Consider the following 45,236-nt stretch of genomic DNA (forward strand, 5'->3'; position numbering starts at 1 on the left):
GCCAGGGTGCTGCAGCCTGGCGGGCAGCTGGTGCTGACCGATGTCCACCCCGAGCGGGTGGCGCGGTGCATGATCCCGACCGTCCGCCGCCCGGACGGCAGCCCCGGCAGGCCGGCCTCCTACGTCCACCGCACGGGCGACTATCTCCGTGCCGCGCTCTCCGCCGGACTTCAGGTGTGCGCCTGCGACGAACCGGAGATGCCCCCGGCCGAACCGCGGGCACCCCGGGAGGAGCCGGACTGGCCGGGCCCGTGGGACGTGTGGCCATGGTCGCTGGCCGGGCTCGTGCGCGAGGCGGCGGACGCGGCCGGCGCGGGGGTTCCGGCCATGCTCCAGTGGCACTTCCGGAAGCCGGGGCCGCCCGGGGCCGACTGACGGCGGCGCGTGCGGCTTTCCGGGGCCGACGGGGCCGGCTGGCCAACAGGGCAACAGGGCAACAGGGCCAACAGGGCAACAGGGCCAACAGGGCCAACAGGGCAACAGGGTCCACCGGCCCAACCGGGTTCAATGCGGGCTGCGCACACGTCCGTTGGAGGTTCATGACTTCGTATACACAACGTGTATACCTGTCGTGTATAGTCGTCGTTGTGTTCGCCACCAGCCCTCCAAGGAGTACGTCCATGACGGTGCCCGTATCCGCTTCAGCTCCCGCGCCGGACCCGTCGGCGTCGGCTGAGGCCCTGCTCTTCGCCCAGGGGCTCCGTAAGACCTACGGCCCGACCGCGGCGCTGGACGGGGCCGACTTCACCATCCGTTCCGGCGAGGTCGTCGCCGTGATGGGGCCCTCGGGGTCGGGCAAGTCCACGCTGCTGCACTGCCTCGCGGGCATCGTCCCGGTCGATGAGGGCACCGTGCGCTATCAGGGCCGGGAGCTGTCCTCGCTCTCCGACGCCGAGCGCAGCGAGCTGCGCAGGGGCGACTTCGGGTTCGTGTTCCAGTTCGGCCAGTTGGTGCCCGAGCTGACCTGCCTGGAGAACGCGGCGCTGCCCGTACGCCTCGCGGGCGCGGGCCGCAAGGAGGCCGAGGAGCGGGCGAGGGAGTGGCTGGTGCGGCTGGAGGTCGACGAGGTGCGCCACCACAGGCCGGGGCAGGTCTCCGGCGGCCAGGGCCAGCGCGTGGCGATAGCCAGGGCGCTCGCCGCGGGCCCCCGGCTCGTCTTCGCCGACGAGCCGACCGGCGCGCTGGACTCCCTCAACGGCAGGCGGGTCATGGAACTGCTGGGCTCGGCCGCCCGGGAAACCGGAGCGGCTGTCGTCCTGGTCACGCACGAGTCGCGGGTCGCCGCGTACGCCGACCGCGAAGTGGTCGTGCGTGACGGCAAGGCATACGAGCAGGCGACCACAGCAGGGGGCGTCGCATGAGCGGGCGCACACAAGGCAGAGGCATGCGCGGATGGGCCCGCGATCTCGTGATGGGAGGCAGGTTCGCCGTCGCGGGAGGCCGCCAGGGCTGGGTCCGTACGATCCTCACGGCCGTCGGCGTCGCTTTCGCCGTCACGGTGATGCTGCTGGCCGCCTCGTTGCCGAACCTCCTGCACGAGCGGGACGCGCGCGCGGATGCCCGTACGCAGGGTCCAGGAACGGCCTCGGTCGACGGGCCCAAGCGCAGCGACACCTCGCTCCTCATGGACTCGGCGAGCACCACCTTCCATGGGCAGGCCATCGTCGGCAAGTCGCTCCAGGCCGAGGGGAGTTCCCCGAAGCTCCCGCCAGGTGTCGACAAGCTGCCCGGGCCCGGCGAGATGGTGGTCTCGCCCGCGCTGAAGAAGCTGCTGGAGAGCCCCGAGGCCAAGGAGCTGGACCGGCGTCTGGACGGCCGTGTCGTCGGCACGATCGGCCAGGACGGGTTGCTCAAGCCGACAGAACTCGTCTTCTACATGGGTTCCGACACACTCGGTGGCGCGGGCAGTACGGCCCAGCGCCTCGACGGTTTCGGCGGCGCCATGGAGGACGAGCCACTGCCGCCCGTCGCGCTGCTGTTGGTCGTCGTCGCCTGCGTCGTGCTCCTGCTGCCCGTGGGCGCCTTCGTCGCCACAGCGGCCAGATTCGGCGGCGAACAGCGCGACCAACGGCTCGCCGCGCTGCGGCTGGTGGGTGCGGACACCGCCATGGCGCACCGGATGGCGGCGGGGGAATCGCTGGTCGGAGCCCTGTTCGGACTGGTACTCGGCTCGGGCCTCTTCCTCGCGGGGCGCGCGCTGATCGGGCGGGTCGCGGTCGGTGAGATCAGCGTCTTCCCGAGCGACGTGTCACCCAGTCCGGGCATCGTCACGCTGATCGCGCTCGGCGTGCCCGTGATGGTCGTCGCCTCCGCGCTGCTGGCCATGCGCGGGATCGCCGTGGAACCGCTCGGCGTGGTGCGGCAGGCCGCCCCCCGCGGGCGCCGGCTGTGGTGGCGGCTGCTGGCACCCGTGGCCGGACTCGCGCTGCTGTACCCGCTCGCCGGTTCGGCGGCCGGCAAGGAAGGCGGCGTCGACAAGACACAGACGGCGGCGGGCATCATTCTCCTGCTGAGCGGCGTCGCGCTGCTGCTGCCCTGGGCCGTGGAGCGGCTCGTCGGCGCGATGCGCGGCGGTCCACTCTCCTGGCAGCTCGCGACCCGCCGCCTCCAGCTCAGCGGCAGCTCGTCGACCCGCGCCATCAGCGGCATCACCATCGCGGTCGCCGGGGCCATCGCGCTCCAGATGTTCTTCGCCGGCGCGAGCTCCGCATCCGGTGCGAGCACCGGCGACCAGCCGTCACGGAACCGGCTGAACGTGGCCGCCTTCACCGCCACCGGCGATCAACGGGGCGCCGAGGATCTGGAGCGCCGGCTTGCGCGCACCAAGGGAGTGCGCGACTCCATCGGATATCTGGAGTCCTACGAGGAACTGGCAGGCAAGGGCGAGACGTACGCCAGCGTCATCGTCGCCGACTGCGCCACGCTCAAGAAGCTCGCCAGGATCGGCCCGTGCGCCGACGGGCAGGTCTTCCGCGGGAAGTCGAAGCACAAGGAAGCGGACTCCGTGCTCCCCAAGCCCGGCGAAAAACTCCGCTTCGCCTCCGACGAGCAGTCCTCAGGGCCCGGGTCCGGCGCCGGGAGCGAAGCCAAGGGCAAGGACAGCCACGGGGACGGATGGACCGTACCTGCGGACGCCCGTACGGTCGAGAGCCGCACGCACTGGTGGGAAGGCCCGGGGAACGCGCTGCTCCTCACGCCGTCGGCGCTGGCCCTCGACCGGCTGGACAACCCGACGTTCACCGGCTGGGTGCGTACCGACCCCGGCGAGCCCGAGGCGGGGGAGTACGTCAACACGACCGTCTTCCACTTCGATCCGGCGTACTCGGTGCTGACCGAGGGGGAAGAGCAGGCGGAGGACACGATGGCGGCCCTGGGCCGTGCCATCGTGGCGGGAGCCGCCGTGATCATGGGCCTGATAGGCGCCAGCATGGTCGTCTCCACGGTCGAGCAACTGCGGTCCAGCAGACGTCAGTTGGCCGTTCTGGTGGCCTTCGGTACCCCGCGCTCGGCGCTCGGCGCCTCGGTGCTGTGGCAGACCGCGGTGCCGGTGGCGCTGGGGCTGACGATGGCCGCGGGATTCGGCACCCTGCTCGGCTGGGTGCTGCTGAGGCTGGTACGCGAGCCGGTCACGGACTGGCTGGCTTTCCTGCCCATGGTGGGCATCGGCGCGGGCGTCGTAGCCCTCGCCACCCTCGGCACCCTCCCGGTCCTCTGGCGCTTGATGCGCCCCGAGGGCCTGCGCACCGAATAGCCCCACCCCCGCCGCACCCACACCGCGCCCGCCCCTTCGCCGGGGCGGGCCCCGCGGTGTGCGTGCGGGGAGCCGGTGCTTCGCCGGCCGGCGCACGGGCGCCCCGGAGCACAGGGCGGCGCACGGGGGCCCCGGAGCACGGGGCGGGGGGCACAGGGCGGGAGTACGGGCTCCGGCGTACTGGCCGGGCAGTGCTGGCCGGCCTGGCGTGCCGGCGGGGCGTACCTGACGGGCGAGTTCAGGGGCCGCGGCGGCGGCGTGGGGTGAGGCGGTCGACCATTTCGGCGAGTTCCACGCACGCCTGCTCGATCTTGCGCTGCGTGTTCCGCTTCTCCGCCGTGATGGCGGCCAGCAGCAGCGCGGTCAGCGCGGCCGAACCGTTGAGCGCCTGGAGACTGATCATTCCCTCGATGAGCGTGTGCTCGGAGAAGGGCCCCACCTGGTCGGTCGCCGCCACGGTTGCCGCAACCGACACGATGCCGGTGCAGAACGCGCCGCCCGCCAGCCGGAACCGCAGCGCGGCCCAGGTCAGCAGGGGAAAGACGAGGAACAGCAGGTTGATGGGGCTGCGCGTGGACGCGATCGCCACGACGGCGGTCGCGACCAGCAGCGTGAGGACCTCCAGCACCTGCGGCACGTTCCGTGGCGGGCGCACCGTGCGCACCGCCAGCAGCAGCGGTGTCACCACCAGCACCCCCACGGCATCACCGGCCCACCACGCCGACCACACGGGCCAGAAGGCCGCCGCGTCGATGTTCCCGTTGGCCAGCAGCATTCCCGTACCGAACGTCGGGCTCGTCAGCATCCCCGCGAACGCGCCGAGGAAGACGAGCAAGGCGCCGTCCCGCAGCCGGTCCAGTTCCACGCGGAACCCCGTATGGCGCAGCAGGAGGAAGGAGACGTACGGCGCGAGCGTGTTGCCCGCGATGAAGCCCAGGCTGGTCGGGTTGAGGCTGCTCATCCTGGCCGCCACGAGGAGTGCGCCCAGCATGACGCCAGGCAGCACCCGGCCGCCCCAGAGCAGCAGGGCGCTCACGGCAATCCCCGTGGGCGGCCAGAACGGGGTGACGACGGCGCCCTCCACAATCACCTGCCGCACCAGCCCCAGACCCCCGGCCGCGTAGTAGCTCAGGGCGATGACCAGCACGCGCAGACAGTCCGCGATGATCCGCCGGCTCCGGCTCGTGCCCGCAGTCGTCTCCTGGTGCTCCACACCGGTCATCAGACAACGAGCCGCGCGCGCACGCGACCGCGTGACACGCGCCTCCACCCCACCGTTCCCACCAACCCCACCCCAACCGGCCTCCCCGCCTCCCCCGAAGCCCGCCCGACAAGCACGACGGACGACCCCTCCGACGACGAGAGGTCTCCCCTCCGGCGGGCGGCAGCGTCTCGGTGGGTGTGGGTGTCTCCGCCGCCCTACGACACCTCCGGCGCACCGCGGCTCAGCACGAGTACGGCGGCGTCGTCGCTGTGTCCGGTCATCTCGGCGACCTCCATCACTTTGTCGGCCACCTCTTCCGTGTCCAGGGACAGGGACTCCTGCAGGATGCGTGCCACGGTGCCGAGGCCCTCGTCTATGGAGAAGGTCGGTCCCTCGACGACCCCGTCGGTGAGCAGGGCGACCATGCCGTGCGGGGGGAAGGTGTGCTGCGTGACGGGGTAGCGCTCGCCCGACTGGACCGCCAGGGGTGGCCCGCCCGGGTCCTCGATCACGCCGGACCCGCCGTCCTCGTGAGCCCAGACCGCACTGGTGTGCCCCGCCCTGGCGCTCCACACTTGCCATGTCCGCGGGTCCACCCGCAGAAAGCTGCACGTGGCGAAGAGCGGACTGTCCAGGGCGATCAGCAGATCGTTGGCCGTACTCAGGACATCGCCCGGATCGGCGGAAGCGGTCGCCGCGACGGCGCGCAGCACGATCCGGATCTGGCCCATGAAGGCGGCGGCATCCACGTCGTGCCCCTGCACATCGCCGATGGAGAGGGCGAGGCAGTCGTTGTCCAGGAGGAAGGCGTCGTACCAGTCGCCTCCGATGTCGAGCCCATGCCTGGCGGGCGCGTACCGCGCGGCGACGCGCAGCTCCGGAACGTCCGGAAGCGTACGGGGCAGCATGCCCCGCTGCAGTGCCTCGGCCAGCTCGACCCGGGCGCGCTGGCGCTCGATCTCCTCCCGCGCCCGCGCCGTCAGCTCGCCGAGCTGCGACAGAAGATCGTCGGCGTTCGCCGGGCGCGGGTTCCGTTGTCGACGCCGGTACCGGGGCATGCCCTCAGATTAGGTACACCCTCTCCACACCGCCCGTCGGCTCCCCCCGAGGGCCCGGGGCATCGGATGGCGCACGGAAGGTTACGGAAAGTGGGCGCAGCCGACTCCGGGCCGGAGGCACCTCGAAGCACCGTCCACGCCATCCCCGGGGCCTTCCCGTGGCCGGTTCCCGCGGTTCAGCCGGTCCGCAGGCGGACGGTGCTCTTCTCGGCCAGTGGCGAGTGGTACTCGGTGAACAGCTTGCCGACGAGTTCGCCCCTGCTGGAGACACCGACCTTCTCGAAGACCGCCTTGATGTGGTCGCGGACGGTGTGCGGCGACAGATGCAGTTGCGCGGCGATCTCGCCCGTAGGCAGCCCGCGGGCGATGTACTGGGTCACTTCGGTTTCGCGAGCGGTCAGCTCGTAGGCATCGACGATGAGCGGCACGATCTCCGAGGACTTCGCCGGCTCCATCACCACGGCGGAGGAGCCCAGTTGGCCGTCGGCATCGCGCAGGCACGACGCGTGGCACACGAGCCAGCGACCTGACCGGTTCCTGACCCTGGCGCGGGCCTGCCCTCGGTCACGTTCCTGCGCTACCGCACGTGCCTTCAGCGCGATCGCCTGTATCCAGGCCGGGACACGGATCCCCTGAGGCGAGGCGATCGCCGGCCCTTCCGGCAGGCCGTCGAGGTAGCCGAGGGCTTCGTCGTTGGCCGACAGCAGACGGCCTTCCGCGCTGAACAGCAGCAGTCCAGGGCCGTGCGGGGAGTCGGGCAGGGCGTGCGGTGCGGGTTCGGCGAACGAGCGCAGCTGCTTGGCGAGCGGAGAGAGCAAAGAAGCGATCAGCTTGGTCTCAGCCGCGTCGAAGGCCGCACGGCCCTTCGTTCTGAAGAGGCTGATGTGGCCCTGCGGGTGGCCGCCGACGCGCAGTACAGCGCGCAACTCGTCCTGGAAGCCGCGAGGCCGCATGAAGGACCGATACAGCGTGCTGCGTGCGGGGAGGTCTCCGGTGGTCTCGCGGAGTCCGGCCACAGGTACCGGAGCCCGAGCCAGATCACGGAACAGGTTCACGTTCTCGGTGAACAGTTCGGTCTCCCAGTAGACGGCGCAACCGCTCTCGTCGAGGTTCTCCGCTCGGATCGGTGCGGTCATCATGCCGGTCACCGGGTCCGTGACGCGCCAGACGGCCGCGTCGTACGGCAGGAGGCGCCGCAGTTGGGAGGACGCCTCGGCGAACATGCCGAGTGCGTCGGTGGCCTTGGCGGACCGGGAGAGCAGCTCTGCTCGGCCTATGGCGATGCGGGATGGAGCCGAACTGGTCATTGGAGAACTCCGGACGGGCAGTCGGCAATGAAACAGGAAGTCTCACGGCGCGAGCCGTAAGAATCTCCCCCGTTCACGGGGGAGAGCGTCAACTGAGGACTCTCCCAGTCACGGCCCTCGCTTCCTACCCCTCATCCGAGGGGGGCGGTCCCAGAGGGGCCCTTCAACCGGGGGATGGGGCGCGGAATCCGGGGCGAGAACACTGCTGTTCATCGTCGTGGCGCCGGCAGAAGGCGCGATGCGGGAACCGGAGAAGGCGGGACCGTTGACAGAACAGCAAGGACACCCCTGGGGTACGAAGGCGGCCATGGACCGCCTCACCGCGCGGCCGAAGAGGGAGGCGTACATCCCCGACCGGCCCGGGTACGACCGGGAACTCCCGGGGTTCCGCCGGATCGCGGAGGGCCGGCCCGCCGTGGTCGTCGCGGCGCCGGAGCCCGGTGACGGGAGCGCCGCGGTGTCCTTCGCCTGCGGGTTCGGACCGCCGGTCGCGGTCCGGGCCACAGGGCACGGCATCGTGGCCCCGGCGGAGGGCGGCGTGGTGATCACCACGCGGTGGACGGGCGCGGTCCCCACTGGCGCGCACCCGCGTACCGCGTATGCCGAGGCCGGTACCCGGCGGCGCCAGGTGGCCTCGGCTGCGGCCCGCTGCGCACTCGCCCCGGAGTCCTCGTGACCACCCAACAGGCCGCGGCCGGCGCGGAATTCGGAACCACCCCGGCCCACAGTGCCCGTTCGGCCGGACTGCGCTACGGCGCCCTCTTCGGTCCCGTGGTCTTCGGCGTCACCGCCGCGGGCGTCGCGCTGCCCGACGTCGCAGCCGCCCTCCACGCTTCGCCCGCCGCGACCGCATGGGTCCTCACCGCCCATGCGCTCGCACTCGGCGTCGGCACCGCCTTCTTCGGACGCCTGGCCGATACCCGTGGCCTGCGTACCGCGCTGCTGCTCGGCTCGCTGGCCCTGGCTCTCGGCGCCGCCATCTGTCTCCTTGCGCCCGATCTCCGCGTGCTGGTCGTCGGCAGGTTCGTCCAGGCCGCCGGTTCCGGCGGTATGGCGGCCTGCGCCATGGCGCTCACGGCCTCGGCGGCGCCGGAGACGCGCCCCAGAGTGTTCGCCGGCTTCGGTGCGACCATGGCGGTCTTCTCCGCCAGTGCCACGCTCGCGGGCGGCGTCCTCACGGAGTGGGTGACCTGGCGGATCGCGCTGGTCCTGCCCGTACTCTCCCTGCTCGTCGTTCCGCTCTGCCTGGCGGGAGCCCGGCCGCGCAAGAACTCCGGCAGGCCCATGGACCTGCCGGGGGCCGGGCTGCTGACGGTGACCGCGATGTCGTTCCTGATCCTGATCCAGTCCTCCGCCCTCGCTCTGACCGGTTCGGTCAACACGGTGACTGCCGCGGTCTTCCTGCTGTCGGCGGCCGGTCTCGTCCGGCGGGTCCGCACGGCCGAGACATCCTTCGTTCCCCGGGCGCTGGTCACGGACGGTGTCTTCCTCCGTGCCGCGATCACCGGTATCGGGGTGTACGGAGGACTGTTCGCCGCCATGTACGCCGTGCCGCAGCTTCTGGTCGGCGAGCACGGCTGGAGCGTCCTGGCGGTCGGTGTCTGGCTGCTGCCCGGTGCGGTCGTCGGCGCCGTACTCTCGCGCCTGGCCGGCAAGCTCACCGCAGGCGACCGCGGCCACCGCCTGCTGGCGGCGGTGGCCCTCGCGTTCGCTGCGGCTCTCGCCGGTGCCCTGGCAGGGTCGGGTGTCCTGCTCCTGATCCTGGGCGCCTCGCTCGGCTTCGCTGCCTTCTCCGTGACCCAGGTCTTCACCACCGCTCTGATGTCGGCACACATCGAACCCGCCCGGCGCGGAGGCGCGATGGGCCTGCTCAACCTCGCCTTCTTCGTCGGCGGAGGCGTCGGCAGCGCGAGCGCCGGCGCCCTGGCCAAGACGATGTCCCTCGGCTCCGCCCTCGGCGTCATCGCCCTCTTCCCGCTGGCCGCCGCACTCAGCTCGTTCACCCTCGGGCGCCGGTCCCGGTAGCGGCACCGGCATGCGCCGCCCTCCCGGCCGGCGCCGACGGCCGGAACGCGGGCCACGGCCCCGCTCACAGAACCCGGGGCCACGGCCCCGCTCACAGAAAAGGCGGCGCGACCACCCGGTGGTCGTGCCGCCTCTCTCGCCGGGCGGTCAGCCCGCGCGGTGGCTGGGAGGCGGTTTTCGCCGGGAGAGGGCGTGGCGGGGGTGTACGGGGGCGATGTGGAGGACCAGGAGGCGCAGGCAGGCCAGTGCGGCGAGGGGCGGGAGTACGGCGACGGCGATACCGGTGAAGTTCGGCGTCGTCTGCGTGAGGCACAGCGCCGCCGTGACGGCGGAGAAGAACAGCAGGACCGACCACGCGGCCCGCGCCCGCCTGCCGCGGACGGAGGGGGAGCGGAGCATGAAGAGCGAGGCCGCCACCCAGGGGCCGTGCAGCAGTACGGGCCACCACGTGGCCAGTTCGTCCACGACGCTCGCGGCCGAGGTGCGGGCGAACCCGTAGGTGACGATGCCGCCCACGGTGCTGACCCCGGCGAACGTCGCCACGAGCAGTGTGGTGACGATGAACGACATGACGGGCACGAGCAGTTCGGGCGCCGTCCTGCGGCCCCGCCTGTGTGCCGGCTTCGCCATGCCTGAGCGGCCGAGCGGCGCTTCCGTCTCGATGGTGCGCCCGCTCTCCGACTCCCAGCGCGCCTCCTGCAGCAACTGCGTCAGGTCGGCATCGAAGTCCCACCCGGGTCCGTAGCCCGACAGGTGCGGAGGGTCCAGGCTGTCCTGCCGCTGCCCGGGGAGCAGCGGGGGAAGGAACAGGCCCTCCTGCTCGGTGGGCAGCCCCGAACCGTAGTGCGCCAGGTACGGGTCCGAGTAATCCGGGTACTCATTCACCGGCGTCCTCGCAAGCGCTCAGCGAGATCCACTTCCGCTGGAAGTCGGTTTCAATGCGGCCCATTTGCTCCAGGAATTCCTCCAACGGGCCGCAGGGGTAAGGAGAATGAGCCGAGTTTGTTCTCTTCACATAAACGGAGTAGGCGTGTTGGTCCTCTGTGCCGCCAACTTCAGGGCGGGTGCGTGTGTTTGTCGTAACGTCGCCATACTCTGTTGCGTCAATCGGCTGAGGCATACCCGGGAAACGATAGGCACCGGCGCTTGTGGCGCTCCCTGAGGGTGAACGACTACGGCATCGAGGTGAATCCGCTCTCTTTACCTGAAAAGCGGCGGCGTTCCGGAAGGGAATTTCCGGAGGGCGGCAGGGAAGGTCCGGAGGGCGGCAGGGGAAGAGCGGGCCACTGTGGCCCAGGGGACCACTCACCGTGCTGAGGGGAAAATGATGGGCCCGCTGAGGGCGGTGTGAGGGATCACCCCCTTCAGCGGAGGCGCCCTGTGTGCCTAGCGTGGGCCCGTACGAGCATGCCGGTCGGCATGAGGTGCGGCATGCCGGTCGAAGGGCCGCCCGAGCGGAAGGCAAGCACATGGACAGCACCCCACACGGCACTTCACACGGCACTTCACACGGCACCGCACACGGTGACGCGGCCGGAGCGCAGCAGCGGATCGCCGGTGCCCCGATCACCTGGGGCGTGTGCGAAGTGCCGGGCTGGGGGCACCAGTTGAGGCCCGAGCGGGTGCTGCGCGAGATGCGGGAGGTCGGGCTGGCGGCGACCGAGTTCGGGCCCGAAGGTTTTCTGCCCTCCGAGCCCGGTGCGCGTGCGGAGACGCTGCGCCGCCACGGACTGCACGCGGTCGGTGGCTTCACGCCCCTGCTGCTCCATGTGCCGGGGGCGGATCCGCTGCCCCGGGCCGAAGCGCTTCTGGCCGGTTACGACGCGACGGGCGCCGATGTCCTGGTGCTCTCGGCGGTGACGGGCCAGGAAGGGTACGACTCACGCCCCGAGCTGGACGAGGCAGGCTGGAAGACGCTGCTGGCCAATCTGGACAGGGTCGCGGGGCTCGCGGCGGAGCGGGGCGTGCGCGCGGTGCTGCACCCGCACGTCGGCACGATGGTCGAGAACGGTGAGGAGGTCCGCCGGGTGATGGAAGGCTCCGCGATCTCGCTGTGCCTGGACACGGGTCACCTCCTCGTCGGCGGCACCGACCCGGCCGAACTGACGCGCCAGGCGCCCGAACGTATCGCGCACACCCATATGAAGGACGTCGACGCCTCCCTCGCAGCGAAGGTCCGCACCGGACGCGTGTCCTACACCGAGGCCGTACGCGACGGCATGTACCGGCCGCTCGGTGCGGGTGACGTGGACGTGGAGTCCATCGTCGGCCACCTCACCGCCACCGGGTTCGAGGGCTGGCACGTCCTCGAACAGGACACCGTCCTCACCGGGGAGCCCGGCGCCCACGGTCCGCTGGACGACGCGTGGACCAGCGCGGAACACCTCCGTACGCTCCTGACCCGTACCGCCTAGGCCGTGGCGCACCCGTATCCGATCCGGGAGATCGCCCGGCAGGCGGGGCTCAGCGAGGCCACCGTCGACCGGGTGCTCAACGCGCGCGGCGGCGTACGCGAGAGCACCGTGCGGGAGGTGCGGCGGGCCGTCGAGGACCTGGACAGACAGCGCACGCAGGTGCGCATCGGTGGCCGCACGTTCATGATCGACATCGTGATGCAGTGCCCCGACCGGTTCTCCTCGGCCGTACGGGACGCGCTGGAGGCCGAACTCCCCTCGCTGCGCCCCGCCGCGCTGCGCTCACGCTTCCACTTCCGTGAGACGGGCCCCGTCGGGGAGCTGGTGGCGACGCTCGACCGGATCGCGGCACGCGGCTCCCAAGGCGTGCTGCTCAAGGCGCCCGACGTGCCCGAGACCGTCGCGGCCGTCGGCCGCCTGGCGGCGGCGGGCATACCTGTGGTGACGCTGGCGACCGACCTGCCGGGCAGCGCGCGCCTCGCCTACGTCGGTATCGACAACAGGGCGGCGGGTGCCACGGCCGCCTACCTCGTCGGGCAGTGGCTCGGCGACCGCACGGGCGACGTGCTCACCACGCTCAGCCGCGGGTTCTTCCGTAATGAGGAGGAGCGGGAGATGGGCTTCCGCAGCGCCATGCGCACCGCACAGCCCGGCCGGCGCCTCGTCGAGGTCACCGACAGCGACGGCCTCGACGCCACGCAGCGCGACCTCGTACGCGAGGCGCTGCGCGCACACCCGGGCATCCGCGCGGTCTACTCGGTCGGCGGGGGCAACGCCGCCACGGCCGAGGTGTTCGCGGAGGCCGGCAGGGACTGCGCCGTTTTCGTGGCACACGACCTCGACCACGACAACACCCGCCTCCTGCGCGAGGGCCGCGTGTCGGCCGTGCTCCACCACGATCTGCGCCAGGACATGCGCGACGCCTGTCTGACCGTGATGCGCGCACACGGCGCCCTCCCTGACGAGGGGCCGCCGCAGCCCTCACCGGTCCAGGTCGTCACCCCGTACAACGTGCCGAGCACATCGGCAGCCCGCCGCTGACCGTGCCGCCGGGCGCACGGGGCCGGGGCTCATGGCGGCGAAGGGCGCGCTCACACCGGGGGCAGCGCGGCGGCGAAGCGGCCGGCGATGGCGGCGGGGGCGGTGATCGCGCCCCCGACGATGACGGACCAGGCCCCCGACTCCAGCGCCGTACGGGCCTGTTCGGGCGTGTGCAGGCGGCCCTCAGCGCAGACGGGCGCGTCCAGGCGAGCGGCCAGGTCGGCCACCAACTCCAGGTCGGGGCCCGGCCGTTGAGGGCTGTAGGGGGTGTAGCCGGAGAGCGTCGTGGAGACCAGGTCGGCGCCCAGCGCCACCGCGGCCACGCCCTCTTCGGCCGTGGAGACATCCGCCATCAGCAGCTTGCCGAGCCCGTGCACCGTCTCCACGGTCTCGCGCAGCGGGCGCCCGTCGGGGCGGGGACGTGAGGTGGCGTCCACCGCGACGATCTCGGCCCCCGCCTCGGCGACGGCGCGCGCGTGCGCGGCGGTCGGCGTGATGTAGACGCCCTCGGCGCCGTCCTTCCACAGCCCGATGACGGGCAGCGAGACGGCCTCGCGCACCGCCAGGATGTCCTCGATGCCCTGTACCCGCAGCGCGGCGACGGGGGCGCCCGCGCTCACCGAGGCGGCGATCGCCGCGATGTGCGAGGGGGAGCGCAGGGGGTCTCCCGGAGGGGCCTGGCAGGAGACGACCAACTGCCCCCTCAGCTCAGCGAGCAGCGCGCGCACGCGTGCCCCGGGCATCGTGGTCCGGCTGGGCGCTTCGGATACCGGCTCGGTCATGCTCTGTCCTCAGTCCTTCGTTCGGGTCGGTCTTCTGCGGTCCGCTGTTGGTCGGTCGGTCCGCTGTCGGTCCGCTGGGCCGTCGATACGTCGATACGTCGGTCCGTCGGTACGTCGTCCGCCGGGCTGTTGGTCCGCCGGTCCGTTGCTTCCCTGTGCGGCGGGAGCGGCGTGCGCTCAGTCCCGTCTCTCCAGGAGCAGCGCCGCGGCCCCGATCACGGCGGCGCGCGGTCCCAGCGCCGCGAGTACGGGCCGTACGGCGGCGGGCCCTGGCAGCAGTTCCGCGGCGAACGCCTCCGTCAGGGGCTCCCAGAAGGGCGAGCCGACCGACGCGACGCCGCCGCCGACGACGACCCGTTCGGGGTCGAAGGTGTTGACCAGCCCGGCCAGCGCACGCCCGAGCGCCGCCGCGCCCTCGGCGAGCGCCACCCCTGCCGCCCCTGCCGGTCCCGCCGCTTCCGCCGCCTCCGCGAGCGAGGCGACCGTTCTGAGGTCGTGCACGTCCGTCTCGCCGCTCAGTTCGCGGAACCGTGCGGTGATCGCGGGGCCGGAGGAGACGGCCTCCAGGTGGCCCGTACGGCCGCAGTTGCACGGGCGGCCCGCTGCCTCGGGTACGGCGATGTGGCCGAACTCGCCGGCCGTCCAGTGCGCTCCGCGCAGCAGCCTGCCCCCGGTGACCAGCCCGCCGCCGATGCCCGTTCCCACGCTGACGTAGAGCGCGGAGTCGCAGCCGGCTCCGGCGCCGTAGGTCTGCTCGGCCAGTGCGAAGACGTTCGCGTCGTTGTCGGCGGCGACCCGCAGGCCCAGGCGTGCCGTCAGCTCCTCGGCCAGGCGGGTGCCGGCCCAGCCGGGCAGCAGGTCGTTGGCCGACAGGACGACGCCGCGCGCCCGGTCGATGACACCGCCCGTGCCGATGCCGAGTCCGTCGGCCGCCTCCCGGCCCGGGAGCGCGGTGACGGCCGCGGCGATGGCGTCGAGCACGGCGGCCGGGCCCTGCGCGGCGGGCGTGGGACGGACGACGCTGGTCAGCAGCGCGCCGTCGTACGAGACCAGCCCTGCGGCGATCTTCGTGCCGCCGACGTCGACGCCGAGCAGGGTGCCGGCTGCGGATGCGGTGCTCACTGCTGCCCCCTGCGGACGGTGAAGCGGATGTCGTAGCGGTCGGCGCGGTAGATCGTCGTCGTTGCCTCGACCGGGGTGTCCCTGTGGTCCATCCCCACACGCTGGACGCGCAGCCCCGAACTGCCCAGCGGCACGCCCAGCAGTGCCGAAGCGGTTTCGTCCAGGTCGACGGCCCGCACGATCTGGTCGGCCGAGCGGATGTCCAGCCCGTAGCGCTCGTTCAGCAGCATGTAGAGCGAACCGGTCAGGTCCTCGTCGGTGAGACCTGGGACGCGTTCGGCGGGGAAGTGCACGTTCTCCAGGCACATGGGGGAGCCGTCGGCGAGCCGCAGCCGGGAGACACGTACGACGTCGGAGTCGGGCTCCACGCCCAGGCGTTCGGCGAGCTGCCGCCCCGCGCGCACGGTCCCGGCCGCCAGCAGCCGGGATCCTGGCTCCAGCTCGCGGGCGCGCATGTCCTCGGAGAACGAGGTCAGCGTGAGCGACTTGGAGACCACGGGCGGTGCGACGAAAGTGCCCGCGCCCTGTACCCGGTAGAGGCTGCCCGCCGCTTCGAGTGCGTCCAGCGCCTGCCGGACGGTGTTGCGGGAGACGCCGTGCCGCGCGGAGATCTCCCGTTCGGTGGGGAGCGGGGTGTGCGGCGGTGAGCCGGTGATCCCGGCCAGCAGAGCCTGCCGGAGTTCCTCGTGTTTGGCCTGTCGGGCCACTCGGCACCACTCCCAGGTCGACATTGATAGGTACCAACCAATCGACAAAATCTTACGTCAAACCTTGTGTGATGACTATCGCGGTGCAAGATTGGTACCAGCCAATGTTGGCTGAGTGAAGTTGAGTGAAAGGGAAGATGCCATGGCGTCGCTCAGTGGAACCGTGCCGCGGGACGGCGGTGGGGGCGCCCGTGGCGGAGGTGCCGACCTCCGCCCTGTGATCGGTGTCGCGCTCGTCGCGGCTCTCGGCGGGCTGCTGTTCGGCTACGACACGGGCGTGATCTCCGGAGCCCTGCTCACCATCGAGGACGACTTCTCGCTCACCTCGCTCAGCTCGGGCGTCGTGGTCAGCTCGATCCTGGTCGGTGCGATGATCGGCGCAGCGGGCGCGGGGAACCTCGCCGACCGCTACGGCCGCCGCCCGATCCTGGTGACGGCCGCCGCCGTCTTCACCATCGGCGCGCTGATGGCGGCCCTCGCGCCCTCCGCGATCCTGCTCACCGCTGCCCGGCTCGTCCTCGGCCTCGGTATCGGAACGGCCTCCAACCTCGTTCCCGTCTTCATCGCCGAGGTCGCACCGCCCCGCTACCGGGGTCGCCTCGTGGGCCTCAACCAGCTCATGATCACGCTCGGCATCGTGCTCGCGTACGTCGCCAACTACGCGCTGCACGACGTCACCCACAGCTGGCGCTGGATGTTCGGCCTCGCCGCCGTCCCCGCGCTGCTCTTCGGCGGCGGCATGCTGCTCATGCCCGAGTCGCCCCGCTGGCTCGCGCTGCGGGGCCACACCGAGCGCGCCAGGGCGGTACTGGAGCGGGTGCGGGGTGTCGGGCACACGGCCCTCGTGAACGCCGAGCTGGCGGAGATCACCGCGGGCTCCGAGGGCAAGCCGGCCGCGCCCCGCAAGGGCAGGTGGCGCGCGCTCGCCGACCCCTCCGTGCGTCCCGCGATCGTCGCGGGCGTCGGCCTCCAGATCCTCGGCCAGGCTTCCGGCGTCAACACCGTCATCTACTACGCGCCGAAGATCTTCGAGAGCAGCGGCCTCGGCTCGTCCTCCTCGATCCTGGCCACCGTCGGCGTCGGCATCGTCAACCTGGTCATGACGCCCGTCGGCATGCTGGCCGTCGACCGCTTCGGACGTAAGAAGCTGCTGGCCACGGGCGCCGCCATCATGACGCTCGCCCTCGCGGGACTGGCCGCCACCCTCGCGGCCGGCGGTCAGGAGTCCTCGTTCGCCTGGCTCGCCGTCCTGTGCGTGGTCCTCTTCGTCGCCGCCGTCGCCACGACGCTCAACGTCGTCGTCTTCATCATCCCGTCCGAACTGTTCCCCGCGCGCATCCGCGGCACGGCCATGAGCGCCACCATGTTCTCCAACTGGACGATGAACTTCCTGGTCTCGCTGACCTTCCTCTCGCTCCTGGACACGCTCGGCGGGACAGGCACGTTCACCCTCTACGCAGCCGTCTGCGCCCTGCTTTTCCTCTTCACCCTCCGGCGCATCCCCGAGACCAAGGGCAAGAGCCTGGAGCAGATCGAACGCGAACTGGCGCCGCGCGCGAGCACGTTGTGACCCGGTCGCCGGCCGCGGCGACCGGAACCTCTGTACGATCCGCCGGGTCAGCCGGACGGAGAAACAGGGGGCGCCGTGCGCAGGGTCGTGGTCGAGGACAGGTTCAGGGAAGCGGCATACGGGAGACGGTCGACGGGCCTTCTTCTCCTGGCCGCCGCCGGACTGCTCATGGCGTACGCCGCCTGGCAGCTGTTCACTCCGTACACGACCGAGGGCGGCGCTCCGTGCAGTGCGCCGGTCGTGGACCTCGGGAGCAGGGACGCCGACGACGACGACCACGCCTACGGGCCGCCCGGTGACGGGGTGCCCGGCCCCTGTGTGACGTCGGGCCGGCAGTGGCCGGCCCCGGTGGCGGGGCTGCTCCTCGCGCTGCCCTTCACCGCCGTCGGCACCGCGAAGTTCATCTCCGGGTCCGTGGCCCTGTCGCTGCGTGAACACGAGGACGCGGTGCGGCAGTCCGAGCAGTGAGCGTTGTCCACAGGCTCCGTGTGCGGACGACCGTCGCTCGTAGACTGTAGACAATAGGCTGTTTTCGACGAGCGGGCGGGGAGAGCGGATGTCGCGTACTGGACTGCCACGGGGGGCCGTGGAACGGCTGGAGCGGCCTGGACCCCTGCGTGAGCGGGTGTACGAAGCGCTGCTGGGGCTGATCACGACGCGGTCGCTGCGGCCGGGCCAGCACCTGGTGGAGAGCGAACTGGCCGAGGAGTTGGGGGTCTCGCGGCAGCCGGTGCGGGAGGCGTTGCAGCGGCTGGCGACCGATGGGTGGGTCGACCTGCGCCCCGCCCAAGGGGCCTTCGTGCACGAGCCGTCCGAGGACGAGGCCGACCAACTCCTTTCCGTACGGGCGCTGTTGGAGGCGGAGGCGGCGCGTCTCGCCGCCGCGCACAGCGGGCCTGACGGCATCAAGGAGCTGGAGGAGGTGTGCGTGCGCGGCGAGGCGGCGGTCGCGGCGGACGACGTCGACGCCGTGGTGGACGCCAACGCCGCCTTCCACGCGAAGGTGATGGAGCTGGCGGGCAATGCGGTACTGGCGGAGCTGTCGGCCCAGGTCGACCGCCGCGTGCGCTGGTACTACCGCCCTGTCGCACGCCAGCGCGGCGCCCAGTCCTGGATCGAGCACCGTTGGCTGATCGAGGCCATCGAACTCGGAGACCAGGACACGGCGGCAGCGGTGATGCGCGACCACACGGAGCAGACGCGCCGCTCCTACCACGAGCGCGGCGACACCTGAGCGCGTGCCGGTGATCCCCATCCGGGTGAGCCCCATGCCGGCCGGCCCCGTACCGGTGAGTGCGTACCGGCGAGCGCATCACGGTGAGTCCGTACCGCCGAGTGCGTACCGGTGAGCGCGTGCCGGCGCCGGTTCTCCGGCGTCGGCTCAGGTCACCGGGGGGAGAGCTTGTGGACGGTGGTGTCGTCCGGGTCCAGCGGTCGTCCGTCGGCGGACAGCACCTCCAGTGCGCGGAGCTGCTGTCCCTGTCGGCGGTCGACCAGCTGTGAGTGCGGTTCGCCCGGTGCGAAGAAGTTCTGTTCGCCCCACTGCCGCAGGGCGACGATGACGGGGAAGAGCGCCCTGCCCTTCGAGGTCAGCACGTACTCGCGGTAGGCGCTGCCGTCCGAGGCGGGGACGGATTCGAGGACACCGCCTGCGACCAGGGCGCGCAGGCGCGCGGTGAGGATGTTCTTGGCCACGCCGAGGCTGCGCTGGAACTCCCCGAAGCGCCGGCTCCCGTCGAAGGCGTCCCGCACGATCAGCAGGGACCACCAGTCGCCGATCGCGTCAACGGACCGGGCGACGGGGCATTCGCTGTCGTCGAAGCGCGTCCTGCTCACCATGGCGTCCCTCGCTCTCTCGTCTCCGCACTGGTTGCAACATGCTACCAAGGAAGCTACGTTCACTGCTGGTTGCAAGATGAAACCAATAGTGAAGGGGAGTGCTGATGCCCGGCAACGGTGAGGCTGTGACGGGGCGGACCCAGGCCCGGAGCGGGGGAGCGCCAAGTGGGAGCACCCGGGGCGGGGGAGCGCCGGGCGGGAGCGGCGGAAGCGGGGAAGGACCCGCGTTCGTGCTGTCCCGCGGCCTGGTCGTCCTGTTCGCCGTCGCCTGCGGTGCCGCGGTGGCCAATGTCTACTTCTCCCAGCCGCTCCTCGTGACCATCGGCCACGACCTCGCCATGAGCCCGGCACTTGTCGGCAGCGTGGTCACCCTCACGCATGTCGGATACGGGCTGGGCCTCTTCTTCCTCGTACCGCTGGGTGACGTGGTCGACCGCAGGCGGCTCGTCGTGGCTCAACTGCTGTTCCTGGTAGCGGCGTTGGCCTTGGTCGCCGTAGCCCGCACGGCGGCGATCCTGCTCGCGGGCATGGCCGCCACAGGGCTTCTCGCGGTCGTCACGCAGACGCTGGTGGCCTTCGCGGCATCACTGGCCCCAAGTGCCGTGCGCGGGCGGGTCGTCGGGCTGGTCACCAGCGGCGTGGTCATCGGGATTCTGCTCGCCCGCACGGTGTCAGGACTCATGGCCGACCTCGCGGGCTGGCGTTCCGTCTACCTCGCCTCGGCCTCGCTCACCGCTCTGCTCGCGCTGGTCCTGTACCGGGTGCTGCCGCGCCACGGTGACGCTCCGCCGGCGACCCTGCGTTACGGACAGCTTCTGCGCTCCACCGTCACCCTGTTCGCGCGGGAACGACTGCTGCGGCTCCGTGCCCTGTTCGGGCTGCTGATCTTCGCCGCCTTCAGCACTCTGTGGAGCAGCGTCGCCCTGCCGCTCAGCGGGGCCCCGTACTTCCTGTCCCATGGTGCGATCGGGGCGCTGGGGCTGATCGGTGTCGCCGGAGCGCTGGCCGCGACCATGGCGGGCCGCCTGAACGACCGCGGGCTCTCCCGGCGTACCACCGGCATCGCCCTGGCACTGCTCGCCGCCTCGTGGTTGCCCCTGTCCTGCACGCGCAGCTCGCTGTGGGCCCTGGTCGTCGGCGTGATCCTGCTCGACCTGGCTGTGCAGGCGGTCCATGTCACCAACCAGACCCTCGTCTACGCGCTCCACCCGGAAGCGGGCAGCCGGCTGATCGGCGGATACATGGTCTTCTACTCGATCGGCAGCGCCGCCGGAGCCATCGCCGCGACCTCCCTCTATACGGTCGCCGGCTGGGGCGCCGTATGCGTACTGGGCGCCGGGTTCAGCTGCCTCGGCTTCGCACTGTGGGCGTTCACCCGGCACAGCACACCCGCCGCTGCCGGTCCCGCCGCCCTCTCCGGTCCCGCTTCCCAGGAGACCTCGCGCAAGGGGGCCTCTCGCGGCGAAGCCTGAGCGTTCCTCGCCGGCCGCCCCGCGCCACCGACCCGCTGTGCTTCGCCCGGCGGCAGTGCCTGAACCGGCGTCCAGGCACTGCCGCCGTCGCTCAGGCCATCTCGCGTCCTGCCGCATGGTGGTTGGGCACGATGTCCTTGGTGCGCGGGACTCCTGGTCTGTGCAGGAAGAACGCGAGGGCGGCGGCGAGCAGGGAGATGCCGCCCGCGAGGAGGTAGGCGCCGTCGTAGCCCCAGGCGTCGACGGCCATCGCGCCGAGGCCGCCGCCGAACAGGCCGCTGACGAGCTTGCCGCTGTAGGCGATGCCGTAGTTGGTCGCGTTGTGGTTCTCCCCGAAGTAGTCGGGCGTGAGCGCGGCGAACATCGGGTAGAACGCGCCACCGCCGAACCCCGAGATGAAGGCGAAGGCCAGGAACAGCGCCTGGTTGCGGATGTTGCCCGCCCACAGGACCCCGAACTGCGCGAGGCCCAGCACGACGATCACGAAGATCAGCGTGGACTTGCGTCCCCACCGGTCCGAGAGCCAGCCGATGAACCCCCGGCCCACGCCGTTGATGATCGACATGACGCCCATGGAGGAGGCGGCGACCATCGGGCCGAAGCCGACCTCCTTGGCGAAGGGCACCTGGAAGGAGATACCGAAGATGGATACGCCCGCCGTCATGACGATGAGCAGCCACATCAGCGGCAGCATGCCCGTGCGCATCGCCTCCATCGGCGCGTACTGGCGGGCAGCCGGGGGGTTCTTGTCCAGCGCAGCCGCCGTTTTGGAGGCGCCGGCGCGCAGCAGCGGGTCGTGGTCGGCCGGCCACCAGTTCTTCGGCGGGTCGCGGAAGAACCAGGCGCAGACGGCGACAACGATCAGTACGTAGACCCCGATGGCGTCCAGGACACCCTGGTAATTGCTGGTGTCGAAGGCGTAGTTGAACAGGAAGACGAACGGCACGGCGCCGTAGGCGAAGCCGCCGTTGACGAAGCCCGTCTTGCCACCGCGCCGTTCGGGGAACCACTTGCCGACGCTGTTGATGCAGGTCGCGTAGATGAAGCCGCAGCCAACGCCGCCCAGCACACCGAAGCCCAGGATCGCGAGCAGCACGTTGGAGGTGTGGGAGAGGGAGAGGAAGCCGCACAGCGCGAGTCCGGAGCCGATGTACATGGCACGCCGCGCGGTGAGGATGCCGTGCTCGCGCAGCCAGCCGGCGGGGAAGGCCACCCCGGCCTGGAAGAACACCCAGACGCTGAGGATCCAGAAGGTGTTCGACTGCGTCCAGCCGTGTGCCTCGGAGAGTGTGTCCTCGGCCGAGCCGTAGGCGTACTCGAAGACGCTGATGGCCATCATGGCCACCCACGGCAGATAGATCATGATCTTGCGGGAGTGTCCGAGCAGGTCGCGGTCGGTCTCGCCGACCCGGTAGACCCTGCCGTTGCGGTCGGTTAACTCGCGGTAGGTGACGGCAGGTGTCGGATCGTGGGTACGTCCCATGGTGCCCCTTCGCGGGAGAGGTTCCGCCCGTGGTCCGCGGGCGGTACGAGCGGTGCGAGGGTGCGTCAGGGCAGCAGTCCCGCGGCCCTGGCCCAGCGGTACTTGGCGCCGAGCACGGCGACCGGCTTCTCCGTGGTGTACGGATAGGCCGCCACACCGTGCGCGAACAGGTGTGCGCTGGCCTGCTCGACCTCGGTGTCGCCCGCCAGCGAGGCGACGACCGGCTTGTGCACGCCCCGTGCGCGTGCCTCGGCGACCACGCGCGCCGTCAGTTCGGCGAAGACCATCGGCGGCGTGACGAGCGTGTGCCAGTAGCCGAGCACGAGGGCGTGGATACGGGGGTCATCCAGGCCCAGCCGGATCGTCGCCTCGTAGGTGGAGGGCGGCTCGCCCCCGGTGATGTCGATGGGGTTGCCCGCCGCGCCGAAGGGCGGGATGAACGCGCGGAACGCCGCGTCCAGATCGTCGGGGATCTCCATCAGGGACAGCCCGTTGTCGACGAGCGCGTCCGACAGCAGCACGCCCGAACCGCCGGCGCCCGTGATCACCACGACGTTGTCCCCCTGGGGCGTGGGCAGGACGGGCAGTGCGCGCGCGTACTCCAGCATCTCGTTCAGCCCCGGCGCCCGGATGACGCCCGCCTGGCGCAGCACGTCGTCGTAGACCGCGTCGTTGCCCGCGAGCGCACCCGTGTGCGAACCGGCAGCGCGCGAACCAGCCGCCGTACGCCCCGCCTTCAGCACGATCACCGGCTTCTCGGGGACCGTCGCGCGCGCGGCGCGCACGAAGGCACGGCCGTCCTTGAGGTCCTCCAGATGCATGGCCACGCACCGGGTGTGCGGGTCCTGTGCGAAGTACGTCAGCAGGTCGTCCTCGTCGACGTCCGATTTGTTGCCGAGCCCGACGATCGCGGAGACGCCCGTGTTCGTCGTGCGCGCGAAGCCGAGCACCGCCATGCCGATCCCGCCCGACTGCGAGGTGAGCGCGACCCCGCCCCGTACGTCGTAGGGGGTGCAGAAGGTGGCGCACAGGTTCTGCCAGGGCGAGTAGTAGCCGTAGATGTTGGGGCCCAGCAGGCGCACCCCGTGCTCCCTGGCCACCTCGACGACCCGGTCCTGGAGCGCGTGTTCGCCGGTCTCGGCGAAACCGGAGGGGATGAGGACCGCGTTGGGTATGCCCTTGCGGCCCACCTCCTCCAGCGCCGCGGGCACGAGCCGCGCCGGGATCGCGAACACGGCGACGTCCACCTCGCCCGGCACATCGAGCACCGACGCGTACGCCGTACGGTCCAGCACCCGCCGCGCCTTGGGATTGACCGGGTGAATCCCGCCGGTGAAGCCGCCGTCCACCAGGTTGCGCATCACGGAGTGGCCGATCTTTCCCTCCTCGTTGGAGGCGCCGATGACGGCGACGGAACGGGGCTCCATCAGCCGGCGCATCGAGGTGAGGATCTCCTCGTCGGTGAAGTGCGGTCGCTCCCGCCGGCGTTCGTCACCGAGCAGCAGCCGCAGATCGGCGGCGAGCACCCCGTCGGCCGAGGCGAACACCGGATTGAGGTCGACCTCCGTCAACTCGGGGAAGTCGGCGGCCAGTTGGGACACCCGTACGACGAGACCGGCTAGCGCCTCCCGGTCGACGGGTGCGGCGCCCCGTACGCCCCGCAGCACCTTGGCGGCGCGCACCGAGTCCAGCATCGAACGCGCCTCGCCGGGCGAGACGGGTGCGAGCCGGAAGGTCACGTCCTCCAGCACCTCCACCAGGACGCCGCCGAGCCCGAACGCGACGACCTTGCCGAACGTCGGGTCGGTCACGGCGCCCACCAGCACCTCCTGGCCCTCGGTCGCCATGCGCTGCACCTGGACGCCCTCGATCAGCGCGCCGGCCTGGTGGGCGCGGGCGTTGGCGAGGACCGTGGCATAGGCGTCCCGTGCAGCCGCCTCCGTGGTCACGCCGGCCACGACGCCGCCGGCCTCCGTCTTGTGCGTGATGTCCGGCGAGACGATCTTCAGCACCACGGGGAAGCCGATACGGGCCGCCAGCGCGGCGGCCTCCTCCGCACTGGTGGCGAGGCCCTGCGCCGGGGTGGGGATGCTGTACGCCTCGGCGACGGTCTCCGCCTCCGTCGCGGTCAGCCCGGTACGCCCGGCGGCGCGCGCCGCGTCCAGCACCTTCTGGACGCTCGCCCTGTCGAATTCGGACGCGGTGTGGGGGGAGTGGCTGTCGGGGGAGGGAGTACCGGAGGAGGAGCTGCCGGGAGAGGGAGTGCCGGCTGAGGGAGTGTCGGTCGAGGCCATCTCAGATTACTCCCTCGCTCTTCAGCAGCTCCACATCGCGCTCCGCCAGGCCGAGTTCGCCCGAGAAGACCTCGGTGTTGTGGGCGCCGAGCAGGGGGGACGAGCTGATCTCGACGGGGGAGTCGGAGAGCTTCAGCGGGGAGCCGACGGTGGTGAAGGTGCCGCGTGTGGGGTGCTCGACCTCCACGATCATCCCGTCGGCCGCCAGCGAGGCGTCCTCGATGATCTCCTTGGTCGACAGGATCGGGCCGCACGGGATGTGGTGCGCGTTGAGTGCCTCCAGCACCTCCCACTTGGGCAGGGTCGAGGTCCACTCCTCGATCATCTGGAACATCTTGCCGAGCTGCGGAAGCCGCGCCTCCGGTGTCGCCCACGCCGGATCGCCGGCCAGTTCAGGGCGGCCCATGAGGGTGCACAGGGGCTCCCATGACACCGGCTGCACGATCACGTACACGTAGTCGTTCGGGCCGCCGGGCGCGCACCGCACCGCCCAGCCGGGCTGGCCGCCGCCCGAGGCGTTGCCCGAGCGCGGCACCTCGTCCCCGAAATCGTCGACCGGGTACTCGCGCAACGGGCCGTGCGCCAGGCGCTGATGGTCGCGCAGCTTGACGCGGCACAGGTTGAGCACCGCGTGCTGCATCGCCACCCGCACCCGCTGGCCCCGGCCCGTACGCTCGCGCTGGTACAACGCCGCCAGTATCCCGGCGACTGTATGCACTCCCGAACCCGAGTCACCGATCTGGGCGCCCGTCGCCAGCGGCGGTCCGTCCTCGGAACCCGTCGTCGACATGGAGCCGCCCATCGCCTGCGCGACCACCTCGTACGCCTTGTAACCCGTGTAGGGGCCGTCACCGAACCCCTTGATCGAGGCGTACACCAGCCGCGGGTTGAGCCGGTGCACGTGCTCCCATGAGAAGCCCATACGGTCGAGCGCTCCCGGACCGAAGTTCTCCACCAGCACGTCGCTGCGCCGGATCAGCTCCGTCAGCAGCTCCTTGCCCCGCTCCGTCTTGGTGTTCAGGGTGATGCTGCGCTTGTTGCAGTTGAGCATGGTGAAGTAGAGCGAGTCCACGTCGGGCAGATCGCGCAGCTGCCTGCGGGTGATGTCCCCGCCGGGCGCCTCCAGCTTGACGACGTCGGCGCCGAGCCAGGCGAGCAGCTGGGTCGCCGAGGGCCCCGACTGCACATGGGTCATGTCCAGGACGCGCACACCGTCAAGTGCCTTGTCAGTCACGCGGGTTCACCTCACTTGTACATGGTCTGGTTCATGGTTCCGGGTGCGTACACGTCCGGGTCGAGCCAGACGTTGATCAGCGAGGGCTTGCCCGACTCCCTGGCGCGCTCCAGCGCCGGCCGCAGCTGCGCCGGATCGCGCACCTCCTCGCCATGGCCGCCGAGCATCCGCGCGAACGCGTCGTAGGGCACGTCGCCGAGCGTGTTGCCGAGCCGTTCACGTGCCGCGCCGTACTTGGCGCGCTGGCCGTAACGGATCTGGTTCATCGAGGAGTTGTTGCCGACGATGCCCACGAACGGCAGGTCGTAGCGGACCAGCGTCTCGAAGTCCCAGCCCGTCAGCGAGAACGCGCCGTCCCCGAACAGCGCGACGACCTCCTTGTCCGGCCTGGCCTGCTTGGCGGCCAGCACGAACGGCACCCCCACGCCGAGCGTCCCCAGCGGCCCCGGGTCCATCCAGTGACCGGGGGAGTGGGGCTGCACGACCTGCCCCGAGAACGTCACGATGTCGCCGCCGTCGCCGATGAAGAGCGAGTCGGGCGTAAGGAACTCGTTGATCTCGTGCACCAGCCGATAGGGGTGGATCGGGTCAGCGGCGGAGCGCAGCAGCGGCTCGCGCTTGTCGGCCGCCTTCTGTTCGACCTCCCGCAGCTCCTCCAGCCACACCTTGCGCCCCGTCGTGCGCGCCGCCCCGTTGAGCTGCCCGGAAGCGGCCTGGGTGACGGCGGCGAGCACCAGGTCGGCCGAGCCGACGATGCCCAGGTCCACGTCCCGGTTCTTGCCGACTGTGCGGTAGTCCAGGTCGATCTGCACCACGGTCGCCTCGGGCGACAGCCGCTTCCCGTACCCCATACGGAAGTCGAACGGCGTGCCCACGATCACGATGAGGTCAGCGCGCGAGAACGCGTGCCGCCGCGAGAGCTGGAAGTGGTGCGGATCGCCTGGCGGCAGCGTGCCACGGCCCGCGCCGTTCATATAGGCGGGTACGTCCAGCGTGCGCACCAACTCGCGTGCGGCGCCCGTCGCGCGCGTCGTCCACACCTGCCCGCCGAGCAGGATCGCGGGGCGCTCGGCAGCCGCCAGCAGTCCAGCCAGCCGCTCGACCGCCTCCGGGTCGCCCGGCTGCCGGGTGGAGGCGCGGTAGTGCCCGGGACTCGGCACCCTGGCCTGCTCGCGCGGCACCTTCGCGTCCAGCACATCGCGGGGGATCTCCAGGAAGGAGGGCCCCGGCGCACCGTGATAGCACTCGCGGAACGCCATCGACACCATGTCAGCCGCACGCGCCGTGTCCGGCACCGTCGCGGCGAACTTCGTGATCGGCGTCATCATGTCCACGTGTGGCAGGTCCTGCAACGAGCCCATCTTGTGCTGCGTATGGGCACCTTGGCCGCCGATCAGCAGCATCGGGGACTCGGCGCGCAGCGCGTTGGCGACGCCGGTGACCGCGTCCGTCGTACCGGGCCCCGCCGTCACCACGGCGCACCCCGGCCGCCCGGTGAGCCGCGCGTAACCGTCCGCCGCGTGCGCCGCCACCTGTTCGTGGCGTACGTCCACCACGGAGATTCCCTCGTCGGCGCAGCCGTCGTAGATGTCGATGATGTGGCCGCCGCACAGGGTGTAGATCACCTCCACCCCTTCGGCCTTGAGCGCCTTGGCGACCAGATGGCCGCCGGATATGAGGCCGTCGTCCTTGTTCTGGCCGGCCCGGCCGTTGGCGTTCTCGCCCTTGCCGGTATTGCCCTTGCCGTTCTCGCCCTTGCCGTTCTCGTCGGTCATGGCGGGATGTGCTCCCTTCCGGGGCTGACGGGTAGTCAGTTACCTCGCTGGATCACTCGTCACCCGTTCGTCGACCGTAGATTGCATACAGTCGACTCATACTGTATGGACTCGTTATCCCGCATCGACGGGCGTGTGTCCAGAGGGAGTACGCGGACCCGGCGGCGGCGAACGTCCCGCGCGCGGCGCCGCTCAGGCCATGCCACGGTGACCGTGGGAAGCGGACCGTCGCAGGCCAGGAGGTACGCGGCATGACAGCCGAACGCGGCGCCCCGACCGGGGCCCCGGGGGCAGAAAAACGCGTCGGCGGCGGGCTGGACACCGAGGGCCATCGCCGGGCCGTAGCGGCCGAGTTCACCCGGCTGGTGCACGACGGCACGCTCGATCTGCCGCTGCCGGGATCCGGGCGTACCCGGCAACGCTGGGCCGCGCTGACGGCGCTCGCCGAACGGGACCTCGGACTCGTCCGCCTCGCCGAGGGCCACACCGACGCGCTTGCCGTGCTCGCCGAGCTGCGCGACCTGGGCGTACGCGACCTGCCCGGTGTACGCCCCGGCCGGCGCTGGGGCGTATGGGCGGCCGAGCCGCCCGGCGCCGCACTCGAAGCCGTGCCCACACGTGACGGTAACTGGCGGCTGACCGGCACCAAGCCGTACTGCTCAGGAGCCCGCGCCTGCACCCACGCGCTCGTCACCGCCCGCACAGGCGAGGCGCGTGGGCTCTTCGCCGTCGCGCTGGACCCCGCGCACGCCACACCCGTGTCCGGAAGCTGGACGGCCGCAGGAATGGCGGCCAGCGACACCCTCGACATGCGCTTCGACGCCGCTCCCGCGACCCGTGCGGGACCGCCGGGCGCCTACCTCGAACGCCCCGGCTTCCACCACGGCGGTATCGGCGTCGCCGCCTGCTGGTACGGCGGAGCGCGCGCCGTGGCCGCCACCCTTCGGGCCGCCGCGGCACGCTGCGGGGAACCGCATACGCTCGCCCATCTCGGTGCTGTGGACGCCCAGTTGGAGGCGGCGGACGCGCTGTTCGACCGTGCGGCGGCCGAACTGGACGCCGACCCCGACGACCGCAAGGGCGGCGCCGCACTGCGTGCCATGCGGGTGCGTTCCTTCGTCGAGGGCGTGGCCTCCGACGTGCTGTACCGCGTGGGCCGAGCACTCGGCGCCGGCCCGCTGGCCCACGAAGCCGGGCACGCACGCACCGTCACCGACCTGACCGTCTACCTCCGCCAGCACCACGGCGAACGGGACCTCGCGGCGTTGGGGACGGCGGCGCTCGGGGCGGTGGCGACCGGCGGGTTGCCGGGAGTGCAGGAGCGGCCCTCATGACCCCGCGTGCCCGGTCCGACCGTGCTGCGGGGCCGAATCTGCCTGACAGCGGCGCCCGTTCTGATCGTGGAGCACGTTCCGAGCCTGCCGATCGTGAAGTGCGTTCCGGGCGTGCCGACCACTCCGCCCGTCGCGCCCGCGCCTCGTACGCGTCCCCGTCCCCGTCCTCGTATCCGTCCCCGCCCCCGTCTCCATCGCCGTCCTCCGCGAGGCGGGCGCCCTCGTCCTCGTCCCGGCGACGGGCGGCGGCCCCCGGGCCGGCCCCGTCGCGGGAGCCGGCCCCGTCGCACGACTGGGCGCACGACATCATTCGCGCGCCCGGCACCCCAGAGGCAGCGTGGGCGGCGTGGGCCGCGCCGCGGGGGTTCCCGGAACTGGATCTGACGCCGCTGCGCAGTGTCCTGGTCGTCGCCGCGCACCCCGACGACGAAGTCCTCGCGCTCGGCGGCACCCTCGCGCGGCTCGCTGACAGCGGTGCACGGTTGCGGCTGGTCGCCGTCACCGACGGTGAGGCGTCCCACCCCGACAGCACAGCCCCGCTCGCCCGGGACCTCGCCCGTGTGCGTCGCGCCGAGGCACGCCGTGCGCTGGAGGTTCTCGGTGCGCCGGATGTGGAGATCGTCCCGCTCGGCCTCCCCGATACGGCCGTGGCCCGGCACGAACTCTCCCTCACCGAGCGCCTCTTGGGCCTCATGTCCGGATTCGACGCGTGTGCCGCGCCCTGGACGGGTGACGCGCACCCCGACCACGAGGCCGCGGGGCGCGCTGCTGCTGCCGCCTGCGCCGCCACGGGCGTGCCCGTACTGCACTACCCCGTATGGGCCTGGCACTGGGCCACGCCCGGCGATCCCCGTGTGCCCTGGCGCCGTGCCGCGCGGGTGCCGCTCGACGCGTGGACCGCGGCCCGGAAGCGAGCCGCACTCGACTGCTTCGCCAGCCAGGTGCGCCCGCTGGGAGAGCACCCCGCCGACGCGGCCGTCCTCCCGCCCGCCGAACTGGCCCACTTCCAGCGCGAGTACGAAATCGTCCTGCGCCACGCGCCGGGAACTCATGAAGTGCCGGAGGATCACGAAGTACCAGTAGTGGAGCCGGAAGTACCAGTAGAGGGGCGGGGAACAGCAGCAGACGGACGGGAGTTGGGGCCGGACGAGGAGCAGCGCACTACCGAAGCGCCTGGTGGGGGCGTGTGAACACGCCTGCTGAGTACTTCGCCGGGATGTACCGGGACGCTGAGGATCCCTGGAGCCTGGGCGTCAGGTGGTACGAGCAGCGCAAGTACGCGCTCACCACGGCCGCGCTGCCCCGCGACCGTTACCGCGCCGCCTTCGAACCCGGCTGCTCCGTCGGTGTCCTGAGCGTCCGGCTCGCCGAACGCTGTGCGTACCTGCTGAGCTGCGACCGTTCCCCGCGTGCCGTGGCCGCTGCCCGGCGCAGGCTCAGCGGACATCCGCACGCGCGCGTCCATGTGCGTGTACTGCCGGAGGAATGGCCCGAGGGCGCCTTCGACCTCGTCGTACTCTCCGAGATCCTCTACTACTTCGGCCCCACCGAGGTGGGCGGCCTCCTCGCCCGCGCCGCCGGCTCGCTGGAGAGCGGCGGCACGCTCGTCGCCGTTCACTGGCGGCATCCGGTCGCCGACCACGCGCAGTCGGGCGACGCCGTGCACGCCGCCTTGCGCCGTGTGCCGGGGCTCGTCAGGACGGTCGCGCACGAGGAGGACGACTTCCTGCTGGACGTGTTCGTGCGGGTGCCCGCAGGCGGGGAGCGTGTGTACCCCCGCTCGGTCGCGGAGAGCGAGGGCCTCGCGTGATCCGCGCGGTCGCCGTCGTCGTCCCCGCGCACAACGAGGAACGGCTGCTGCCCGGTTGCCTGGAGTCCATACGGGCAGCCACGGCGTACCCGGCCCTGGCGGCGGTACGCGTGCACACGTACGTCGTCGCCGACTGCTGCCGGGACGCGACGGCTCGGCTCGCCCGCGCGTACGGTGCGACCGTCACCGAGCCCCGGTTCCGCAGCGCGGGCGCCGCGCGTGCACACGGCACGGCCGCCGCACTGGACGCGTTCCTCGCACCCGGCTCCGGGCTCACGGCGGCCGAGGTCTGGCTCGCGCACACGGACGCCGACAGCCGCGTGCCACGCCGCTGGCTCGCGGCTCAACTCGCGTGCGCCGGCGAAGGGTTCGAGGCCGTCGTGGGTGCCGTGACCGTCGACGACTGGTCGGGACACACGCCGCAGACCGCGGCCCGCTTCCGCGGGTACTACGCCGCACATCGCCGCGAACCCGGCAGGCTGCCCGGCACCCACCCCCACGTGCACGGCGCCAACCTCGCCGTACGCGCCGACGCCTACCTCGCGGCCGGTGGCTTTCCCCCGCTGACCACCGGTGAGGACCACGCACTCGTACGCGCCCTCACCGCGCGCGGCAGCCGCCTCCACCGCACCGACCGCGACCCCGTGCACACCTCGGCACGCCGCACCTGCCGCGCCCCCGCCGGCTTCGGCGCCTTCCTGCTGCGCCTGGAGAGCCAGGCGGACCAGGCAGACCAGGCGAACCGGGGGCGCTAGGCGAACCAGGGAGCTGGGCGAATCAGGTTGCTGCGCGCGCCCGGGAGCTGCGCGAACCAGGGGAAGGGCAGGGGAAGCGCGCCCTAGTCCTGTACGGCCGACAGTTCGCGCACCGTCGCCATGTCGCTGAACGGGATCAGCTGGTCGCCGACGATCTGGTACGGCTCGCTGCCCTTCCCCGCGACCAGCACGATGTCGGCCGGTCCCGCGGCGGACAGGGCGAAGGCGATGGCCTCGCGGCGGTCGGCGATCCGTTCGAAGGGGGCGCCGGTGGCCGTGAGACCCGGAGCGATCTGGTCCATGATCGCCTCGGGGTCCTCGTTACGCGGGTTGTCCGAAGTGAGCACGCACAGGTCGGAGTGTGACCCGGCTATCTCGCCCATCCGGGCCCGCTTGGTGACGTCCCGGTCGCCTCCGCAGCCGAAGACCGTGATGACGCGTGCGGCGGCGAAGTCCCTGATGGCGGCGAGCACCTTGTCCAGGGAGTCGGGCGAGTGCGCGTAGTCCACGATGACGGAAGCGCCCTGGGGAGCCTCAAGCCGTTCCAGCCGCCCGGGGACCGGGGGCATCCGGTCCAGCGCAGCCACCAGACCTGCCAGGTCATGGCCCAGCAGATGGCATGCGGCCAGGGTGGCCAGGGCGTTGGCGACCGAGAACCTGCCGGGCACGGGGATCGCGGCCGGGTACTTGCGCCCGTCGTGGTGCAGCGTGAACCGCGTACCGAAGGCGTCCATGTCCAGGTCGGTCGCCCGGTAGTCGGCCTCGGCGTCCAGCGCGTACGTACGGACCAGACCCGGCATCATCGCCGGAATCAGCGCGCCGACCGGGTCGTCCGCGTTGACCACGGCACGCCCGCAGAGGCCGCCGAAGAGCCGGAGTTTGGCGTCCCGGTAGTGCTCCATCGTGCCGTGGTCGTCCAGGTGGTCCTGGGTGAGGTTGGTGAAGATGCCCACGTCGAGGAAGGAGTGGTCGATCCGGTGGTTCAGCAGGCCCATCGAGGTGGCCTCCAGGACCACGGTGCCGACCCCGTGGTCGCGCATGTGCCCCAGCAGATACTGGAAGTCCGGTGACTCCGGAGTGGTCAGTACCGAGCGCGGCATCGGGATCAGCTCGTCCCCGATCCGGTTGCCGCCCGTCCCGATCACACCCACCTTCCCGCCCTCGGCGACCCGCAGCACGGACTCCACCATGTACGAGACGGACGTCTTCCCGTTGGTGCCGGTGACGGCCACCATCTCCATCGACCGGCCGGGCTCCCCGTAGTAACGCGAAGTGATCAGCGCCGCGGCCTTACGCGTGTCGGCCACCCGTACGACGCAGGCGCCTTCGGCCGACGGCCATACCGCAGCGGGAAGACCGGAAGCGGGCTCTTCGACGAGCACCGCGACGGCGCCCCGCGCCAGCGCGGAACCGACGGCCTCGGGGCCGCCCTCCCGGTGCCCGGGTACCGCGATGAACAGCGAACCCGGCATGACGCGGTGGGCATCCAGGCACGCTCCCGCGGTGATTCCCGTCCCCGCGTCCCCCAGAAGTACTTCGTGGTCGTGCCCGGCCAGCAACTCGCTCAGCTTCATAGGGGTCCTCTCAGGGTGCGGTCGGCCCGCCGGGTCGCGGGAAGCGAAACCGGCGGTACGCCAGGGGCGCTGGCCGTAGGGGGATGGTGCGGGGATGGTGCGGGGGAGGGGGCGGTTCAGGGGTGCGCGGTGGGGGGAGCCTTGTGCGGCGGATGCGGTGCGGGAGCCCGCTGAACCCGTCAGCAGGGACTCAGGAGCAGGGACTCAGGAGGAGGCGGCGTGATGCCGGGGTCCGCCGTTGGGATGCTTCCTGCGTGCTCTTGGGCATGGCGGGAAGGGGAGGCGGGAGAACCGGACGCGTGTGCCCGTCGTGAAAGTTGCTAGCCGTGGCCGTGCAGCGCGCGGCAGCGGGCCCGGGGCGCGTCGGGACCCAGCGAGCGAGAGGCCCGGACCGGGCTCCCCGTCACCGTATGTGTATGTCCCATACGGAGAGTGTACGTGCCCGGAACGCCTGTTCGGAACGGAGTGGCTCCGGTCCGGATCAGCTCAGCTGGATGCCCGCCTCCTCGGCCGCCGCTCCCAGCACTTCGCGGAGCATGGCGGGGGTGAGCCTGCCGGTGAAGGTGTTCTGCTGGCTGACGTGGTAGCAGCCGTACAGGGTGAGGGAAGGGCCCTGCTCCTTGGGGGCGAGCACGGTGCGGGCGCCGTGGCCGAAGGCGGGGCGGGGGCGCGGGATCTGCCAGCCGGCGGCGCCGAGCACGGGCAGGACCGCCTGCCAGCCGAAGGCGCCGAGCGCGACGACGGTCCGTACCGTCGGGCGCAGCAGCTCCAGTTCGTGGGCCAGCCAGGGGCGGCAGGTGTCGCGTTCGGCGGGCGTGGGCTTGTTGTCGGGCGGGGCACAGTGGACGGGCGCTGTGAAGCGCACGCCGCGCAGTTCGAGCCCGTCGTCCTTGTGCGTGGAGGTCGCCCGACTGGCCAGGCCCAGATCGTGCAGAGCCGCCACGAGCACGTCGCCCGAGCGGTCGCCCGTGAACATGCGGCCCGTACGGTTGCCGCCGTGCGCAGCGGGTGCGAGGCCCACGACGAGCATGCGCGCGTCCGGCGGGCCGAATCCCGGTACGGGGCGTGCCCAGTAGTCCCAGTCGGCGTACGCCTTCCGCTTCGTACGCGCCGCCTCCTCGCGCCACTCCACGAGCCTGGGGCAGGCCCGGCAGCGGCTCAGCGACCGGCCGAGCGTCCGCAGATCCTGTGCGCGTGGCGCCTGTTCCTCGGGATACTCCATGACTCCACCATCGGACACCCTGCCCTGCCCGGCCACAACGGTTCGCCGTGCCCGCCTTGCCGACCGTGCCCGCCGTATCGGTGGGCACGGCCGGTGGCACGGCCGGACCGGGCGCCGCCTCAGCCGTGCCCGTACGCGGCGGGAAATCGCCGCAACCCTTCCCGCCCGGTGCCGTCCGGGTACCCGTACTCATCCGGGCCGGGTGTGTGGCCGTGCCGCAGCACCGCGCGGACGCACGGTCGGTCCTCGCCGAACCGCGACCGCTCGCTCACCGCGAGCCGGGAGGCGTCTTCGCCTTGCAGGTGTCCCTCAGGTTCCAGAACCAGGAGAGGTAGGCGGTGTGGTTGTCGCGGCCGGCGATCCTGACGGCGGAGTCGTCCGCGTTCTCCAGGTGGGTGAAGTTGGCGCTGCCCGTGTAGACGCGCGGAGTGATGTCGTCGTCGTAACGCCCGTCGATCATCATGACCTTGGTGTGCAGCGAGACCTTCTGGCCGTTGCCGGGGTCGAAGCGGCACGGGGTGATCTGGATGGGCTCCCTGCCCGGCTGCGGCTTCAGCGCGCTGAGCACCTCCGGGTCGACGGAGACGGTCCCGGACTCCGACTTGGCGGGGTAGACGAGATCGACCCAGCACCCCTGGTCACGCAGTGCCCGCAACTGTCGTGCTATGGCCAGCCGGTGCTTGTTGAACTTGGTCAGCGCGATACGGACGTCCGTCTGCCGGGTGGTGCCGCCCTCCTGGTAGCTGCACTTGACCAGCTTGAGGACGTTGGCGATCGGGTCCTTCGCGTCCGTCTGCTGACGGGGGTAGTACATGCCCCGGTACGTCGCGCCGGTCGTGCTGGTCCAGAAGTAGTCGGGATCGGACTTCATGGCGCGCAGGTCGTTGAAGTACGTGCGGTAGTCCGCGTACACCCTGGCGTCGCTGAAGGTGACGGCGTCGTTGTAGGAGTTGTAGAGGTACCAGTCGTTGAGGTTGGACGAGGTCTGGAAGACCACGTTCTTGTGCTCCTGGCCGCCCACGCGCACGCTGGAGAACGTGGCGAACTTGCTGTGCATGTAGTTCCTCGCGATGCACCCTCGCCCTGCCGGGCAGCCAACGGCCCACGACTCGCGGTCGGTGCCCGCCTCGAAGGCCCGCTTGAGCTGCGCGAGCACATCGGGACTCGCGGAGTCCAGCACGACCTTGACGTGAACGCCCCTGCGGTGCGCTTCCAGGAGCGCGTCCTTCACCGCCGTCGACCTGGCGCCGTCGGCGAACTCGAACATCACGAAGTTGATCTCACCACCGGCGGGCGTGGCCCGTACGAGCCCGATGAGCTGGTCCATGACGGCGGACTGCTGCGCGCTGGGACCGCCGTCGGCCAGTGCGCCGGGGTCGTTGAACACCGGCCGGTTGAGGACGGGTTCTGCGACCAGAGGCGAGGCGGTCGGCGCGGCGGACGAGGGCGAGGAGAGCGAAGTGGACGACGAAGGCGAGGAGAGCGACGTGGACGACGAGGGCGAGGAGTGGGGTGAGGGCGATGAGAGGGGCGAGGCGGACGGGGCGGGAGCGGAGTCCTCCCCTTGAACGGTTCCGCCGGTGGCGCTCCCCTCGGGAGCGGTCTCGCCGGGACGGGCGGGGGCGGCGGCGGTCCGGCCGCGCCCTGCCTCCCCGGACGGGGTCTCGTCGCCCGGCGCCTGTCCGGCCGCCGCCGAGGCGGACATCGCCAGCATGCAGAGTGCCAGCACTGTGAGGGGCATTGTGCGTCGTGCTCTCGCCATGGACGGCGTTCCTTCCGCAAGGCATCGGTTTCAGCCCCTCATTGACGCATCCCTGTCGACCCGTCGTCGGCGGCCTTCCCGGCCAACCTTCACTCATGCGGGGGGCGTACGAGGTGAGCGAGGCCACCGGAGGCGCACGAGTTCACCCCTGGCGCGAGCCCGGACGACCCCGGGCCCGTCTTGCCCGCATTCCGGACGCCTGGTTTGACTGGGCGCCGATGCACTTCTCCCTCACCCCCCTCGCCACTCTCACCTCGTACGCGGACTCGCCCGCAGAATCGCCCGCGAACTCGTACGCACCTCACCAGCCCGGTCACGCCGGATGACCGCCGCGGTGTGTTCCGGCTCCTCCCGGCAGCGGCGCCTGCTGGCGGTGCGGTGCCGGCGGCTGACGCAGCGCCCGGTGTTCACCGTTGTGGCCTTCGCGATGATCGTGTGCAACGCCGTCCTGCTCGGCCTGGAGACCTACGAGGGCATCGCGGGCCGCTGGCACGGAGAGTTGAAGCTCGTCGAACACCTCTTCCTCGCCGGCTTCACCGTCGAGATCCTGCTGCGTACGGCCGCCCACGCCGACCGCCCCCGTGCGCTGCTGCGCGACCCGTGGAACCTCTTCGACCTCGCCGTCGTCCTGCTGGCCTTCCTGCCCTTCGCGCGCGAGAACGCCACCATGCTGCGTCTGCTGCGCCTCGCGCGCGTCCTGCGCACCGCCCGCTTCCTGCCCCAACTGCGCGTCGTCGTGGTCGCGTTGGGAAAGAGCCTGCCCGGCACGCTCAGCTTCCTGCTCGTCGGCGCGCTGTTGCTGTACCTCTACGCGATGGTCGGCTGGGTCTTCTTCGCGCGCGAGGACCCGGGCCACTTCGGCTCTGTCGGCCGCGCGATGCTCACCCTGTTCCTGCTGATGACGCTGGACGGCCTGGGCGAGGCCGTACGTACGGGCCTGGAGATCTCGCGCTGGAGCATCTTCTACTACGCCTCCTACGTCGTCCTCAGCTCCTTTGTCCTCGTCAACCTCCTGATCGGCGTCGTCATCAACTCCCTGGAGGAGGCCCGCGAGGCGGAGAAGAAGGTGGGCAAGGTTCCGGGGAAGCCCCCGCCGCTTCCGGCGCGGGACGCTGTGGTCGCACCGGCCCTGGACGCGGTGACCGCGGCCGACGACGACACCCGCCAGGGCGAGCTGAAGCGGAAGATCGAGACGGCCAGGCTCGCCCTCGACGACCTGGAACGCACCCTGACCGCACCCTTGACCGCACCCCTGCCCCCGGCCCGCCGTCCCGCGCCGTCACCTCCCGGCGACCGTCCGAGCGCGGCGGGGCCTTGACGCCCTGGCCGCCCCTGAGGGATCCCTGGCCGACCTCTGAGGCGCGGGTCTCTTCACGCGGGCGACGGGTGAGGGGGCCACGGGAGCTGGGGAGACGCGGGGATGCAGCGCGCCGGGCAGACGTTCTAGGCTTTTCGCCAGATCGCGATCATGGGAGTGCGCTGTGGTGAACGAGTCCGAGATGCCCTACCTGCGACGGTGCGTGGAACTGGCGGCCGAGGCGCTGGAGGCGGGGGACGAGCCGTACGGTTCCGTACTGGTGGGGGCCGACGGCGCCGTACTGGCCGAGGACCGCAACCGGGTCGTCGGCGGCGACCGTACGCGGCACCCGGAGTTCGAGCTGGCGCGCTGGGCCGCGGAGAACATGGCGCCCGCCGAGCGCCCAGGAGCCACGGTCTTCACCTCCGGGGAGCACTGTCCGATGTGCGCAGCCGCACACGGGTGGGTCGGCCTCGGCCGCATCGTCTACGTCGCCTCTGCGGCCCAGATCGCCACCTGGAGCACCGACGCGGGCGCACCACCCGCACCCGTACGCGCGCTCCCCATCCGCGAGATCGTGCCGACTCTGACGGTGGACGGCCCCGTGGACGCACTCACCGACGACGTCCACGCGCTGCTGCGCCGCTTCTACGGGGGCTGACGGCACCATCGTTCCGGCGTTGACCGGCCGCGCCGCATCGCCCTGTCTCGCTCATGCCGGGGCTGGCATGATGGGCCCCATGACGCAGCCCCGAAAGGCCGATGGCGCGTAGGCGACCCGGCGCGCTCCGCGCTCAGCGGTGGTCGGCCCGCAGCGAGACCTGTCCCGCCTCCCCGATTCCCGGCATTCCCCGCCGGACCCGGTTGGCGATCCACCGGATCGAAGCCCAGCATCTCGGGTGCGGTGCCTTCGCCCATGCCCTGCACCGGTACGAGCGCTTTCTCCGCCAGCCCGGCCGATATCTGTATCTGCCGTGGGGCGAGTCCCTCTGCTGTGATCCGACGGAAGCACGGGACGTCTTGGAACACGCGCTTCGTCGGTTGCCGCGTGCGGACCGCGCGCGGCTCCGCAGGATCGTCGCACCGCTGGATGAGGAATTCCTCCGTCGGACTCTGCCCGATCCCCTGGCCGCGTCCGTCAGTTCATGGCACGCGGCAGCGTGGTGGCGGCAGAGGATACGCGAGAGGTGACCGCTGACGTGTTCCCGGGCGGTGTTCTTCTCGGCCCGTATGAGGCGGACATCATCGACCAGGCGCTCTTCGTCGCCGTCCACCAGCGACGCCCCTCCGCGGGAGGCGATCCTTCGGCAGCCACGCGCAACAGGGACCTCTTCGACGAGCTACGCCGCGTCAGGGCGACGGAACCGCCCTCTGCGGCATGCGCGTCTCACCGGCCCGCTGTGGAAGGAGTGCGCCTGCGTCGGGGGCGGGTGGACCGCGTCCAGATCTCGGGGATTGCCTGGGTCGTCGCACGGGCGGCTCTCCTCGTGGCCTGCTTCGACGACACCTTGTGCGAGCACGACTTCGGGGCCGTCGTCGGTTGGCGGCGGAGCGACTTCCACGCCCTCGCGGCGGAGTGCGAGGTCATGGACGCTGAAAGCCTGCGGGCCGAACTCTTCCGTGCCCGGACGCTGGAGGACGGCGTCCTGCACCGCAAGTTGCTGACGTTCGCCCTCGACCATATGGGCATGGAGCCGACCGGCAGGGACAGGGAAGCGGTGGCGCGGAATCTTTCCGTAGCGGCGAATCCATGTGAAGCGGCGGCGTTGACCGACGTGCTGGCCAGAACGCGGGCCAAGGCCGGGAAAGCCGGACGGCGGTCCAGGATGGCGGGGCCCGGTCGTCGTGGCCCGGGAACCGGTCGGTGAACGCCCCGTCATGCGGCGGGTTCGTCGTCGGCGCCCGTTCCCGCACCTGCCCTGGAGCCGGCCCCCTGGAGTGCGGCGAGGGCATGGGCGGTGGGGCGGGTGGATTCGTAGAGGGTGCGGTAGTGGGCGTAGAGGTCGTCGTAGGTGGGGGCGTGGGACGGGTCGGGGGTGACGGTGTGTTCCAGGGGGTTCCAGTGGGCGATGGCGTCGCGGGTGGCGTGGCCCGTGCCGATGGCCGCCAGGAACGCGTTCCCGAACGCGGCCCCGATGGTGTGGCGGGGCACGGACTGTTCGCGTCCGGTGACATCCGAGACGATCTGCGTCCACAGCTCGCGTGCGCCTCCGCCCACGGCGACCAGGCGCCTGGCCGCGCCACCGGCCTCCGCCATGGCGGCGAGGTTGTGCCGTACGCCGAAGGCCGTGCCTTCCAGGGCCGCGCGGTAGAGGTGGGCACGCCCGTGGTGCAGGGTCAGCCCGGCGACGACCCCGCGTGCCTCGGGGTCGAAGAGGGGAGTGCGCTCGCCGGCGAAGTACGGCAGCATCAGCAACCCCTCGGCGCCTGGCGGCAGTTGAGCCGCCTCCGCCGTCAGCGTCGAGTAGTCGGTGCCGGTGAGATCGCGTAGCCAGGCGGTGACGGCGCCCGAGGTGGCCATGCCGCCTGCCAGGCAGTACGTGCCGGGGAAGGCGCCGGCCGTCGACCACAGGCGGGCATCGGGTGCGGGCTCGTCGACGACGTTCACCAGGAACATCGTCGTGCCGTACATCAGCATCAGGTCGCCGACGCCGGTCGCGCCGACACCCACCGCCTCGGCCCAGGCGTCGACCGTGCCGGCCGTCACGGGCGTACCGGCGGGGATGCCGGTGGAAGCGGCGACCGCGTGCGTCACCTCGCCCACGACGTCGGAGGGCCACACCAGCCGGGGCCACTCAAGGCCCGGCGCGATCTCCTCGCACCGTTCCGCGATCCAGGCGCCGGCGCGCAGATCGTAGAGCGGGGTGCACTGGCTCGCCGAATGATGGTCCAGTACGTAGGCCGACCCGCCCGTGAGGCGGTGCGCGAGCCACGAACTGGCCATGAACCAGCGGCGCGTACGCCCGTAGACGCCGGGTTCCCGCTCCCGCAGCCACTCCAGCTTGGGCCCGACCGCCTGGCTGGTCAGCGGCGAGCCGCACTCGGCCAGCACGCGCGCCGCACCGTAACGCGCGTCCTGTGCGGCGATCTGCTCTCCCGCTCGGGTGTCGACCCCGTACAGGATCGCCGGACGCAGCGGCGTGCCCTCGGCGTCGGTGGGCAGGAGGCAGGGGCCGATACCGCTGACGCACACGCCCGCGAGCGGCGCCGCCGGTGAGCCGGCGCCGGCCAGCAGTTCCCGCGCGATACCGGCCATGTCCCGCCACCACACGGACTCGGCATCGTGCTCGAACCAGCCGGGGTGCGGAGACGTGGTCCCGTGCTCGCGGACGGCCGAGGCGAGGAGCGCGCCGTCAACGGCGCTCACCAGCACTCCCTTCGAGGAGGCCGTGCCGATGTCGATGCCGAGCAGCAGGTCGCCGGGGCGGTGTTGCCGGTGCTCTTGGTGCGTCTGCGTCTGCGTCTGCGTTTGTTGGTGCTGGTGCTGCTGCTGGTCTTCTCTGTGCGTCACGTCGTCTTCCCGCTCGTCCGCCGTTCCCGTTCGGTTCCGTTCTGCTCCGTCCGGTTCCGTTCCCTCCGGTCGCTTACCGTCCTGCCGGTCGCGCCACCGACCCGTACTCTCCCAGGCGCAGGCCCTTGTGCGAGGGGTACTTCGCGCGGAGTAGCGGTGCGGTCTGCCGCTGCCGGATGCCAACGCGGCGGCCCGGGTGGGAGGTTCGACATCCCGAAGCAGACACCCTGCCCGGGACAGAGAGAGGGATCCGAGATGAAGTCGATCATCCGGTTAGTGGTCCGTGCGGCTCTGACCACCGCCCTGGGAGCCACCGCTGTGATAGGCGGTTCCAGCATGGCCTCCGCGTCCGATGTCCAGGTCACGGACTGGTCCAACAAGTGCAACTACGGGAGGGCCTGCATCTACAAGAACTCCTCGGAGGTCTGGAACGTCGAGAAGTGCGGATTCAACCCCATTCATGACTACTACGGGTGGGCCAAGGCGCACGGCAACACCTTCGTCGTGACGTACCAGAACGGCTTGCAGGACCGTGTCCCCGCCTGGACCGAACGAGGGCTGGACCCGAACAACCTGGTCACTTCGGTAGACGTGTTCTGCTGAGCTGAGGTCGACGCCGGCGGGATCCGTCCGGCACGGCTACGGGTTCCGCCGGCCCGGCTCCGGATTCGCGCGCCGGGGCCACTCCCGGCGCGAGGGGCCGACCCGCTGATCGTCGAGATCACCGGGGTGCAGAATGATCTCTGTGCCGATGACGAACACCCCGAAGAGGGCAACGGTCGACGACGCTCAACTGGTCAGCCACATCCTGGCTCTGGCCTTCGACGACGACCCCATGATGCGCTGGTTCTTCCCCGACGCTTCCACCCGCGAGGCGGGGCTGGGGCGGTACTTCACGACGCTCTTCACCCGGCAGTACGCCCACCATGGTGTGTGCGAACGCACCGAGGCGGCAGTCGCCTTCTGGGTACCGCCGGAGGGGCAGGCGAAGACCGTCCCGGACGCGGAGACCGTCGAGGAGTTGCAGAACGTCCTCGGCGACCGGGCCACGCTGTTCCGCGAAGCAGTCGGAACGGCAGCCGAGCACACACCGACGGAGCCGCACTGGCATCTGGCGGTGATCGGCGCAGACCCGGCCGCCCAGGGCCAGGGACACGGGGCAGCGCTGCTGCGCTCGGGCCTGGCCCAGGCCGACACGGCCGGTCTGCCCGCCTACCTGGAGTCCTCCAAGCCCTCCAACCTCCCCTTCTACGAGCACTTCGGCTTCACCGTGAGCGCAGAAGTGCGGCTGCCGGGTGGCGGACCGCCCCTGTGGGCCATGCGACGCGAGCCCCGCCCCACGGCCGGAACCTGAGTCGGCGTCCCGCACGGCCAGGTGGCCGCACAGTCACCTGGCCGCACGGCCACCCGACCATGGAGGGCAACGAGCAGGACTCGGCGCAGGACTCGGCGCAGGACTCAGCGCAGGACTCAGTGCACGCAGAACTCGTTGCCCTCAGGGTCCGTCATGATCACCCATTCCCCGCCCTGCTCCTTCACGTGGTCCTGGACCGTGGCCCCAAGGCCGCTAAGGCGCTTCACCTCCGTTTCGCGCTCACCGGCAGGACCGTGCAGATCGATGTGGAGACGGTTCTTGGCCGGCTTCTCCTCCGACTCCGGTACGCGATTGAAGAGCAGCCGGCGCCCCAGGCCCGCGCCGCTCTCCGGGGTGAACGGGTCCTCGGGGTGGCGTACCGCCGCCGCGTCGCGCCACGCGGGCCGGTCATGGTGCTCGACCAGCAGGTCGGAAGAGATGGCGCCGAGGCCGAGGAGCCGGCCGATGAGGCCGCTGTGGTCCTCGACCTCGTAGTGGAGCGCGGCTGACCAGAAGTCGGCTTGCGCGTGCGGATCATGGGCGTCCACGACGAGCTTCCAGTGCACGGGAGTTGGAGTCATGGTCACTATTCATAGACCACGGCACTGACATCGCGGCTCTGCCGCCCGGTGCCGCCTGGGCCGCCCGGTGCCGCCCGGTGAAACAGTGAGCGGATACCGAGGTGGGCTCGGTATCCGCTCATGTGCCATGGGGCCCGGGGTGTTCAGCCGTTGTTGCTCGGGGGGCTCTCCACGGCGGTGCCGGCTCTACGGGTCAGCGGCCGGTTCCGTTGCCCTTCGCGTCGTGTGTGCACATCGTGTCGGCCACGGCGGCGGGGTTGCCGTCGGCGCTGCCCCATGCCTTCGCGTTGTCCTTGAACTTCTTGTACAGCTCGCCGTCCGGCGCCACCTCGACCAGGTTCGTGTCCGCCCACGACTGGTAATCGGCGTGCCGGTATTCGTTGTCGGTGTACTGCGAAATGACGTCCTTCAGGCCGCCCTGGTCGTTGAACATGGAGTGGCTGCCCCAGCCGACGAAGACGCGCGGGAATTCGCGGCCCTTGCCGGCGCTGCCACGGTCCGCGTTCCAGCTCTCGGCGTCGCCCCAATTCTTGATGCGGTGCTCGCCGTGCGCACTCAGCAGAAGCTGGTCCCGGGTCCAGTCGTCACCGTTCTTCTTCCAGGACACGTCGATGTGCTCGAAGTCGTGGCGATGTCCGCCGGCCTCACCGCTGGGCTGGAATCCGCTGGTGGCCATGTAGAGGGTGTAGCTGACCCGGATCTTGTCCGGACTGCACTTCTTGACCGTGTAGTACGTGGGGTGCGGTGAGCCCTTCTTCGGGCAACCGCCGTCGCTGTTGGGCCAGTTGGGCGTCTTGGCACCGTCGGTCGGGTTGCCGGACGAGTCGAAGGCGTCCTCGGGCCAGCAGGGGTCGTTGCTGTTGGCGCGGGGGAAATTCCACTCCGGAACGGATGCCTTGGCGAAGTCCTGCAGTGACGCCGGGCCCTCCTTGAGCGGCTCGTTCAGCGTGCCGATGCCCGCCTTGCCGGCCCCGTCAGCTTTCTGTTCCTTCGGCGCCGACGACGACGGCTTCTTGCCGCTGTTGTCGCTGCCGCCGCTGTCTCCGCCGTCGCCCCCGCAGGCGGTGAGGAGTAGAGCGCTTGCCGCGGTGGCCGCGACAAGTACGGCTACGCGATTTCGGATTCCTAACATCGCGATTTCCCTCTCCGTGGTCGTTCCGGCTCTTCCGGAACGGTCCCAGGCAAGTACGCAGCGAGGCGCGTGTCCGGTTCGCTCGGAGACGATTCCGCTACAACAGAAACGAGGCCATGACAAAGGAAGGAGACGATCCGCTTCCGTCGTACGCGCCCGGTGCTCCAGCGCGCAGCCCACGTACGCGCCCCGGCGCCCGCAATTGGTCGCGCATCGACCCCCGCCGTCGGCCCGGCCGCGAGCCGTGCCGGGATCGGCGAACCCGCGGTGCGCGATGGCGGAGAGCTGAGCCTGGTGGGTCGGGGAGCAGCGCCGGAGCGGGCACGCGGGCCGGCCCGGGGCAGGTGCCCTATTGGCCTGTACCAGCCGTCGCAGAGCCACAGTTGGCTCACAGAGGTGTTCAAGGGGAAGCGCCGTCCCACTACTCTCAGCCAGGCCAGTAGCACCCCCCCACACCCAGGTAGCGCGCTGGCGCGGGCTGTGTATCGGGAGCGTTCCCAGGCGGCGTTCCCGGCGCGGCCCACCGCGCCCGGGTGAACTCTTGACCGCCGATCTCTGGGAGGGATCAACGGTGAAAGTTCGAAAAAGCTCGGTGATCATCGGCACGCTGACTCTTGTCGCGACGCTGGCGCTGTCCACGGCGGCTGCGGTGGAGCAGGAAGCGCCGCCGCGCGCGGAAGCGGCGAAGGTGAAGCTGACCGAGGTGGCGCAGGCGGAGAATCCGACGGCCGGGGTAGCGGGCCCCGCAGACACGGTCTGGATCGCTGAACGCGCGGGAAAGATCCGGGTCATGGACGAGCAGGGCCTCGGCGAACCCGTGCTCGACATCTCCGACGAGACCACCGTCGACGGCGAACGCGGCCTGCTGGGCCTCGCCTTCGACTACGGGGCGCAGCACCTCTACATCTCGTTCACCGACCTCAAGGGCACCAGCACCATCGACGAGTTCGCCATGGAGGACGGCCGGATCAAGGAGGACACCCGGCGCACGGTCCTCACCCAGGAACAGCCCTACTCCAACCACAACGGCGGCGACATCGCCTTCGGCCCCGACGGCATGCTCTACATCGCCTTCGGCGACGGCGGCAGCGGCGGCGACCCGCACGGCAATGGGCAGAACCTCGACACGCTCCTCGGGAAACTGCTGCGCATCGACCCCTCGAAGGGCGACCCGTACGCCATTCCTGAAGGCAATCCGTTCGCCGGCGACCCCAAGGCGCGCGACGAGATCTGGTCCTACGGCCTGCGCAACCCCTGGCGGTTCTCCTTCGACGAGGCGAAGGGCGATCTCCTCATCGGGGACGTCGGCCAGAGCGCGCGGGAAGAGATCGACTGGGCGCCGGCGAGCAGCTACGGCGGCGAGAACTACGGCTGGTCCCAGATGGAAGGCACCCTGCCCTTCCGCGAGGGCCAGGAACCGGCGAACCATGTGCCCCCGGTCTTCGAGTACGACCACACCCCGACCCGCTGCTCGGTGACCGGCGGCTATGTGTACCGGGGCGAGGCCGTTCCAGGTCTCCGGGGTTCCTATGTCTTCAGCGACTACTGCGAGGGCGACATCCGCGCCCTGACCATGAAGAACGGTCAGGTCACGAAGGAGACCAACCTCGGTGTGAACGGCGGCGAGATCGTCGCGTTCGCGCAGGGCGGCGACCGCGAGCTGTACGCGCTCGCGCTCGGCGGGAGCGTCTACCGGTTGGACGCTGCCTGACGCCGGCCGGCACTGCCTGACGCCGGCCGGCACCGCCTGTTACTGCCCGGCCCGGTTCTTCTGCCGGGTACGACACGGCTCTGAGCCAGAGCGCAGAGGTGCGCCGGGAATGCAC

Annotated in this window: 40 protein-coding genes (1 of these 40 only partly in view); 22 read left to right on the forward strand and 18 right to left on the reverse strand. The window is 71.2% G+C overall.

Going from position 1 to position 45,236, the window contains the following annotated elements; translation table 11 throughout:
* The 3 genes from NMN56_RS29555 to NMN56_RS29565 all read left to right on the forward strand — a co-directional run.
* Positions 1–375 carry the end of a class I SAM-dependent methyltransferase gene (locus NMN56_RS29555; RefSeq protein ID WP_274042119.1) on the forward strand. 528 nt of this gene lie to the left of the window's left edge, so the window shows 375 of its 903 coding nt (coding positions 529–903); its start codon lies off the left edge, out of view; its stop codon occupies positions 373–375.
* A 245-nt stretch (positions 376–620) separates the two neighbouring features.
* Positions 621–1,361, forward strand: a complete 741-nt coding sequence (locus NMN56_RS29560) for an ABC transporter ATP-binding protein (RefSeq protein ID WP_274042120.1) — start codon at positions 621–623, stop codon at positions 1,359–1,361.
* A 23-nt stretch (positions 1,362–1,384) separates the two neighbouring features.
* Positions 1,385–3,751 (forward strand): FtsX-like permease family protein, encoded by a 2,367-nt coding sequence (locus NMN56_RS29565; protein ID WP_280842724.1) that lies wholly within the window; start codon positions 1,385–1,387, stop codon positions 3,749–3,751.
* Positions 3,752–3,989: 238 nt separating this feature from the next.
* On the opposite strand, the gene NMN56_RS29570 is transcribed toward NMN56_RS29565, so the two are convergent.
* The 3 genes from NMN56_RS29570 to NMN56_RS29580 all read right to left on the reverse strand — a co-directional run bounded on the left by NMN56_RS29570 (position 3,990) and on the right by NMN56_RS29580 (position 7,320).
* Positions 3,990–4,973: an MASE1 domain-containing protein gene (locus tag NMN56_RS29570; RefSeq protein ID WP_274042123.1), complete on the reverse strand. Its 984-nt coding sequence runs from the start codon at positions 4,971–4,973 to the stop codon at positions 3,990–3,992.
* A 197-nt stretch (positions 4,974–5,170) separates the two neighbouring features.
* On the reverse strand, positions 5,171–6,013 hold the full coding sequence (locus NMN56_RS29575) for a PP2C family protein-serine/threonine phosphatase (RefSeq protein WP_274042124.1): 843 nt from the start codon (positions 6,011–6,013) through the stop codon (positions 5,171–5,173).
* 176 nt (positions 6,014–6,189) lie between these two features.
* On the reverse strand, positions 6,190–7,320 hold the full coding sequence (locus NMN56_RS29580; RefSeq protein ID WP_274042125.1) for a LuxR C-terminal-related transcriptional regulator: 1,131 nt from the start codon (positions 7,318–7,320) through the stop codon (positions 6,190–6,192).
* Between the two features lie 307 nt (positions 7,321–7,627).
* On the opposite strand from NMN56_RS29580, the gene NMN56_RS29585 reads away from it, so the two are divergent.
* Positions 7,628–7,996, forward strand: a complete 369-nt coding sequence (locus NMN56_RS29585; protein ID WP_280842725.1) for an FAD-binding protein — start codon at positions 7,628–7,630, stop codon at positions 7,994–7,996.
* Complete coding sequence (locus NMN56_RS29590; protein WP_274042129.1) at positions 7,993–9,345, forward strand: MFS transporter; 1,353 nt, start codon at positions 7,993–7,995, stop codon at positions 9,343–9,345. Before NMN56_RS29585 ends, NMN56_RS29590 begins: the two co-directional genes overlap by 4 nt.
* 147 nt (positions 9,346–9,492) lie before the next feature.
* Here NMN56_RS29590 and NMN56_RS29595 read toward each other — a convergent pair whose 3' ends face one another.
* Positions 9,493–10,230 (reverse strand): hypothetical protein, encoded by a 738-nt coding sequence (locus NMN56_RS29595; RefSeq protein ID WP_274042130.1) that lies wholly within the window; start codon positions 10,228–10,230, stop codon positions 9,493–9,495.
* Between the two features lie 584 nt (positions 10,231–10,814).
* Between NMN56_RS29595 and NMN56_RS29600 the strand changes: the two genes are divergently transcribed.
* Positions 10,815–11,759: a sugar phosphate isomerase/epimerase family protein gene (locus NMN56_RS29600; protein WP_274042131.1), complete on the forward strand. Its 945-nt coding sequence runs from the start codon at positions 10,815–10,817 to the stop codon at positions 11,757–11,759.
* 3 nt (positions 11,760–11,762) lie between these two features.
* On the forward strand, positions 11,763–12,800 hold the full coding sequence (locus NMN56_RS29605; RefSeq protein ID WP_274042132.1) for a LacI family DNA-binding transcriptional regulator: 1,038 nt from the start codon (positions 11,763–11,765) through the stop codon (positions 12,798–12,800).
* Positions 12,801–12,850: 50 nt separating this feature from the next.
* Here the strand turns inward: NMN56_RS29605 and NMN56_RS29610 are convergent, their stop codons facing one another.
* From NMN56_RS29610 to NMN56_RS29620, 3 genes are all read right to left on the reverse strand, one after another.
* Positions 12,851–13,582, reverse strand: a complete 732-nt coding sequence (locus NMN56_RS29610; protein WP_274042133.1) for an N-acetylmannosamine-6-phosphate 2-epimerase — start codon at positions 13,580–13,582, stop codon at positions 12,851–12,853.
* Between the two features lie 177 nt (positions 13,583–13,759).
* Positions 13,760–14,704: an ROK family protein gene (locus tag NMN56_RS29615; RefSeq protein WP_274042134.1), complete on the reverse strand. Its 945-nt coding sequence runs from the start codon at positions 14,702–14,704 to the stop codon at positions 13,760–13,762.
* Positions 14,701–15,411, reverse strand: coding sequence for a GntR family transcriptional regulator (locus NMN56_RS29620; RefSeq protein ID WP_274042135.1), 711 nt, complete (start codon positions 15,409–15,411; stop codon positions 14,701–14,703). Before NMN56_RS29620 ends, NMN56_RS29615 begins: the two co-directional genes overlap by 4 nt.
* Before the next feature lie 142 nt (positions 15,412–15,553).
* Here NMN56_RS29620 and NMN56_RS29625 point away from each other — a divergent pair, with 142 nt between their 5' ends.
* The 3 genes from NMN56_RS29625 to NMN56_RS29635 all read left to right on the forward strand — a co-directional run bounded on the left by NMN56_RS29625 (position 15,554) and on the right by NMN56_RS29635 (position 18,215).
* A complete protein-coding gene (locus NMN56_RS29625; RefSeq protein WP_274042136.1) occupies positions 15,554–16,981 on the forward strand; it encodes a sugar porter family MFS transporter in 1,428 nt (475 codons plus the stop codon).
* A gap of 75 nt (positions 16,982–17,056) precedes the next feature.
* Positions 17,057–17,449, forward strand: coding sequence for a hypothetical protein (locus NMN56_RS29630; protein WP_274042137.1), 393 nt, complete (start codon positions 17,057–17,059; stop codon positions 17,447–17,449).
* Positions 17,450–17,537: 88 nt separating this feature from the next.
* Complete coding sequence (locus NMN56_RS29635; RefSeq protein ID WP_274042138.1) at positions 17,538–18,215, forward strand: GntR family transcriptional regulator; 678 nt, start codon at positions 17,538–17,540, stop codon at positions 18,213–18,215.
* A gap of 152 nt (positions 18,216–18,367) precedes the next feature.
* Here NMN56_RS29635 and NMN56_RS29640 read toward each other — a convergent pair whose 3' ends face one another.
* Positions 18,368–18,820, reverse strand: coding sequence for a winged helix-turn-helix transcriptional regulator (locus NMN56_RS29640; protein WP_274042139.1), 453 nt, complete (start codon positions 18,818–18,820; stop codon positions 18,368–18,370).
* A gap of 230 nt (positions 18,821–19,050) precedes the next feature.
* Between NMN56_RS29640 and NMN56_RS29645 the strand changes: the two genes are divergently transcribed.
* Positions 19,051–20,292, forward strand: coding sequence for an MFS transporter (locus tag NMN56_RS29645; protein ID WP_274042141.1), 1,242 nt, complete (start codon positions 19,051–19,053; stop codon positions 20,290–20,292).
* Positions 20,293–20,383: 91 nt separating this feature from the next.
* Here the strand turns inward: NMN56_RS29645 and NMN56_RS29650 are convergent, their stop codons facing one another.
* From NMN56_RS29650 to NMN56_RS29665, 4 genes are all read right to left on the reverse strand, one after another.
* Positions 20,384–21,775, reverse strand: a complete 1,392-nt coding sequence (locus NMN56_RS29650) for an OFA family MFS transporter (RefSeq protein ID WP_274042142.1) — start codon at positions 21,773–21,775, stop codon at positions 20,384–20,386.
* Between the two features lie 65 nt (positions 21,776–21,840).
* Positions 21,841–24,069, reverse strand: a complete 2,229-nt coding sequence (locus NMN56_RS29655; protein WP_274042143.1) for an acetate--CoA ligase family protein — start codon at positions 24,067–24,069, stop codon at positions 21,841–21,843.
* A gap of 1 nt (position 24,070) precedes the next feature.
* Complete coding sequence (gene frc, locus NMN56_RS29660) at positions 24,071–25,303, reverse strand: formyl-CoA transferase (RefSeq protein WP_274042144.1); 1,233 nt, start codon at positions 25,301–25,303, stop codon at positions 24,071–24,073.
* 11 nt (positions 25,304–25,314) lie between these two features.
* Positions 25,315–27,078: a thiamine pyrophosphate-binding protein gene (locus NMN56_RS29665; RefSeq protein WP_274042145.1), complete on the reverse strand. Its 1,764-nt coding sequence runs from the start codon at positions 27,076–27,078 to the stop codon at positions 25,315–25,317.
* Positions 27,079–27,329: 251 nt separating this feature from the next.
* On the opposite strand from NMN56_RS29665, the gene NMN56_RS29670 reads away from it, so the two are divergent.
* From NMN56_RS29670 to NMN56_RS29685, 4 genes are all read left to right on the forward strand, one after another.
* Complete coding sequence (locus NMN56_RS29670) at positions 27,330–28,412, forward strand: acyl-CoA dehydrogenase family protein (protein ID WP_274042146.1); 1,083 nt, start codon at positions 27,330–27,332, stop codon at positions 28,410–28,412.
* 98 nt (positions 28,413–28,510) lie between these two features.
* Positions 28,511–29,602: a PIG-L deacetylase family protein gene (locus NMN56_RS29675; RefSeq protein WP_347178682.1), complete on the forward strand. Its 1,092-nt coding sequence runs from the start codon at positions 28,511–28,513 to the stop codon at positions 29,600–29,602.
* Positions 29,599–30,222 carry an SAM-dependent methyltransferase gene (locus tag NMN56_RS29680; protein ID WP_274042147.1) on the forward strand — a complete coding sequence of 208 codons (624 nt, stop codon included), beginning with the start codon at positions 29,599–29,601 and terminating at the stop codon, positions 30,220–30,222. The genes NMN56_RS29675 and NMN56_RS29680 overlap by 4 nt, the downstream gene beginning before the upstream one ends.
* Positions 30,219–30,977: a glycosyltransferase family 2 protein gene (locus NMN56_RS29685; protein ID WP_274042148.1), complete on the forward strand. Its 759-nt coding sequence runs from the start codon at positions 30,219–30,221 to the stop codon at positions 30,975–30,977. Before NMN56_RS29680 ends, NMN56_RS29685 begins: the two co-directional genes overlap by 4 nt.
* 83 nt (positions 30,978–31,060) lie before the next feature.
* Here NMN56_RS29685 and NMN56_RS29690 read toward each other — a convergent pair whose 3' ends face one another.
* From NMN56_RS29690 to NMN56_RS29700, 3 genes are all read right to left on the reverse strand, one after another.
* A complete protein-coding gene (locus NMN56_RS29690) occupies positions 31,061–32,551 on the reverse strand; it encodes a UDP-N-acetylmuramoyl-L-alanyl-D-glutamate--2,6-diaminopimelate ligase (protein ID WP_274042149.1) in 1,491 nt (496 codons plus the stop codon).
* Positions 32,552–33,032: 481 nt separating this feature from the next.
* Entirely contained in the window at positions 33,033–33,773 is a 741-nt protein-coding gene (locus NMN56_RS29695) for a uracil-DNA glycosylase (RefSeq protein ID WP_274042150.1), read from the reverse strand.
* A 268-nt stretch (positions 33,774–34,041) separates the two neighbouring features.
* Entirely contained in the window at positions 34,042–35,160 is a 1,119-nt protein-coding gene (locus tag NMN56_RS29700; protein ID WP_283742520.1) for a phospholipase D-like domain-containing protein, read from the reverse strand.
* Between the two features lie 7 nt (positions 35,161–35,167).
* Here NMN56_RS29700 and NMN56_RS29705 point away from each other — a divergent pair, with 7 nt between their 5' ends.
* The 4 genes from NMN56_RS29705 to NMN56_RS29720 all read left to right on the forward strand — a co-directional run bounded on the left by NMN56_RS29705 (position 35,168) and on the right by NMN56_RS29720 (position 38,700).
* Complete coding sequence (locus NMN56_RS29705; protein ID WP_283742521.1) at positions 35,168–35,341, forward strand: hypothetical protein; 174 nt, start codon at positions 35,168–35,170, stop codon at positions 35,339–35,341.
* Between the two features lie 516 nt (positions 35,342–35,857).
* A complete protein-coding gene (locus NMN56_RS29710; RefSeq protein ID WP_274042152.1) occupies positions 35,858–36,853 on the forward strand; it encodes an ion transporter in 996 nt (331 codons plus the stop codon).
* A gap of 181 nt (positions 36,854–37,034) precedes the next feature.
* Positions 37,035–37,493, forward strand: coding sequence for a nucleoside deaminase (locus tag NMN56_RS29715; protein WP_274042289.1), 459 nt, complete (start codon positions 37,035–37,037; stop codon positions 37,491–37,493).
* Positions 37,494–38,019: 526 nt separating this feature from the next.
* Complete coding sequence (locus NMN56_RS29720; RefSeq protein ID WP_274042153.1) at positions 38,020–38,700, forward strand: hypothetical protein; 681 nt, start codon at positions 38,020–38,022, stop codon at positions 38,698–38,700.
* A gap of 8 nt (positions 38,701–38,708) precedes the next feature.
* On the opposite strand, the gene NMN56_RS29725 is transcribed toward NMN56_RS29720, so the two are convergent.
* The gene (locus NMN56_RS29725; RefSeq protein ID WP_274042290.1) at positions 38,709–40,247 is read right to left on the reverse strand and encodes an FGGY-family carbohydrate kinase; all 1,539 of its coding nucleotides are present in this window, start codon (positions 40,245–40,247) and stop codon (positions 38,709–38,711) included.
* Between the two features lie 351 nt (positions 40,248–40,598).
* Here NMN56_RS29725 and NMN56_RS29730 point away from each other — a divergent pair, with 351 nt between their 5' ends.
* Positions 40,599–40,946, forward strand: a complete 348-nt coding sequence (locus NMN56_RS29730) for a hypothetical protein (RefSeq protein WP_274042154.1) — start codon at positions 40,599–40,601, stop codon at positions 40,944–40,946.
* Positions 40,947–41,094: 148 nt separating this feature from the next.
* Positions 41,095–41,697 (forward strand): GNAT family N-acetyltransferase, encoded by a 603-nt coding sequence (locus NMN56_RS29735; RefSeq protein ID WP_430542738.1) that lies wholly within the window; start codon positions 41,095–41,097, stop codon positions 41,695–41,697.
* Between the two features lie 116 nt (positions 41,698–41,813).
* Here NMN56_RS29735 and NMN56_RS29740 read toward each other — a convergent pair whose 3' ends face one another.
* Entirely contained in the window at positions 41,814–42,278 is a 465-nt protein-coding gene (locus tag NMN56_RS29740; RefSeq protein ID WP_274042156.1) for a VOC family protein, read from the reverse strand.
* A 193-nt stretch (positions 42,279–42,471) separates the two neighbouring features.
* Complete coding sequence (locus tag NMN56_RS29745) at positions 42,472–43,410, reverse strand: NPP1 family protein (protein ID WP_274042157.1); 939 nt, start codon at positions 43,408–43,410, stop codon at positions 42,472–42,474.
* A gap of 571 nt (positions 43,411–43,981) precedes the next feature.
* Between NMN56_RS29745 and NMN56_RS29750 the strand changes: the two genes are divergently transcribed.
* Entirely contained in the window at positions 43,982–45,121 is a 1,140-nt protein-coding gene (locus NMN56_RS29750) for a PQQ-dependent sugar dehydrogenase (RefSeq protein ID WP_274042158.1), read from the forward strand.
* The last annotated feature ends 115 nt before the right edge of the window (positions 45,122–45,236 follow it).

Source organism: Streptomyces iconiensis (assembly GCF_028657195.3).
Lineage (GTDB): Bacteria > Actinomycetota > Actinomycetes > Streptomycetales > Streptomycetaceae > Streptomyces > Streptomyces iconiensis.

What these genes read in the sequence shown, in the direction of transcription:
- NMN56_RS29560 (WP_274042120.1), top strand. Translation starts at nt 621, where the DNA reads ATGACGGTGCCCGTATCCGCTTCAGCTCCCGCGCCGGACCCGTCGGCG.
- NMN56_RS29565 (WP_280842724.1), top strand. Translation starts at nt 1,385, where the DNA reads ATGCGCGGATGGGCCCGCGATCTCGTGATGGGAGGCAGGTTCGCCGTC.
- NMN56_RS29570 (WP_274042123.1), bottom strand. Translation starts at nt 4,973, where the DNA reads ATGACCGGTGTGGAGCACCAGGAGACGACTGCGGGCACGAGCCGGAGC.
- NMN56_RS29575 (WP_274042124.1), bottom strand. Translation starts at nt 6,013, where the DNA reads ATGCCCCGGTACCGGCGTCGACAACGGAACCCGCGCCCGGCGAACGCC.
- NMN56_RS29580 (WP_274042125.1), bottom strand. Translation starts at nt 7,320, where the DNA reads ATGACCAGTTCGGCTCCATCCCGCATCGCCATAGGCCGAGCAGAGCTG.
- NMN56_RS29585 (WP_280842725.1), top strand. Translation starts at nt 7,628, where the DNA reads ATGGACCGCCTCACCGCGCGGCCGAAGAGGGAGGCGTACATCCCCGAC.
- NMN56_RS29600 (WP_274042131.1), top strand. Translation starts at nt 10,815, where the DNA reads ATGGACAGCACCCCACACGGCACTTCACACGGCACTTCACACGGCACC.
- NMN56_RS29610 (WP_274042133.1), bottom strand. Translation starts at nt 13,582, where the DNA reads ATGACCGAGCCGGTATCCGAAGCGCCCAGCCGGACCACGATGCCCGGG.
- NMN56_RS29625 (WP_274042136.1), top strand. Translation starts at nt 15,554, where the DNA reads ATGGCGTCGCTCAGTGGAACCGTGCCGCGGGACGGCGGTGGGGGCGCC.
- NMN56_RS29635 (WP_274042138.1), top strand. Translation starts at nt 17,538, where the DNA reads ATGTCGCGTACTGGACTGCCACGGGGGGCCGTGGAACGGCTGGAGCGG.
- NMN56_RS29640 (WP_274042139.1), bottom strand. Translation starts at nt 18,820, where the DNA reads ATGGTGAGCAGGACGCGCTTCGACGACAGCGAATGCCCCGTCGCCCGG.
- NMN56_RS29650 (WP_274042142.1), bottom strand. Translation starts at nt 21,775, where the DNA reads ATGGGACGTACCCACGATCCGACACCTGCCGTCACCTACCGCGAGTTA.
- NMN56_RS29655 (WP_274042143.1), bottom strand. Translation starts at nt 24,069, where the DNA reads ATGGCCTCGACCGACACTCCCTCAGCCGGCACTCCCTCTCCCGGCAGC.
- NMN56_RS29665 (WP_274042145.1), bottom strand. Translation starts at nt 27,078, where the DNA reads ATGACCGACGAGAACGGCAAGGGCGAGAACGGCAAGGGCAATACCGGC.
- NMN56_RS29670 (WP_274042146.1), top strand. Translation starts at nt 27,330, where the DNA reads ATGACAGCCGAACGCGGCGCCCCGACCGGGGCCCCGGGGGCAGAAAAA.
- NMN56_RS29690 (WP_274042149.1), bottom strand. Translation starts at nt 32,551, where the DNA reads ATGAAGCTGAGCGAGTTGCTGGCCGGGCACGACCACGAAGTACTTCTG.
- NMN56_RS29695 (WP_274042150.1), bottom strand. Translation starts at nt 33,773, where the DNA reads ATGGAGTATCCCGAGGAACAGGCGCCACGCGCACAGGATCTGCGGACG.
- NMN56_RS29710 (WP_274042152.1), top strand. Translation starts at nt 35,858, where the DNA reads ATGACCGCCGCGGTGTGTTCCGGCTCCTCCCGGCAGCGGCGCCTGCTG.
- NMN56_RS29715 (WP_274042289.1), top strand. Translation starts at nt 37,035, where the DNA reads ATGCCCTACCTGCGACGGTGCGTGGAACTGGCGGCCGAGGCGCTGGAG.
- NMN56_RS29730 (WP_274042154.1), top strand. Translation starts at nt 40,599, where the DNA reads ATGAAGTCGATCATCCGGTTAGTGGTCCGTGCGGCTCTGACCACCGCC.
- NMN56_RS29735 (WP_430542738.1), top strand. Translation starts at nt 41,095, where the DNA reads ATGACGAACACCCCGAAGAGGGCAACGGTCGACGACGCTCAACTGGTC.
- NMN56_RS29740 (WP_274042156.1), bottom strand. Translation starts at nt 42,278, where the DNA reads ATGACTCCAACTCCCGTGCACTGGAAGCTCGTCGTGGACGCCCATGAT.
- NMN56_RS29745 (WP_274042157.1), bottom strand. Translation starts at nt 43,410, where the DNA reads ATGTTAGGAATCCGAAATCGCGTAGCCGTACTTGTCGCGGCCACCGCG.